Annotated in this window: 46 protein-coding genes and 2 pseudogenes; 38 read left to right on the forward strand and 10 right to left on the reverse strand. The window is 48.9% G+C overall.

Going from position 1 to position 57,671, the window contains the following annotated elements; genetic code table 11:
* Nucleotides 1-166 precede the first annotated feature (166 nt).
* Nucleotides 167-1,603, forward strand: coding sequence for a hypothetical protein (locus V8I28_RS02925; RefSeq protein ID WP_341778634.1), 1,437 nt, complete (start codon nucleotides 167-169; stop codon nucleotides 1,601-1,603).
* A gap of 639 nt (nucleotides 1,604-2,242) precedes the next feature.
* On the opposite strand, the gene V8I28_RS02930 is transcribed toward V8I28_RS02925, so the two are convergent.
* Both V8I28_RS02930 and V8I28_RS02935 read right to left on the reverse strand, forming a co-directional pair.
* Nucleotides 2,243-3,751 carry a hypothetical protein gene (locus V8I28_RS02930; RefSeq protein WP_341778635.1) on the reverse strand — a complete coding sequence of 503 codons (1,509 nt, stop codon included), beginning with the start codon at nucleotides 3,749-3,751 and terminating at the stop codon, nucleotides 2,243-2,245.
* On the reverse strand, nucleotides 3,741-4,823 hold the full coding sequence (locus V8I28_RS02935) for a hypothetical protein (RefSeq protein WP_341778636.1): 1,083 nt from the start codon (nucleotides 4,821-4,823) through the stop codon (nucleotides 3,741-3,743). Before V8I28_RS02935 ends, V8I28_RS02930 begins: the two co-directional genes overlap by 11 nt.
* Nucleotides 4,824-5,256: 433 nt before the next feature.
* On the opposite strand from V8I28_RS02935, the pseudogene V8I28_RS02940 reads away from it, so the two are divergent.
* Both V8I28_RS02940 and V8I28_RS02945 read left to right on the forward strand, forming a co-directional pair.
* Nucleotides 5,257-5,814 (forward strand): annotated as a pseudogene (locus tag V8I28_RS02940) (reverse transcriptase domain-containing protein); the annotation flags it as partial.
* Nucleotides 5,815-6,293: 479 nt separating this feature from the next.
* Nucleotides 6,294-7,814, forward strand: coding sequence for a reverse transcriptase/maturase family protein (locus V8I28_RS02945; RefSeq protein ID WP_341778637.1), 1,521 nt, complete (start codon nucleotides 6,294-6,296; stop codon nucleotides 7,812-7,814).
* 93 nt (nucleotides 7,815-7,907) lie between these two features.
* Here V8I28_RS02945 and V8I28_RS13095 read toward each other — a convergent pair.
* Nucleotides 7,908-7,985: pseudogene (locus tag V8I28_RS13095) on the reverse strand (DUF5776 domain-containing protein); the annotation flags it as partial.
* A gap of 184 nt (nucleotides 7,986-8,169) precedes the next feature.
* Here V8I28_RS13095 and V8I28_RS02950 point away from each other — a divergent pair.
* The 3 genes from V8I28_RS02950 to V8I28_RS02960 all read left to right on the forward strand — a co-directional run bounded on the left by V8I28_RS02950 (nucleotide 8,170) and on the right by V8I28_RS02960 (nucleotide 12,460).
* Complete coding sequence (locus V8I28_RS02950; RefSeq protein WP_341778638.1) at nucleotides 8,170-9,504, forward strand: RNA-guided endonuclease InsQ/TnpB family protein; 1,335 nt, start codon at nucleotides 8,170-8,172, stop codon at nucleotides 9,502-9,504.
* Between the two features lie 1,021 nt (nucleotides 9,505-10,525).
* On the forward strand, nucleotides 10,526-11,983 hold the full coding sequence (locus tag V8I28_RS02955; RefSeq protein ID WP_341778639.1) for an S-layer protein: 1,458 nt from the start codon (nucleotides 10,526-10,528) through the stop codon (nucleotides 11,981-11,983).
* Between the two features lie 270 nt (nucleotides 11,984-12,253).
* A complete protein-coding gene (locus V8I28_RS02960; RefSeq protein WP_341778640.1) occupies nucleotides 12,254-12,460 on the forward strand; it encodes a hypothetical protein in 207 nt (68 codons plus the stop codon).
* Between the two features lie 572 nt (nucleotides 12,461-13,032).
* Here the strand turns inward: V8I28_RS02960 and V8I28_RS02965 are convergent.
* Nucleotides 13,033-14,373: a tyrosine-protein phosphatase gene (locus V8I28_RS02965; protein WP_341778641.1), complete on the reverse strand. Its 1,341-nt coding sequence runs from the start codon at nucleotides 14,371-14,373 to the stop codon at nucleotides 13,033-13,035.
* Nucleotides 14,374-15,204: 831 nt separating this feature from the next.
* Here V8I28_RS02965 and V8I28_RS02970 point away from each other — a divergent pair.
* Nucleotides 15,205-16,551 carry an AAA family ATPase gene (locus V8I28_RS02970; RefSeq protein ID WP_341778642.1) on the forward strand — a complete coding sequence of 449 codons (1,347 nt, stop codon included), beginning with the start codon at nucleotides 15,205-15,207 and terminating at the stop codon, nucleotides 16,549-16,551.
* Nucleotides 16,544-17,098 carry a hypothetical protein gene (locus V8I28_RS02975; RefSeq protein ID WP_341778643.1) on the forward strand — a complete coding sequence of 185 codons (555 nt, stop codon included), beginning with the start codon at nucleotides 16,544-16,546 and terminating at the stop codon, nucleotides 17,096-17,098. The genes V8I28_RS02970 and V8I28_RS02975 overlap by 8 nt, the downstream gene beginning before the upstream one ends.
* Before the next feature lie 179 nt (nucleotides 17,099-17,277).
* Here the strand turns inward: V8I28_RS02975 and V8I28_RS02980 are convergent, their stop codons facing one another.
* Nucleotides 17,278-18,639, reverse strand: coding sequence for an S-layer protein (locus V8I28_RS02980; protein WP_341778644.1), 1,362 nt, complete (start codon nucleotides 18,637-18,639; stop codon nucleotides 17,278-17,280).
* 488 nt (nucleotides 18,640-19,127) lie between these two features.
* On the opposite strand from V8I28_RS02980, the gene V8I28_RS02985 reads away from it, so the two are divergent.
* The 4 genes from V8I28_RS02985 to V8I28_RS03000 all read left to right on the forward strand — a co-directional run bounded on the left by V8I28_RS02985 (nucleotide 19,128) and on the right by V8I28_RS03000 (nucleotide 23,020).
* Entirely contained in the window at nucleotides 19,128-19,682 is a 555-nt protein-coding gene (locus tag V8I28_RS02985) for an ImmA/IrrE family metallo-endopeptidase (protein ID WP_341778645.1), read from the forward strand.
* A 2-nt stretch (nucleotides 19,683-19,684) separates the two neighbouring features.
* Entirely contained in the window at nucleotides 19,685-20,734 is a 1,050-nt protein-coding gene (locus tag V8I28_RS02990; protein WP_341778646.1) for an FRG domain-containing protein, read from the forward strand.
* Nucleotides 20,735-20,936: 202 nt separating this feature from the next.
* Entirely contained in the window at nucleotides 20,937-21,464 is a 528-nt protein-coding gene (locus tag V8I28_RS02995; protein WP_341778647.1) for a hypothetical protein, read from the forward strand.
* Between the two features lie 170 nt (nucleotides 21,465-21,634).
* Entirely contained in the window at nucleotides 21,635-23,020 is a 1,386-nt protein-coding gene (locus V8I28_RS03000; protein WP_341778648.1) for a hypothetical protein, read from the forward strand.
* 72 nt (nucleotides 23,021-23,092) lie between these two features.
* Here V8I28_RS03000 and V8I28_RS03005 read toward each other — a convergent pair whose 3' ends face one another.
* Nucleotides 23,093-23,704 carry a hypothetical protein gene (locus V8I28_RS03005; RefSeq protein ID WP_341778649.1) on the reverse strand — a complete coding sequence of 204 codons (612 nt, stop codon included), beginning with the start codon at nucleotides 23,702-23,704 and terminating at the stop codon, nucleotides 23,093-23,095.
* A 427-nt stretch (nucleotides 23,705-24,131) separates the two neighbouring features.
* Here V8I28_RS03005 and V8I28_RS03010 point away from each other — a divergent pair, with 427 nt between their 5' ends.
* A complete protein-coding gene (locus tag V8I28_RS03010) occupies nucleotides 24,132-24,806 on the forward strand; it encodes a hypothetical protein (RefSeq protein WP_341778650.1) in 675 nt (224 codons plus the stop codon).
* A 235-nt stretch (nucleotides 24,807-25,041) separates the two neighbouring features.
* Nucleotides 25,042-25,428 carry a MarR family winged helix-turn-helix transcriptional regulator gene (locus tag V8I28_RS03015; protein ID WP_341778651.1) on the forward strand — a complete coding sequence of 129 codons (387 nt, stop codon included), beginning with the start codon at nucleotides 25,042-25,044 and terminating at the stop codon, nucleotides 25,426-25,428.
* A 130-nt stretch (nucleotides 25,429-25,558) separates the two neighbouring features.
* Here the strand turns inward: V8I28_RS03015 and V8I28_RS03020 are convergent, their stop codons facing one another.
* The 3 genes from V8I28_RS03020 to V8I28_RS03030 all read right to left on the reverse strand — a co-directional run bounded on the left by V8I28_RS03020 (nucleotide 25,559) and on the right by V8I28_RS03030 (nucleotide 27,029).
* Nucleotides 25,559-25,819 carry a hypothetical protein gene (locus V8I28_RS03020; RefSeq protein ID WP_341778652.1) on the reverse strand — a complete coding sequence of 87 codons (261 nt, stop codon included), beginning with the start codon at nucleotides 25,817-25,819 and terminating at the stop codon, nucleotides 25,559-25,561.
* A 137-nt stretch (nucleotides 25,820-25,956) separates the two neighbouring features.
* Complete coding sequence (locus tag V8I28_RS03025) at nucleotides 25,957-26,580, reverse strand: hypothetical protein (protein ID WP_341778653.1); 624 nt, start codon at nucleotides 26,578-26,580, stop codon at nucleotides 25,957-25,959.
* A 308-nt stretch (nucleotides 26,581-26,888) separates the two neighbouring features.
* Complete coding sequence (locus V8I28_RS03030; RefSeq protein WP_341778654.1) at nucleotides 26,889-27,029, reverse strand: hypothetical protein; 141 nt, start codon at nucleotides 27,027-27,029, stop codon at nucleotides 26,889-26,891.
* Nucleotides 27,030-27,046: 17 nt separating this feature from the next.
* Here V8I28_RS03030 and V8I28_RS03035 point away from each other — a divergent pair, with 17 nt between their 5' ends.
* The 24 genes from V8I28_RS03035 (at nucleotide 27,047) to V8I28_RS03150 (ending at nucleotide 55,919) form a co-directional block, all read left to right on the forward strand.
* Nucleotides 27,047-27,313, forward strand: a complete 267-nt coding sequence (locus V8I28_RS03035; RefSeq protein WP_341778655.1) for a hypothetical protein — start codon at nucleotides 27,047-27,049, stop codon at nucleotides 27,311-27,313.
* A 140-nt stretch (nucleotides 27,314-27,453) separates the two neighbouring features.
* Nucleotides 27,454-28,095: an SDR family oxidoreductase gene (locus tag V8I28_RS03040; protein ID WP_341778656.1), complete on the forward strand. Its 642-nt coding sequence runs from the start codon at nucleotides 27,454-27,456 to the stop codon at nucleotides 28,093-28,095.
* A 1,336-nt stretch (nucleotides 28,096-29,431) separates the two neighbouring features.
* Nucleotides 29,432-30,259: a phosphopentomutase gene (locus V8I28_RS03045; RefSeq protein ID WP_341778657.1), complete on the forward strand. Its 828-nt coding sequence runs from the start codon at nucleotides 29,432-29,434 to the stop codon at nucleotides 30,257-30,259.
* Between the two features lie 279 nt (nucleotides 30,260-30,538).
* Entirely contained in the window at nucleotides 30,539-31,795 is a 1,257-nt protein-coding gene (locus V8I28_RS03050; protein WP_341778658.1) for a NupC/NupG family nucleoside CNT transporter, read from the forward strand.
* Between the two features lie 440 nt (nucleotides 31,796-32,235).
* Entirely contained in the window at nucleotides 32,236-33,552 is a 1,317-nt protein-coding gene (locus V8I28_RS03055; RefSeq protein ID WP_341778659.1) for an NCS2 family permease, read from the forward strand.
* 83 nt (nucleotides 33,553-33,635) lie between these two features.
* Nucleotides 33,636-34,550 (forward strand): ribonucleoside hydrolase RihC, encoded by a 915-nt coding sequence (gene rihC, locus V8I28_RS03060; protein ID WP_233668731.1) that lies wholly within the window; start codon nucleotides 33,636-33,638, stop codon nucleotides 34,548-34,550.
* Between the two features lie 881 nt (nucleotides 34,551-35,431).
* Complete coding sequence (locus V8I28_RS03065) at nucleotides 35,432-36,313, forward strand: metallophosphoesterase family protein (protein ID WP_341778660.1); 882 nt, start codon at nucleotides 35,432-35,434, stop codon at nucleotides 36,311-36,313.
* Between the two features lie 265 nt (nucleotides 36,314-36,578).
* Nucleotides 36,579-37,307 carry a 16S rRNA (guanine(527)-N(7))-methyltransferase RsmG gene (rsmG, locus tag V8I28_RS03070; protein WP_341778661.1) on the forward strand — a complete coding sequence of 243 codons (729 nt, stop codon included), beginning with the start codon at nucleotides 36,579-36,581 and terminating at the stop codon, nucleotides 37,305-37,307.
* 19 nt (nucleotides 37,308-37,326) lie between these two features.
* A complete protein-coding gene (gene noc / locus V8I28_RS03075; protein WP_445928173.1) occupies nucleotides 37,327-38,157 on the forward strand; it encodes a nucleoid occlusion protein in 831 nt (276 codons plus the stop codon).
* 14 nt (nucleotides 38,158-38,171) lie between these two features.
* On the forward strand, nucleotides 38,172-38,939 hold the full coding sequence (locus tag V8I28_RS03080) for a ParA family protein (protein ID WP_341778662.1): 768 nt from the start codon (nucleotides 38,172-38,174) through the stop codon (nucleotides 38,937-38,939).
* A complete protein-coding gene (locus tag V8I28_RS03085) occupies nucleotides 38,929-39,813 on the forward strand; it encodes a ParB/RepB/Spo0J family partition protein (protein WP_168899651.1) in 885 nt (294 codons plus the stop codon). The genes V8I28_RS03080 and V8I28_RS03085 overlap by 11 nt, the downstream gene beginning before the upstream one ends.
* A gap of 17 nt (nucleotides 39,814-39,830) precedes the next feature.
* Nucleotides 39,831-40,037 carry a DUF951 domain-containing protein gene (locus V8I28_RS03090; protein WP_168899652.1) on the forward strand — a complete coding sequence of 69 codons (207 nt, stop codon included), beginning with the start codon at nucleotides 39,831-39,833 and terminating at the stop codon, nucleotides 40,035-40,037.
* Between the two features lie 5 nt (nucleotides 40,038-40,042).
* Nucleotides 40,043-41,143, forward strand: coding sequence for a redox-regulated ATPase YchF (gene ychF / locus V8I28_RS03095; RefSeq protein WP_341778663.1), 1,101 nt, complete (start codon nucleotides 40,043-40,045; stop codon nucleotides 41,141-41,143).
* Nucleotides 41,144-41,159: 16 nt separating this feature from the next.
* Complete coding sequence (locus tag V8I28_RS03100; RefSeq protein WP_341778664.1) at nucleotides 41,160-41,885, forward strand: DUF1129 domain-containing protein; 726 nt, start codon at nucleotides 41,160-41,162, stop codon at nucleotides 41,883-41,885.
* A 446-nt stretch (nucleotides 41,886-42,331) separates the two neighbouring features.
* On the forward strand, nucleotides 42,332-42,958 hold the full coding sequence (locus tag V8I28_RS03105) for a hypothetical protein (protein ID WP_341778665.1): 627 nt from the start codon (nucleotides 42,332-42,334) through the stop codon (nucleotides 42,956-42,958).
* A 221-nt stretch (nucleotides 42,959-43,179) separates the two neighbouring features.
* The gene (locus tag V8I28_RS03110; protein ID WP_341778666.1) at nucleotides 43,180-44,826 is read left to right on the forward strand and encodes a teichoic acid glycosyl transferase; all 1,647 of its coding nucleotides are present in this window, start codon (nucleotides 43,180-43,182) and stop codon (nucleotides 44,824-44,826) included.
* A 223-nt stretch (nucleotides 44,827-45,049) separates the two neighbouring features.
* Complete coding sequence (guaB, locus tag V8I28_RS03115; RefSeq protein WP_341778667.1) at nucleotides 45,050-46,189, forward strand: IMP dehydrogenase; 1,140 nt, start codon at nucleotides 45,050-45,052, stop codon at nucleotides 46,187-46,189.
* 733 nt (nucleotides 46,190-46,922) lie between these two features.
* Nucleotides 46,923-47,612 carry a response regulator transcription factor gene (locus V8I28_RS03120; RefSeq protein WP_168849897.1) on the forward strand — a complete coding sequence of 230 codons (690 nt, stop codon included), beginning with the start codon at nucleotides 46,923-46,925 and terminating at the stop codon, nucleotides 47,610-47,612.
* Between the two features lie 99 nt (nucleotides 47,613-47,711).
* The gene (locus V8I28_RS03125; protein ID WP_341778668.1) at nucleotides 47,712-48,881 is read left to right on the forward strand and encodes a sensor histidine kinase; all 1,170 of its coding nucleotides are present in this window, start codon (nucleotides 47,712-47,714) and stop codon (nucleotides 48,879-48,881) included.
* A 56-nt stretch (nucleotides 48,882-48,937) separates the two neighbouring features.
* A complete protein-coding gene (locus V8I28_RS03130) occupies nucleotides 48,938-50,260 on the forward strand; it encodes a serine hydrolase (protein ID WP_341778669.1) in 1,323 nt (440 codons plus the stop codon).
* A gap of 387 nt (nucleotides 50,261-50,647) precedes the next feature.
* Nucleotides 50,648-53,791 carry a YhgE/Pip family protein gene (locus V8I28_RS03135; RefSeq protein WP_445928174.1) on the forward strand — a complete coding sequence of 1,048 codons (3,144 nt, stop codon included), beginning with the start codon at nucleotides 50,648-50,650 and terminating at the stop codon, nucleotides 53,789-53,791.
* Between the two features lie 255 nt (nucleotides 53,792-54,046).
* Nucleotides 54,047-54,541: a GNAT family N-acetyltransferase gene (locus V8I28_RS03140; RefSeq protein WP_341778670.1), complete on the forward strand. Its 495-nt coding sequence runs from the start codon at nucleotides 54,047-54,049 to the stop codon at nucleotides 54,539-54,541.
* A gap of 209 nt (nucleotides 54,542-54,750) precedes the next feature.
* Nucleotides 54,751-55,554 (forward strand): AzlC family ABC transporter permease, encoded by an 804-nt coding sequence (locus V8I28_RS03145; RefSeq protein WP_445928175.1) that lies wholly within the window; start codon nucleotides 54,751-54,753, stop codon nucleotides 55,552-55,554.
* Between the two features lie 17 nt (nucleotides 55,555-55,571).
* Nucleotides 55,572-55,919 (forward strand): AzlD domain-containing protein, encoded by a 348-nt coding sequence (locus V8I28_RS03150; RefSeq protein WP_057732216.1) that lies wholly within the window; start codon nucleotides 55,572-55,574, stop codon nucleotides 55,917-55,919.
* A gap of 452 nt (nucleotides 55,920-56,371) precedes the next feature.
* Here V8I28_RS03150 and V8I28_RS03155 read toward each other — a convergent pair whose 3' ends face one another.
* Complete coding sequence (locus tag V8I28_RS03155; RefSeq protein ID WP_341778671.1) at nucleotides 56,372-57,574, reverse strand: class I SAM-dependent methyltransferase; 1,203 nt, start codon at nucleotides 57,572-57,574, stop codon at nucleotides 56,372-56,374.
* Nucleotides 57,575-57,671: the final 97 nt, after the last annotated feature.

The raw sequence follows: 57,671 nt of genomic DNA on the forward strand, positions 1-57,671 counted from the left end.
TGTGCTAGTGCGCCACGTTGAAAACGTGATAAAGTAGATGTACCCAAAGTAATCACTCCCTATATTGGTTGGAATTAGCTACTACCATTGTAAGTGATTGCTTTGGGCTTTTTAATTTCTGTTCGGATTAATTATAGAATTTGCCAGTTTAAAGAAATCACTTTACTTGGGCCTCGCTGCTTTAAGCTTTGCCTCAGTTGCCGCAGTTTCAACTACTGCTTCAGCTAAGTCATATGCTAAGGCCGGTGCCTACACGACTTTAACGGCTGACGCTACTAAGCGTAACGTTGAAGCAACTGGTTCAAATGCTTTATACACTAAGCCAGGTACTGTTAAGGGTGCTAAGGTTGTCGCTTCTAAGAAGGTTATGACTACTTTAGCTACTTCAAAGAAGTCAGCTAACTACTTCCGTGCTTACGGCCAAAAGGTTACTAACCGTGGTTCAGTTTACTACCGTGTTGTAACGATGGACGGTAAGTACCGTGGTTACGTTTACGGTGGTAAGACTGAAGGCACTTTTGCTGGTGGTGTTAAGTCCGCTGAAACGACTACTAAGGCTGCTTTGCCTACTAACAAGACGGTTTACTTTGCAAACCCTGGTACTACTAATGTTACCTGGACTGCTCCTAAGTACACCCAATACAAGGCATCTAAGAACGTTTTGAACACCACTCCATTTGCTGGTGACACTTTAACTATTACTGATGCTGCTACTAAGACCCGTGAAGGTTCACTTTACTACTATGTTAAGGATGCACAACACCCTTCAGTAAGTGGCTGGATCTACAGCAAGGCTGTTACTTCTGATGCTTCAGTTGCATACAACCAAGCAACTGACGTTAAGATTAACTTCGTAGCTACTGATGGTACTGTCGTTAAGTCAACTACTTTGACTAAGTTACACGCTAACGACAACAAGACTAACGCTGCTTCTACGACTGAACTTGCAAACGCTAAGGGTACTGCCGTTGGATTTGACGTTAAGGCCCAAGCTACTGATTCTTGGGGTGCTACCCAATTAAAGGGTACTGGCTATGACTACAGCGCAGAATTAGCTGCTAACCAATCCGCTTTACTTGCTGCTAAGACTGGTGATGTTGTTAGCTTAAGTGTTACTAAGGGTACTCAAGCTGTTCAAAGCATCAATGCTTGGACTCAAGACGGCACGAACAATCCTGTTAAGTTAACTGCTGCTCCTTCTGATCTTACTACTATCACGAGCAACTGGAAGACTACGGTTACCTTCCCTACCTTAAGTGCTGCATTCGCTGGTGCTAATGGTGCTAACTACTCAGCTACCGACGTTGCTAACTTCTTGACTACTAACAAGGCCAACAAGTTGAACTCTGTCGATTACGCTAAGGATGCTGATGGTAACATCGTTTCTACTAAGGATGCTAAGGCACTTGGTACTGACGGTAAGACGGTTGCATCTGATACTAACCCTGTTCAAGTTTACCACACTGAATACACGTTGACTTCAGGTGTTGCTGGCACTTACACTACTGATGGTACTGCATCTGCCTTCTACAACACTGTAAACGAAGTTAAGGGTTCCGGTGTTGCTACCGATAACTCTGGTTCAAACAGTGTCTTCGCTTAATGTTAATTTAAGTTGAATGTATAGAAGAGTCGGGCCTTAGGGCCTGACTCTTTTTTTATTGAGTAATTGTCAAATAAAGGGGCTCTTTGTCAACCGGTGTTGATGGGGAGAATTTGAGAGGTTCAATTTATTTACGAATTGGGCCTCTTTTTTGGACCCGAATATTGAATTCAATCTGTATTCTGTAGTGGAAGTTAGGTAAGCACCCAATAACCGACCGTATTGAATTGTAGTAAAAAGAGAAGGCCCGTTCTCGATTTTTGAGAACGGGCCTTCTCTTCCATGCTTCAAGCGGCTATTGCGTTTAAACTGCTACTTTTATTATAGGACTGTCGATAATTCCATGGTAAATAAGCTTCCAGATCAGTCATTTTCGCAAAATCTGGCAGTTGGGGGGATTCAGAAGGTAGGTCTCGTAATCACGCAGATTGATGCCATTTATTTTGGCTGATTCAATTAGCGTCATCCAAATTGCCGTAGCCTCAGCTCCGGCGGGACTGGTACTGAAGAGCCAATTGTTTCGGCCAATCACAAAACTCTTCGTGTTCACGTTACGTTCTGGGACGTTATTGCGAAAGCAATCAAACTATACACGACAATTTTTTGCAAATAATGATAATAACATTTTCACATACAATATCACTTGTTCAGCGTGCCAACTACTCCGTTATTAAGATTGATTAGCTTCTTAAACTTGATATTACTTTCTTGATTGGTCGCAACGATTATTTGAAATTCGGAAAAGGAACTTGTGATCATTGCGAGCAACATTTGTAGATTGTCGGTATCCATTTCAGATGAAGCCGGAGAGTCAAAAATTAACGGTACTTTGATGTCATAAGAGTCTTGTAAGTATTTTAGTACGCCTAGTCGGTAGGCAATTACTGTTAGGCTACGTTTTGCACCGGACTCACTGATCTTATTTATTAATAATTGGTTCTTTCTGAGATTAATCGATGCAGATAAGTTAACTTTATTAGCGAGTAGAACAATTTCATTCCAAATGGCGGAATAAGCAGAAGTCTTTTTGATGTCGTCGTTGAAGTCAGACTTGCGTTTCTTGGCAGCGGTATCAATGTCAATAGTAGCAGCCTTGGCGTCTGATAAAACGATGCCAGAGGAACCAAGTAAGTCGGTTAAATGCTTAAAGTTATTCTGTGTGCTGAACAGCTTCTCAGGTTCATCCTCGTCGGTTGGTGTTGAAATTAAAACTTCGCGTCTATCTCTGAGGCTATCTAATTTATGAGCCAAGTCAGCTTCAACACTATGATAGTATTTTTCAAATTCAGTTAAGCGAGTCTTTAAATGCTTATCTTGAAGGATATTATCTGGGGTAACATCTACATTCGCATTCCCAACCCTAACCTTGATAGAAAGCTTTTTGAGGAGTCGTTCAAAATTATCCTGATCTCTTAAACTAGAACTATAAATATTTCGTTTTTCTTTAACATGCCTCAACCTAAGTTCTAATTGGCTAATCTTATCGTTTAATTCCAAAATGTCGTCTTGAACCGTTTTAAGTTCGCTATGTTCATTAGGAGTGAGTGATTGGATGGATGTTAGCAGATTACTAAATCCAATGGTTTCGTTTCTGACTTTATTTAAATACTTTTGTTTTCTGAAGTAGTCTTCGTAATCAATGTTTCCCAATTCTGCAAGTAGAGTTTCAATTGATATCTTGTAAGAACGATCATTACCTAGTCTTTGGGTCACAATGTTTCGATTCCAAGCTTTATAACCACTATCTTGATCAAAATACATGAAACCTATTAACTGTGGCAGAATGCCTTTGGGGACGTTAGGAAATAAAAGCTTTAAAACTTCATTCTCATCATTAGGTAACATGAATTCTAATTTTTGGGGGGCATCTATTCCGGATGAATCAGGTGATAGAACTATACTATCTCCTCGGCGATTTATCGAATTGAAAGACGACTCTTTAAGTGTAATAAGTGTTTCTGAGTACGCGGATTTAAAGTGATTGGTTAAAGATACGTTGAAGCCGAGCCCCCAGATTAGGAATCTAATCAACGATGTTTTGCCTTTGGTATTTTTTCCGTTTGACGACATTAACGTGGTGGTATTGCTAAACGAGTATTTCTTTGAGGAAGCGTTGTCGTAAAGAACAGTGACAGTATCAATACGCATTTTTAATTTCCCCCTTGTTAAAAAGTCTGGACATTAGATCTCGCTCTTCCAGGCATCTGGCAAGGGCAAATCGTGTGAGTAAGCGCTGTTCACTTTCTGGCAGGTTATTGAGTTTAAAATATTTTAGATAGTTTTCAAGGTAGTGCTCCGTAAACTTTATAGCCTCATCATCTGAGTAAAAATAGTCATCTATGTTATCTAGTTCAAAATAATCAAGAACATCAGCTGTTAATTCCCGATTAAAGTCCTCCATGGAGATTGCATGTTCAATAGTATCAACGAAGCGATCGTACACTCGACTGATTTGTTTAGTATTGACTTTCTGTCCGAATAATTCATTACCAGAAAAAGTGTTATCAACCAGTGCGATTGCAAATAAAAATTCAGTTCGAGTAACTGGATCTTTTTGAGTTAAGTTAGTTTCTCCCTGTTTAATCCAGTGGTTACGAAGCCTTACGACACTGGTACTAAAACGATTTGCATCTAGGAAGTCTTTGATGAGTGAATCTAAGCTTGAAAAACGACGATCGCTCTTAAAATTTGTAAATCTATATGTTCCAATCGATAAATGATTAAGAAATTGGTAAAAAGATGAATCAAATTCTTCACTAGAAAGTTTAGTGATATCATCATCTTGACAATTTTGAAGGATTTCTCGAATAATTTTAACTTGTTGGGAAGTTAGTTCCGTACCTGAAATCTCACCATATTCATTTACACGGAAGTTAGTCTTCCCCCCTTTGCTTTTGCCTAGAGGATAAGGATAATTTACTAAATATTTAAATTCCGAATTATCTGGTTGTTTCAAATAAACCTCGAATAAGCCAGTGATTGCCGATGTTAACTTTACATTCCATCCAGTATTGTTGGCTTCATCTATATCAGTTTTGGCATATGATTTTGCTTGGCTGAAAATTACGTGACCATCTGATAGTGAAACTTCGACATCTTCTAAAGGACCCTCGAAGTTGATAGAGACAGTATTTTCAATATTATTGATGGCTAAAGATATAGCCGTGACAATTTGAAATTCCCATCCAAAGGCAGATGGATGTGCGCTTCTATCAACCATGTTGAACTTCCCCCTTTAGTACATATTCAAGCTTTATTCTATGCTCTTTAACATGACTTGAAAAGGCTAATAAGTGAATCTAAATGAACTTTTTACATAAATTAAAACGGCAGATAGTTGGGCTGTCGTTTTTGCGTATGCGCCCGGCATGGGCGCTAACTAGGCGGCGAAATTCCGCTGTGGGCCGTAGCAGTCGGAACCACGAGTCGAAGGCAAGTGTGTCCATCGCGAGGTGGAATCTGAAGGAAGAATACTGCGCTGATGTACAAGAAGCGGCTAGAAGGCTGAAAATGACTGGATGAGGTTGCACGTCAAACCGAAGTCCAATACTACTCGAAGTCATCATAGTAGAGCCGACAGCGACATGGTACGAAAACTAGCGTTCGTACCCCCGGGGAGGCCTGATTGATAAGTTCCCGACAAGAGGTGTGCTATACGCCACAGGAACAAGCGAGTCAGCGATGGCCCGTTGAAAGTAGGTCTGGAAGACCAAGGATACACTGGGGCGCGTAGTGCTTTCTCTGGTGAAGGTACGATGATAAGTGGCATTGAATTTTCGAAACGTGTTTTGGATCGAAATAATCTGAATCTAGCTTGTCTCCGAGTCAAAAGAAATAAAGGGGCAGCAGACCTTGGTGGCATGACTGTCGAAGACCTCTTACCCTACCTGAAAGAACATAAGGAAGAACTCATCAAACAGCTGGCACAAGGGACCTATAGGCCCTAACCGGTTAAACGAGTGGGAATTCCTAAGCCCAATGGCGGCAAGCGAAAACTTGGTATTCCTATGGTAGTTGATCGACTGGTTCAACAAGCCGTATCCTAAGTGATGACGCCAGTATTTGAGCAAGTGTTTTCAGAGAATAGTTTTGGCTTCCGACTAAATCGAGGGGCACACGAGACAATCAGCCGATTGACCTCACTTTATAATCAGGGCTATCACTATGTGGTGGGTCTAGACTTAAAAGCTTACTTCGATACGGTCAGCTATTAGGTGCCTACGATGAATCGGTTCGTTGTGTCAACGCTTAATTAACCGGAGAAAAATAGTTTCATGTTGACATATTGTCGCCGATGAATAATTATGATAAAATTAAGCTTGACGGGGCCTATTGGCCGTTTTTTAGGGGCTCTTCAATTGCGGTTTATACACCACTTCGGTGATTACCGCAAGCATTATTCCCACAAGTCGGAGATTCGACCAATCGGTCAACAGTTCTGAAAGTTGTTGTAGAATAATGTCCAATGTTTCAAACGTTGAAAGTATTGTAACTATATTCATTATAGGTTGCACTCCTTCATATTCATTATGCTTCATTTGGGAAATTTTCCTGGGTATTTAGTTCGGGAAAATTCGATATAAGAGTACAGACTCCGCGGCACAGGACAGTACTCGATAGTCTGCAGGCTCTACTTTATGTCGGTTCCCGTCCGACAAACGTAGGGCCCTGCTGCATTTCTGGGGGAATTATGGATATTGACGATTCGTTAAGGCGTTCGGCGGCAAGGAAATGTGTAAGTGCACATTCAAAAGGGTATCAGCACTTTGATCTTCCTTTGGGTAAAGCAGAAATAAAACAGTTGCTTAGCCCTGGTGAGCATTCTTTTATGACGCGAAAATTTGTTGAAAATTATCGACACTTTCCACTGATTCGATTTGATCAGCGGTTCAATAAGTATGGAAAAACCGATGACGATGATGGCAAGCACGTCTACATAAAGGTGCGCCCGATTTCAGTTACTTCCCATCATGAGGCGTTGTTGCTCAAGTATTATGCAGAGATGTTGAGTGCTAAATATGAAGCGTACATCCAAGCACAGGGAATTGCTGATGTGCCCATTGCCTATCGTAAAGGGCATAGTAATATTAGTGGCGCAAAGAAAGTATTCGATTTTATTTGGAAGAGCGAGAATGCTTGGATTATTAAAGGGGACTTCCACGCGTTCTTTGACTGCTTGGATCACCGAGTACTGTTGAGACAGGTTAAAACAGTTTTAACAGGAACGGAGAATGGTAGAATTCCGGAAGATTGGATGACCGTTATCAGACTCGTAACGAAGTATCGGACGGTTGAGCAAGACGAGTTGGAAAGGGTTTGTCGGGGGAGCATGGTCAAGTATCCCTATGCCCAATCAATTGCGCAATTTGGACAGAATGTCAAAGCTGGGAAGATACACGTCAGCAAGCCTAACAAACTCGGCATCCCGCAAGGAACGGCGATTAGCGCCGTACTGGCGAATGTTTATATGGTCAGATTTGATAAGCAAGTTCAGAATATGGCTGCGGAGTACGGAGGAATCTATCGAAGATACTCAGATGACTTTGTAGTCGTTGTTCCTAAAAGCCAATGCAGTCTTCCACAGGCTGAGCAATTACGGGACTTAGTGATTAATAAGAGCAAAAGAGATTTACGGGTTACTATCAACCGGGCAAAGACTAGATTATTGGATTATTCAAAGTCGTCCCAGCACGTGCTCGACGTTGCTAAGCGGTCTAGGCCGTACGACAAGCAGATTAGAAATTTTGATTATCTAGGATTTGAATTTACGGGAAAAACTGTGATTTTCCGCGCTAAGACGCTTTATAAGTTTCATTATCGGGGCGAGAAGGCGCTCGCCATTCTGGCAAGAGGGATGTTGGAAAGAAAGATTGTGAAGCTAGGATATGAGCAGGAGTATATCAATAGTAAGGTGACCATGGGCCAGATTAGACGCGCTACACAGAGAATTGCGGAAACAAAGGAGGCAATTGCGGGCGGCCATGGTGTTCGTGGTAGAAAGCGCTTTACGCAGATGTATTTGGTTCAAAAGCCACTACCTAAGAAGAACATGTACGCATATGCCGAGCGTGCTCAGAGAATTATGAGTGCCGAGATTCCAGGTGTGGATACGCTGTACGATGTGCATATCGAAAAAAAGATTCAGAAGGAAATATCAAGATTTCAGCGCTACTTTGGTGAGAAGCGTGATAGGGTGAATCGGTACTCTTGAAAAACCGATCTGAAGATGTAATCTTAATACTAAGAACCATTAAAACGGCAGCTGGTTGGGCTGTCGTTTTTGCGCTGGCTGAAGTTTTGCAGCTTACTTGAAAATCATGACTAATTTCTTGTTGGCTGTGATGTATTGACCGTTATTTAGCCTGAACCGAGTCATCAGGTTATACCGCCATTGCTACGAGTATGACTAAAATTCCATGGCAAATAAGCTTCCAGGTCTTCTGCTTTTGGAAATTCTGGTAGCTGTAGTATCTTTTCTTTACATAGGGTCAAAGAAGATTTGTCGTCAGCGATGAAGAATCTATGATAAGCTACTATTAAAACAACTCGAAAGAAGTTGAGTCGTTATGGCGAAGCGAAAACAAAAAAATGAAAAATCAATGAAAAGCTATCGGCTTCGGATCTATCCTAAAGTTGTGGAAGTCAGTAAGGGTACACATAAAACGGTTGATCAGACAGCGTTGATTGAAGAGACATTTGATGTGACCTGTTGGTTTTACAATCAGCTTTTGACGATTCAAAAACAACGCTATGCTGAAGACATCAATGTTAGAGTATCACGGAATGATTTTACGAAATTAGTGAGCGCCTATCGCAAAGCTAATCCTCGGTTGAAAGATGTTGATAGCACGGCATTACAGAATACTTGTGTCGCTTTAGTACGGGCGTATGATAATTTTTTCCAGAAACGCGCCAAATTTCCTAAGTTTCATAAACGTCGTTTTACCAACAGCTATACCGCCAGTGGGCGAATTGCTAAAACCACTGGTAAATCGAGCATTCATTTTACAAATGAGAATGGCGACTATCAAATCCGATTGCCCAAATTGGGGTTGGTTGATATTAAAGGATCTCGCTTCCCCACAGGGCCGATTAAAACCGCCACGATCACACATGAATCGACAGGACGTTATTATGTCTCAGTCCAAGTCGAACGAACTGAACTAAATCAAGAAAAACCATTACACCCTGTTTCCAAACGGGCAAACAATGCCGATATTGCGTTAACTGGCAAGGTCGTTGGCTTGGATATTAACATTCCACACATTGACTTCTCAGATGATCATCCAGTCAAAAGATTAGAACTAGAGACTCCTGAAGAAGCCAAGCACTTACGTTTGTGGGAAAGGCGGTTAGCTCGTCGGCGGCTAATCGCTAAACAAAAACAACAACAGCTTGATCATCAAGTTCAAGCAAAATTAGGTACGGACTCTGACTGGTACTGGTGGGAATCTAAGAGCTATCAAGAAGCAAAGCAACACGTGGCTAAGCTTAAAGCCCATCAGGCCCATCGTCGGGATTTGCTTTTTCAACGTTTTACGACTCAACTCATTCAGGAATACGATACGATTGTGGTTGAAGACTTAAGTGTCAACCGAATGCTAAAAGATCATCGGCATGCTAAGCATATCAGCGAAATCAGTCCCAATCGGTTCATTACTATGCTGGAATATAAGGCGAAGTGGCATGACGGCAAGCGGGTCATCCGGGTTGATCCGAAGTTTACATCGCAGACGTGCTATGATTGTGGATTTGTGATGGGGACTGAGGGTACTGAGAAGTTGGGACTCAATGTGCGTGAATGGACTTGCCCAAAGTGTCATGTTCATCATTTACGAGATAAAAATGCTGCACGAAATATCTTGAAGCGTGGACTTGATTCCATTAGCGAAGAGAGTTAATCTTTAGATATGCGGTCGACTCGATCGTTTCGGCTAATTCATTAGTCCGACGGCAGTTAAATAAGCGTGTTAGTCGTTGATTCTGACGCAGTGCTGTTCACTGTTAACCTAATGCAAATAAAGTGAGTGAATATATTTCATCAGGTTGTGACCTTACCTGTTTGCATAAGGTACGAACCTAGCCACATGGCCGAGGCTGATAAGAGCTAGGTTGTGACCTTACCTGTCTGCACAAGCTACGAACCTTGATAACTAAATCATAGGTTGCAATCCTATCCGTACTATCAAGATTTAATAATCATGAAATTTACATTAAATACAGAATGGATTTAGGGCTCGTTAAGCGTAAGCACCAAATAACTGACGGTCAATGATTAGTGTCCGTAACACGATATGATTAACTCATCGAATAAATTAAGGCTCTTTGTCAACCGGTGTTGATGGGGAGAATTTGAGAGGTTCAATTAACTTACGAATTGGGCCTCTTTTTTTGCCCCGAATATTGAATTCAATCTGTATTCTGTAGTGGAAGTTTGGTAAGCACCCAATAACCGACCGTATTGAATTGTAGTAAAAAGAGAAGGCCCGTCCTCGATTTTTGAGAACGGGCCTTCTCTTCCATGCTTCAAGCGGCTATTGCGTTTAAACTGCTACTTTTATTACAGGACTGTCGATAATTCCATGGTAAATAAGCTTCCAGATCAGTCATTTTCGCAAAATCTGGCAGTTGGGGAGATTCAGAAGGTAGGTCACGTAATCACGCGGATTGACGCCATTTATTTTGGCAAACTCAACTAGTTATTACCGAGGATGAATATGGGGGCAAAACGATTGTTCTAGGTAAACTCGCGTTCTCATGGTATGCTGTGAGAGTCAGGAAACTGGAAAATTATCCACATTTTGGCGGACCTAAAGTTTTGCTAAAGCTCACCAATTCGTGCTGTTTTCCTGCGCTTTCCTGGTATACTAGAAGCTGTTGTGAACATTTCACAATAAATAAGTTTCATCGGAGGAGAAATACATGCAAAGTAGCTTAAAGAACTCACTGTATCTGGGGTTAGCAGTGTTGAGTTTAGGGGCCGTTGCCGCGGTTAACACCACGGCTAGTGCCGCTTCCAGGGTTAAGGTCGTGTCTGACGTTACCTTGAAGACCGCTGGCGAGACCCGTAACGTTGAAGCAACGGGGACGAATGCTTTATACAACAAGCCGGGGACTGTCAGAGGCGCCAAACGGGTGGCTTCCAAGTCAACCATGAAGAAGATGGCCAACTCCAAGAAGTCCGCGGATTACTTCCGGGCTTACCGGGTTGCCAAGACCAACAAAGGTTTAGTGTACTACAAGGTTGTTTCCATGAACGGTAAGTACCGTGGTTACATCTACGGTGGTCGGAGCACGACCACCTTTGCCCGCGGGATTCAATCCGTTGACACGACTAAGACGGCTGCAATGCCAGCCAAGACGACCGGTTACCACTTGGCGAACGCTAAGAAGAACGGTCTTTGGACGGCACCTAAGAACACGCAGTACAAGGCCAAGAGTGTCAGTCTTTACGGTGCTGGCTCGAAGGATACGTTTACGGTATCTAAGGCCGAAACCAAGACGCGGGAAGGTAGCTTATACTACTACGTGACCGATGACCAGGACAACTCCATTGCCGGCTGGATTTACGCGGGTAAGGGCTACAAGGCAGACGCCACGACCCAAAATCTGGGTGGTTTAGCCTTGAAGGCGGCCGATGCTAAGGCCACGGTTGATAACAGTGTCACGGTTAACTACGTGGGCTCTAACGGGAACTCTGTAGGCACTTCAACGTTCGTGACGGCTGACAAGAACACGAAGCAAAACGACAAGGTCGGTACCGCGACTAACATGGCCGGGAATACGTTAGCTCAGTTCATTAATGATGGGGCTAACACGCCTGCTGGATACAAGGTTAAGACCGCGGCCACTGACGCTAGCGTTGCGTCGGCCGTGTACGGTGGGACCGTGTCGGTTAACGTCTACCAGGCAGCAACGTCGACGATTGCTTTCTACTTGCCATCTGCTAATGGCGTATCGAAGGGAGATCAATTGAACCCTGACGATTTTTCCAAGGGTAAGCCAGCTATCACGGCGGCCCAAGCAGCTGAGTTGACGGGGAACAGTAATGATACCGTTGTGACGACAACTAGTGGAACAACTAGCACGGTTATTGATGGCTTTTTCACCAAGAAGCTTTACTCCAAGCTGTTGAAGGCAACGTCTGATATGACGTTTGCCAATACAGCCGATAGTGCCAAGACAACCACGATTAAGAAGGGTGAAAGCTACTACATCACCTACACGTACAGTGCGGTTAAGACGGCGAAAGCCAATAGTAACACGAATAACTCTAGTAGCACTAAGTACGGTGATACCATTATTGCCGTTTTCGATCAACAAGCAACGGTCGCACCGGCCTTACCTGATGCGACTAACAGCGGCGTGACGAATTACTAAGATTTAACAGCATCAACTTGATTGCATAATGGATGAATGCTCCGGATCGGATGATCTGGAGCCTTTTTAGTGGGATGGAGTTGTAGTTGAAGTGCATATGGCGATTGTTATTGCTGCATCGATATTGGGCATAACCTTGAAAATCTATGATATTTCTATGGATAATTATCATTGACAATAATGGATTCAAGTTTAAAACGATAATTCTGAGTAAAGGTATAGGAACGTGTTATGCTGGGACAAAGATGACTAAGAAAAAGGGGTGTTAGTATGATTTCAAGCATGAGTTCTACGGTTATGAGTCAAGCGGGTCATGAGCTTATCTTTAATCGGAAGAATAAGAAGAATATTGCCGCGGTAGGTAAGGCAGCTGAGAATTTTGCAAAAGTTGAGGTGTATAAGGGACTCGTGATTGAACCTTCAACTAATGGTCCACGTAATTTGAAAGAAAAGTTGAAACTAGCGAATGGTTCTTAAAGAATCGATTGTAATAGACAATCCAACCTCGTTGATTTTATCCCCAGATCAAATCAATCAGTTCGATTGCACACCGCTGGATTTTGAACCAGCTCGCACTGATTCGAATCAGGCTTACGCAGATAACTATAGACAGATGAATAAACATCTACAGGCCTCGTTTCAGCAAAATGATCAGGGATCAGCGACCTATGTCATGTGTGGAGCTGGTAGCGGAAGCGTGATTGACTATTATACGATCACTATTGGATGCTATTGACAGAGCCAAGGATTTTTATAGCAGGTATGGATTTCTTAACCCTATACACAAGCTCATCAGAGAAAACGATTAATTCCCGTTGGATTAGCGACGAGCACAATTCCTGATGTATTGCGCTTTTCTACAGCGACGCAAGGTGAAAAGGATATCCAAAGAATGTTAGAGTCTACGTTGATAGTTTTTCAACGCTTCCCGGACTAGCAATATAATGCCATGTTAGACGTGCCGTACCATGCAGTCACTCTAGTGTGGTATTTTTTTGTGGCACGACGAAAAGTGACGCTCCCAATAACGGAGCGTCACTCAAGAAAAGCTATTTCACTTTAATCACATGTTGCTTCACGACCCATGCCTGATGGCCGGCGCGGTCCTTAATCTGGTAATGGTAAGTAATCTTGCTCTTGGTCTTCACCTTAGCGAGCTTGACCAATTTCCACTTCTTTACGGACTTCTTCGGCGTCTTGCTCAGTACCTTGTTGAGGTAGACGTCCTTGAAGAGCTTCTTGTTGCCCTTCACCCGGTAGACGAACTTGGTATGGAGCTTCTTCACCGAAACCACCTTAGCCTTGGGCTTCTGATTCGGTTTAGTTGCTTGTGGCTTGTTCGGCTTGCTTGGTTTATTGGGCTTCGTTGGCTTCACCGGCTTGTTCGGTGTTGCCGGTTGTTCGGGCTTAGCTGGTTCCGGCGTCGGGGTGCTTGGCGCTACCGGTGCGGCAGGGTAAGTTGGTGCGGTCGTGCTGGCTCCCGGGTAAGGCGTCTGCTTGCCATCGGTTGAGACCAGATATTTCGCCCGTAGTTGTTCCTGCTGGGCCGGTGAGAATTCCAGCAGTTCCGTGATGTACTTTTCCATAGAGCCGTAGCGTGTGAGAATTTCACGGTAGTATTCCATCAGCCAAGCGCGGTCCACGAAACGGCCGGTCTGGTTGGATTGCAGGTAGTCGTTGATAATGACTTTCCGGTCCACACCGAAAATCGACATGAGCAGGACGGTCGCAATCCCCGTCCGGTCCTTACCAGAGCTACAGTGGTAGAGCGTGGCTTTCGGATTGTTCAGCATCATATTTAAGAATTGATGATAACCCTTTACTGCGTGATAGCCGAATTCCAATTGATAGTTGTAGAATTCGCCATCGCCCTTACCGTTGGTGTCGGCCAGGTTTCCGAGCACGGAAATGCTGGTGAGTTGGGCACCGGGAATGGCTTTATCCGGTTGCTTGGCTTGTTGGCCCGGCGTCCGGAAATCCACAATGGACGTGACGTGGTGGTCTTGGGCTAATTTGTTGGCATCGGCTTCGGTTAACTTACTGAGGTTGTCGGAACGGAGAATCCGGTTCTGGCGAATCTGCCATTTGCCATCGGCCGTCTGATAGCCGCCGATGTCGCGGGTATTCTTGGTCCCTTCGAGTGGAATTAATTTGTCCTTGACGTCGCCGTATGACTGAATCTGATCCGCTATGTATTGGGGATAGTCGGGTGAGTCCGGCTTGGGTTGCTTAGCCGGTGCGGTCGGTGCGGCGGCCACTTGGGTAATGGGTGCCGTCTCCGGTGTATTAGTCGCGGTCGTTGCCGCTAAGGCGCTGGACGCCCCCAGATTGCTTAAGGACAGGGCCACCCAGGCGAGACTTAGGATTTTGACGATCGTTGAACGTTGCATGTGAATCCTCCTGTTAAATTGTTTTTCTTGATTACAAGAACGAAGTATAGCAGGCGGTTATTGCAAAAGTGTATGGTTATTGTATAGAGTTGGTAAATGTGATATACGGTATAAAATAGTTATAGGAGATACATGATTAGTGACGATGTCTATAAATATATTAATAAAACGTCGGTGAGGGTCGGTTGAAACAAGAGCGACAGGATTAGATTTTGAGCAGATGAGCTGTATAGTTTCAGTCGAGGTGGTCTTGTTCAACGGTAGGAAGTAAGCGAAATGAGGATTTCTTAATAGTATAAGAAGAGTGAGGCTAAAGATACCGAAAGCGTCAAGGCCTCAATAAAAGGGGAAATTGTGCTACAAAGGAAGCTGAATCAATTAGAATAGGATGCCTTGATCGATGGCTGAGCGAGGGGTTACCTTTATATGACGCATTAAGGACATATACATCTCCAATAGAAATGATTCTGCATCATCAGTTAATCAGGAAATTGTCAACACTAGACCAGATAGGATTGTGGGATTTTATTAAAATCGGCTTAGGCAGATGAAGACCCAAGACGTCGTACTGCCGAGTTGGCAGTCTCACGTCTTTGTTGTGCCCCATGACAGATTTCGGCTTAAAACGATAGTTCTGGGGAATCGGCGGCAACCATGTTATGCTGAAACAGCATAACCGGAAAAAGTCGTGACCGGCGTTATGAATATGAGTTGAAAGGTTATCGCAATCAGCTTAGTCGCACGGCTGACGGGTGATTAATGGTATACTTGAATCAAAATAAACTGCCTAGTTTTTACAGCAGTCACTAGGGCAAGCGAGGAGTCAGGCACATGAGAATTCAGAATCTCGGACCGATTAAGGACGCGACAGTCACACTTAATAAACTAACCGTCTTCATTGGCAATAACGGTATGGGCAAGACTTTAGCGGCCTATGCGGTCTTTGCCTTTCGCAACTGGTTGGAGACCAGCTTTCAGCCTAATTTATTTACGCTGGATGATTTACATAAGCTGATTGCACAGGGGAATTCTGAGACTCCAACAGTGGCTTATCGGCAAAAATTGGTGCAGAAGACTATTACTGAATTTAATGCGCTAAACACGGAGGGAACCTACTTTCAGTCCTTCTTTAAGGCTGAAGGGCTCTATCGGCCAGGCGTTACCAAGATTGAAATTGCGGCTAGCGATCTTTTGCAGGATACGACCATTTCGGGGACACTTTGGGGCTACACCGATCGCGATAAATTTACCCAGGGCCAGGGTGGTTTTTACCGTTTTCGTGCCGAGCTGGATCGCGCCCAAGGTAAGCTTAGGCTCTCCAACAAAGAAGAAGCCGTGGACGAGGCAACGAGTTCTGTGACCGCCATGTCCCTGGATGCCGTTGCTAAGCAGCTTGATCGGGTCATTGCCAATCTTTTTGTAGGCAACCTGGATCAAAGCGTGTATTTACCAGCAGAAAGAATTGGAATCAATGTTTTTCGGACCCGAATTAACTCGCAACTCATTAACGAGAATTTAGCCAATCCCGCCGAACGGCAGTCATCACCGGAGCGGTATCCTTATCCCATTGAAGCGTACATCCGCTTCTTAAATAGTTCGTTAGGGCTATTGACGCAAGACTATTCGGTTTCCGCGGCGGGTAAACAAGTCCTGTCTAAGTTAATTCCGGGGAAGTTCTCCTACGATGAAGAACAAGATCAGCTTCAGTATCAGTTGGCGGACGGTCAGGCAACTAAGCGCATTAAGTTTAGTCTGGTCTCTTCATCGCTAAAGTCCTTGTTCGGCATTGACCTATTTTTGAGAAGACGACGGATGGGTTATCTCTTGCTGGACGAACCGGAGATGAACTTGCATCCGGAACGGCAGAAGCTCGTCGCTGACCTACTATTTGACATGGCCATACAGTCAACGCCAGTGGTGGTTTCCACGCATAGTGACTATTTCATTAAAGAATTGGTGAATCAGGTTCTTCAGTCGAAAGTTGACGACCCACACCATCGTGGGCGCGCGCAGCAGGTCTCGGTTTACGAATTCACTGCGGCTGGGGTTAAAGAGTTAGGTGACATCTCGGAGCGTGAAGAGTTTGAAAACTTTGATCGCACCACCAATCAGATTAATCAACGCTATTATCAGTTGCTGGATCGACTAGAGGATGATGGAGGTTCGGCGGATGAATGATGCCTATTTCTCGGCGTTCAATCAATTTATTGTTGACGAGGTTTACGTTGCCGGAGACCACGGCCAGATGGTGACGCAGCCGATTCAAGAGGAAAAGTATGCCTTTGATCTGCTGTTTAAGGTGAGTGGCTCTCATGGTGTGGTTTTTCGAATTGAAGACTTCAAAGCGAAGGCCGGCTATCTGGTGGGGACCAAACGAGGCCACGGCATGGACAACGACTGTACGATTATTGATCAGGCCATCTTCCAAGTTGAAATCAAGGAGACGAAGGGGATGGGAAACACCCATACCGCGCGCCAATTTGCGGGCGGTATGAAGTGGCTACGGCATATCCTGAATATGGTCGTTACGGATCAAGACGATCTTCAACAGGCTGCGCAGATGCCGGTTTATAATGTTGTCATCCGACGGGGACGGTCAAGCCTCGATCGGTCGAAGGGGTATCCCGTTCATCCGCGGGGGCGAAACTTCTTGGTGATGGTCGACAAGAATGATCGACGCGTCAATTTGACCAAAGTTAAGGCCCACCTGTTGAGCTCCGAATAGCAACCAAGTGAACAGTTTAGATTTTAATAGACCTCAAAAAGGCGAAAAACTAAATTCTAGTTTTTCGCCTTCGTCATCATTATGTGGTAGAAGCCGCCGATGCGCCGGCTTCAATTAAGTTTGGTAGGTGTTGTCAGTCTCAAGTCGTTTGTGCAATCAAGCCATTTTACTGGTGTTGCTTATTCGGCAGTCATGGTGCTCGTGCCGGCAGTTAAGGCATAGCTTCCAGCCGCGTTGTAGTTCAAGGTTAATGAAGAACTCCCGAACGTGATGCCGGTTGGCAGCGAAGACGTGTTTAACGTGTACTTCGTGTAGAGCTTGTTACCGGCGGAATTCGTGGACTGCGTGGTCCCGTCGGATTCGTAGACCGGCACGTAAATCGTGTTCAATTTAGCCGAGGTCAGGGCGGACGTCAAGCCACTCTGGGAGGCGACCGTGCCGCTTACACCTTGGTAATCCGCGGTGAAGGTAGATTGCGCGGTGGAGACGGACGTGCTCCCATCCGAAGCTAAGGCGTCCGTGGTCGTTAATTTATCGGAAGCCCCGGTCGTGGCGTTCAACGCGTAGGAGTTGGCGATGGTAATCCCGGCGTCGGCATTGGCCGTGACGGGTACCGTGACGCTACTGCCCCAAATCGTGGTGCTAGAGACGTAGGTGTTGGACGAGTTGGCCAAGCTGTACCCGGCAGGTAAGTAGGTCGATGAGGCGATGTCACTGTTAACGCTGGCGGTATCCGTGGTGCCCAGGGCCGAACCGGATTTCGCGTCAGAAGCCGTGATTAACACGCCACTCTTAACGCTCTTGCCGGTCGAGCTGTCCACGTAGTTAACCGTGATCGACTTGGCACTCGTGATGGCACTATTTTCGCCCGTCTGGAGAGCACCCGCGTAGATCCAACCGGTAATCTTGGTATTGTTGTTATCGGTGACGTGGTAGTACAGGGAACCTTCCTTGGTCTTGGTAACCGCGGAATCCACCGTAAAGGAGTCGGAGGCCAAAGCAGACGTACTGTTGATGACCTTGGTGGCCTTATATTGCGTGTATTTCGGCGCGGTCCATAAGGTGTTGGTCTTCCCCGGATTCTTTAAGTAATACGTCTTGGTCGAAGGCGTCGTGGCCGTGGTGGTCGTGTTGGCGGACTGGATGCCACCGGCAAAGGTCCCAGCGGTCTTCCCACCGTAAACGTAGCCGCGGTATTTACCGTCCATAGAGACGACCCGGTAGTAAACGGACCCGCGGTTGGTGATCTTTTGACCGTAGGCGCGGAAGTAACTAGCGGACTTCTTGGAAGCGGCTAATTTCTTCATCGTGGCCTTGGAAGCGACTACCTTGGCGCCTTTAACGGTCCCTGGCTTGGTATATAGCGCGTTGGTACCGTTGACCGCAACGTTTCGTGAAGTGGCATCGGTCTTTAAGGTCGTATAGGCTCCCGCGGTCGCGTAGGATTTGGCGGAAGCGGTTGTGGCAGTGGCGGAAGCGATCCCGGCAAAGCTCAGGGCCGCTAAGCCAACGTAAAGTGATTTCTTTAAGCTTGCTTGCATATCAGTATCTCCCTTACTTTTGAATGGTTAAGTCGTGCTTAACAAGGGTCAGTATAGCAAAGGTTTGGGCCAATTTCGGCCGACTACGGGAGTTTGTGGGGGAACGCGGATCACGAGGTTCGCTAGCGTAGTCAGAAGTCGTGGTGGGGTTAAGTCGTATATAGGCTGACCAAGAACCAGCGGTGTTAGGGCAACGGGGCGTGGTTACTGGTTCAGTGGGTGGACGGTTCAGGTCGCGTGGTGGAAAAATGGTGGGAGACTTTAGTTTTGATTAAGCTAGCGTCCACGCTAGGTAGATTGATTGAGGATGGAGATTAATAAGTGGTTGAAACGATAGTGTTAGGTTGGGAGGGTTCCGCGTGTTATGCTGGAGTAGATTAAAGTCGCTTGCAGTTTTAGGTGAGCGGCGAGGGATGATTAATAATCTAATCGTCGTGTGAATACAGAGCTGGTTGTTAGCCATTTGGGTTAAGACAAGGAGGAAAATCGTGGTATTAAGTGATGTATTTTCTGATGAATTCATTGCCCGTTTGAATAATCTCAATGAAGGTGGCCACGTTTCTCCTAATGAAGAAGTTAAGGGATTCATTGATGTCGAGAAAATTCTTGGGGAATTGGGTTTCCAGGTTCATATAGAACAACTGATGCACGGTAGCGGAAAGATCGAGAATACCAAAATCTATATTGATGGTTCTGAGAATAAACGGCGTCAGCGCTTTTCGATGGCCCACGAACTGGGGCATGCCGTTCAGAATGTGCGTTATGCTAATCGTCAGGATGATCCGAATGACTACGATGCATTTGATCGTCAGGATGAAGTCTTCGCCAATGCCTTTGCCTCGCAGTTTTTAATGCCTAAATTATTAGTTAAGCAAGAGATTCATCAAGTTATTGAGGTGAGTGGTCTTGATAGCCATCATCTGAACTCGGATCAGGTCAGTCAGATCATCAAAAAAGTTGCGAAGAAATTAAAGGTTTCAGAAATGGCATTGAAGTATCGGACTGATAACTTAGGTATTTTTATTCCGGCTGAGGATAAGTGATCATGGAAGATAACTATCAGATCATGCATGAGCAGTACCATGCAGAAAAGGTCTTTGACACAATGAACGTGGATTTTCGGCTGACGCATACAGAGTTTGACGGACACCTCATTTACTTATTGAAGCAGATTGAGATTGGAAATAATCATTATCAAAGCCAATTATTAAGTAATCTCCAGGAAAAGCTAAGACCAATCGTTCAAGGATTAGAAGTCAGCCACCCCTATACTGAGGACCATTCGTCCTGGTCAGTCTTCTATGCGTTTAAAGAAATCATCGATCAAGTTAGTGACCAACTGAAAGCAGAATACAGGACAGTTTATCGTGGGCAGCCAGGTGATTGGGAATTACGACCAACGTTGTTTCGAACGGGGGCGGCAGGGTATACTGATGATTTTCGTCAGAATTACGAGCAGATTTATCGATCAGTTGCGCAGAAGTTTCCAGAAAATGTTCAATACTATACCACCCAAGATTTGGATAAACGGGCGGTAAACCTAGCTGAGCTTCAGCACTATGGTTTAGGAACACCGTTAGTTGATGTCAGTGCGAATCCCTTTATTTCTTTGCTATTTATGGTAGATGGGTATACCGACCAAGGACAAGAACCGCAACTAGATATTTTCTTTGTTCGTAAGGATGGGAAGAATTCACTTTATCAAGAAGTGGTTAAGCAGGAACAAAATCGGCGAATTTCTGCGCAACAAGGCGCTTTTTTGAATTTTGATAAGTTAAATGGAGACCTTTTGACAGGTAAGCATAAGATTCCGCGGGTTTGCTTGCGACTTCAATATATTAAAAATGCATTGAATCCCGATACAATTGAAAATCTGCCCGATGGTGGATTGCCAGTTTCGCCTGATGAGAAAAAGATAAGGGCGAGAGTTTTGGCTACTGCTGTAAATGATATTAAAAGCAAACTGACATCGTATTATTATCGGATAGAAGATTTGTTTCCGGACTTCTACATGTATTTAGGTGTTCTGAAAGCAAGATATGCGGATACCCATCAGTATGAGGTTAAAAAGTGGTACCAGGTGTCAGAACACTAGGATAAACCGGATTTGCCATTCACGGTAAGTCCGGTTTAGCGCTATCTTCGGCGCTATAACTTTATTTGTAAGCCAACATCCACGACTAAACCAGCAAAATTCGGTATAGTAATGAAGACGTTGAAAGAACAGCGGATTTGCAGAATATTATCGAATTTATGTAAGCACCAGACTGTTAGGGTTTGAAAGGGGAGTTGGTTATATGGTTAAAGTGGTTGCACAGGTGAGTCACCCGGATATCACGGGGGCACCGGTAGATTTTAAAGTCATTGAGGTTGAAGAACGGATTACGATTTTTAGCGAACCGATTGCGAATATTCACCGCTACTGGGTTCCCGCCAGCGCGGATGTTGATGATGAAGAAGAGTACCTCGAGCCCGTGGATGATCCGGATTATAATTTCCGCACGGACTTTGCCATTTATCGCCGGAAGTATAACTTTTTACAGCCGGATGAAATCTGTGCGGCGCGGCAACGTTTAGGCTTATCACAGGCCGAGACCGCCGTTGTCTTGGGACTGGACGAAAGTTTATTGGCGGATATTGAGGCGAATATGGCGCTACAACCCTACGAACAGGAACTCAAGTTGCGCTGGTTGCTGTCTCCGATGACCCTCAGCCGCTTGGTGCTCAATCATCAAGCGATTATGCAGGAACGTTGTCGGCAGGCCGAGGTGGACGCTGAAGGGCTATTTGAGAAGCTGACGCATTACGGGGATGTTGTCAGATAACCGAATTTTCAGATGAAAATGGGCACCGACTGAGGAACTATTTGGTCGGTGCCCGTTGTTGTCTCGGCGCAAAGCCTGTTAACCAAATTATCAGTCATTAATTAAATAGTTTGGTATACTAAGAGACGTTAACACATAATTTTTATAATAATCAGAGGAGATCATACATCATGCAATCAAGTTTAGCAAAATCACTGTATCTGGGTTTAGCTGTCTTGAGTCTGGGCGCCGTTACCACGGTTGCGACGACCGCTCAAGCCGCCAGCAAGGCCAAGGTCGTTTCTAGCAAGACCTTAACCAACGATGGGACTAAGCGTAACGTTCAACCAACTGGGAAGAACGCGCTGTACTCTAAGCCCGGTACGGTTAAGGGCGCCAAGAAGGTAGCCTCAACCGCCACCATGAAGAAGCTGGCTTCGTCCAAGAAGTCCGCCGATTACTTCCGGGCCTACTACCAGAAGGTCACGAACAAGGGCTCCGTTTACTACAAGATCGTGTCCATGGACGGTAAATACCGTGGTTACATTTATGGCGGTAAGAAGTCCGGGACCTTTGCCGGCGGGATCAAGAAGGCTTCCACCACGAAATCCGTGGCTAAGCCAGCTAACACGACCGTTTACTTCGCCAAGCCTGGGAAGTCTAACGTGACGTGGAGTGCGCCTAAGTACACGCAATACAAGGCCAGCAAGTCGGTTAAGGACACCACGGCTTACGCCAGCGATGCCTTGACGATTACGTCCGCCGCCAAGAAGACGCGTGAAGGTTCGCTCTACTACTACGTGACCGATGCCGCTAATCCAGCCGTTAACGGGTGGATTTACGCGAAGGCCGTAACGACCACGAAGGCAGCGACTGATACTTTCAACGACAAGACCGATGTGAAGGTTAACTTCAACACGTCCGCCGGTAAGACGGTGGCTACGGCAACCTTGACCGGCTTAACGGATGCTGCTGGCAAGGTATCAACGGCAGCCGGAACCGCAGTCGGGACTAGTGCGACTTCCCAAGCAACCAATGACTGGGGGAAGGCCATCTTGACCGGAACGGGCTACAAGTACTCTCGTTCAGATTCAGTGAACTTGACGGCGCTGGCCAACGCTAAGACCGGAGACACGATTACGTTGAGCGTGGCTCAAAACGCCACCAAGTCGACTAAGATTGACTTCTATGCCACCAGTGGCAATGGCGATCTCTCACAAGCTGCTACGCCGTTGAAGGCTTACACGGCTGGCAAGACGGCCGCTGACGATACGGTGGTCTTTCCCGCAGCCGCTGATTTCGCCGGTGTTGAGGGCTTGAACTTCACGGCCGGTGATGTCACGAGTTACCTCAACGGGGCCAACTTGGGCACGCTGTATACGCCGAACTACACGAAGGATAAGGGAACCACGCAGTACTACACGACTTACAAGTTGTTTAGCACCCTGGGTGGAACTTATGGGTCAACGACCAAGGCCTTCTACGTAGGAACCGAAAGTGAAGGCACTTCGCCTGCAGGCACCACGGCCACTGCCGCAACGACCACTTACTTTGCTAACGCAACGCTGACGAAATAAGCCTTTAAATTGCAACACGAAGGACCGCCCAATTCGGACGGTCCTTTTAATTTACGCGAAATGATGCTCCGACTATCCTCGTAATTGCCGTTCCACGGCCGCCGTCAAATCCGGGGCCTCTAAAAAGGGCTGAAGACTGTCCACCCGTAGCTGTTCCGCCAGCACGGCCACAATCTGGGGGGAGACCGGGATTTGGGCGGCCTCCATCTGCCAGTAGACCATCGGGGAGACGCCGTAGATCAGGCTGGCCGTGTGAATCGGGCAGTAGTCGTCGGCTAAACGCAGGCACCGTAGGATATCGGCGTAGCTGTTCACCGCGTGGGGATCGGTCGGCTTCACCACGCCGTGTTTGGCGGCAAAGGCGGCACTGTCCGGCCAATCCATGGCCTGGTGATGGTTGGCGGCCAACCGCAAGTTGTCGGAGATAGTTAGTTCAAATAACGCCGTGGTGAGGTCCTTAGCCCGCTGCAAAGCGGCCACCTGCTGATAGTTGAGGCCGTAACATTGGAAGATTAGCGCCAATAAGTCCGGGTTGGGGTGCGTGATGTGCCCCTGTTCTAATTCGTGTAAATACCAAGCGGGAATATCCAAGTTTTTCAAAACGTCTTCATAACTGGCACCATCGGCCAAAATCAAGCGGGCCTTGTACAGCACGGCGCCCAACGACTGTCGCTGCATGGTCATCACCCCTCACCTCATCTTTAGCTAGATTATATCGACAGAAACTAATACGGCCATGAAAGCGGCATGAAGACCAGTTAACAAATTTATGAGAAAAATCGAATTTAATCCGTATAAATTAAATTATAGTTCGTGTATCACCCGCAAAACGATGAACCCCAAACACCTTTGATAATGGGTAGCTGTTTATATTTTGTCTGATAAATAATTTTTGAAATTCAATGTTAATTTCTTGCTATCATTCGGTTTTTGTGGGAATCTATAGCTGGGCCACAGGAAAGCCGTGGTAAGTCGTCATAGACCTTAATTTTCTTGAGAAAGGGATTAGTAAATGGTTAATTTATTGACTAGGGGACTCGCGCAGGCAGTCCGATTAGAGATTGAAAACAAAGGCGGTGTTATTGATTTTACCCATCTAAAATCGACAGACGTGATCCGCTACGTTCCGCGAGGAGAAGTCGAAATAGACTGGCAGTCGTTGCTCTTTATCAAGAACAACCGACCGGACGATACGATCGTCCTCACCAGCCGTGATGGCTTCTTTCGAACACCCCTAGCCCCTAAAGAATTGGTCGACATGGCAGTGGCTTCCACGGACAAGACGTGGCACGATTACCACACGAACGTGGCTATCCTGAATCTAAGTGGACCCACGCCGGTTGTCAGCGGTAACCTCCAGCTCTTAGTTACTGAGCAGCCGAAGCGGAAGAATCAGACCAGTTGGGTGGGGGTTCAAGCCATCGAACGGGTGAATGCGGTTTCGGAGAAGAAGGTCCGCGTACAGTTGGAGAACGGGATGGAGATGATATTTCGAGATCGGGCAGCGCGGCTCCGCAAGAAGATAGATGAAGCGCAACGGATTAAATACCGGTTGATGTGTGAGCATGCGGATTTACAGCGCCACTTCGCGCCCAACGAATTCGCGGTGTCAATGTTGACTGATTTTGACGGTCACGAGAGCCGGCTACAACGGCGTGTCCGGCTCGTTTCGGCTTGCTTTACCATGTGCAATCATCCACTAAGTCCAGAACACATCCGTAAAGTTATCCTGAACGTCCAGCAAGGCAATCGTGACGTCTTCGATTTTGATGATGAGCAGTACTAGCCCGAAAAGAGTGGTCTATCAACGTTCTAAAGCATTCCATATTAAGGAAATAATAACGAATTTGGCCAAGATGTGATTTGTTTATAATGTAGTCTGTTATCTGTGGTAGGATGTTTAGGGGAGGTAACTTTTAGGGCTTATGGTTTTACCCGATAAGCTATCACTACGCGATGACTATGTTAAAGACGGACCGACGATACCAGACTGTCGGTGGTCACGAGAGAGGAAGAGTAACATGATGGAAGCCAATAAGTTAGCCGTGGATGTTCAGCGAATTCATCAGTTGAATTCGTTGCTCCGTCCCTTTATTAAGCGGCCAAGCAGCGGGGATGCAATTACGTTCGAACAATATCGAATTTTACACGAACTCGCCATGGAGAAGGTCAGCACCAGTGAATTGGCGCGGCGACTCAACGTGGGTCAATCCATGATTTCAATCCAGATTAGCCGGTTGTTAAATAACGGCTACATTGATGACGAGACTTTGGCGACCGACCGGCGTTATCACGTTTTCGAAATCACGGCCCATGGTCGGCGAATCGAGGAACATGTGAGTGACGTTCTCAACGAGGAGCTGCCGGATCTGATTCAGCAGTTAACCGAGATCGTTAATGCCAATTAATTCGGTTTAAATGAAGAAGGTGCAGGGCAACTTGCATCTTCTTTTGTGCGTCATGGTGAATGCCGGAGGCTCCGTAAATACGTGCGTAAAAAAAGGACCGGAGATCACATCTCAGGTCCTAAGTTTCCCGTTATTCTGCTGCTTCGAGTTCTTCATCGTCCGGTTCAGCCATGGGCTTACCAGCGGCGTCTACTAATTGTAGTTCGCTGAGGCGGATGACCACTAAATCACCGAAGGAGTCGATCTTATCCGTTTCCTTCTTGGCGAGTTGTTCAGGTTCAACTTTCACCAGTGCGGAGTGTTCGTAGATCTTGGTGATGGTGCCGTAGAATGAATTTGAGAAAAGTTCGGTCTTTTCACAAAACACCCGGTTGTCTTCGTGTAATGCCATGAGCAATCGTCCCCCATAAAAGTAATTTATAACAGATTAAAGGTCGCGTGCCCAAATGTCAAGGGAATTTCACAGAAAACGTTAAAATGGTCAAACAATTTAACGCACAAGTTAGTCAACGAACAAATTAGTTCGGCTTATAGGCGTCGGAGCCGTTCAATCCGAGATTGGGTGGTAAAGTTCTGCAGGGCCTCGGTCTGTTGGGCCAGCTTGGTTGAGAACTCCGTGAGAAAGGTCAGCTCGAGGTCGGTTAGCGGCCGTTCATCCTGCGCCGCGGTCAACAAGCCATCCACGGCTGCGGTTAGTTGTTCGTTAGCCGTCAGCACTTGTTTGAAGGCGGTCGTGCCGGAGAGTCCCGTCAGGCCAGTCGTCTTGATGTGCACCGCGGACGAGCCGGTCGCAGACGTCGCGACTAGGGTCGTCTCGTGGGCGGCTGCGGCCCGTTGCTCCTGGCGTTGTACCTGGCGTTGTACCTTTGCCGGGGCCGGTGTGTTGGCGTCGAAATAGTAATAGACTTCCCGGGGTTTTACCGCGGCCTTTTTAATGCGGGGATCGATGGACGGCGCCGCAGAGACGGCCCCCATGACCACGGACTGGACGTAACCCAATTTTCCCAGCATTGCCCGGAGCTTGACGGCCCGAATGCCGCGGATACCGGGGAACTTTTCCTCGGAAACGACTTCTGAAGTCTGGTCATCCTGTAACCAAGCGATAATTTGTTGACGAATCTTTGCTGCTTGACTGTTCTTCGTATTTGCCATTGTGGGCCTCCATTGAAATTGCGTAATTATTAGTCGATTAATAATTAAATTAGCGGGGAAATGGCCGTCTCGCCAGCTTGATGGTGGTTGCGACCGTTCATTAATTACTTAATTACTAATATTGAAGCATGTTTGCCCCGCCACTGGCAAGGGGCCCGGCTTAAATTTTTGCAAATATCGGTGACAAATCCGCCGTGACTAAATTTTTCACACCAAGTATGGTACAATCTAAGTACATAGAGGAACTATTCTGGTGAAGCCGACCGCTGTGTGGTTTGGCAAGGCTGACATCACTGTGCGCACGTAGGTTAATCATGGGTTGAGCCGTGATTGTCGATGGCCGCGGCACGTTTCCCAATCTCGATTGGCCACGAGCCGATAACGGAAGGGGCGGGTTGTTGCGGCCCTTCCTTTTGTTTTGGTGCCGAGGTCAGAATAGTTTCAATCAATTTAGGAGTGAACAATTTTGCACATTTTTAGAGATGAAAACGGGATGCGGCTGGTCGTTTCCCACCAGCTCGGACACTATGCCGTCCACTTTGCGGAATACGCCCCCGAACAAGAATTTGTGAACTATGGCCTAAGCAAGGATCGGCACGGCCGTTATCATCTGACCATCGAAAAGACCAACTTAGCCGAACTCGATCAACCGGTTTTTAAGAAAGAATTGGTTTTCGGCGACCTTGGCGACAGCCTCACGCCGATTGAAGGCGTCACGTTAATGTTGATTTAAAGTCTAACCGTGTCCCAGTCCTATTGGCTGGGGCACTTTTTTATGGCCGTCGTTAAAATTAACGGAAGCTTTCGGTTGCTAAATGTAACTATTAGTATTACAGTATAACCGTAAACTAAAACGCAAAGGGGTTAATCTTGATGACAAACGTATTAGTATTGGGTGCCAACGGTAAAATCGCGAAGCTGGCGACCGCACAGCTCTTAGACAACGACCAGAACCACCTCACGCTATTCTTACGGAACGCGCAACGGTTGGCGGATGCTGCCAGCGACCGGGTTACGGTCTTCGAAGGGGATGCCAGCAGCGTGGCCAACTTGAAGTCCGCAATGGCGGGAATTGACGTGGTTTACGCTAATCTAGCCGGCCACAATATTGAGGACGAAGCCAAGGCGGTCGTCGCTGCGATGGCGGCCAGCCAGGTTAAGCGGTTAATCTGGATTTCGACCCTGGGCATTTACGACGAAGTGCCGGGGAACTTCGGCAAGTGGAACCACCAGATGCTGGACGGCGGCTACTTGGAGACCTATGCCGCGGCCGCTAAGGTCATCGAGAATTCCGATCTCGACTACACGATTATTCGGCCAGCTTGGTTGGACAACCAGGATGAAATTGATTACGAGATCACGAAGAAGGGGACGCCGTTCAAGGGAACCGAGGTCTCACGCAAGAGTATCGCCGCCGTGGTGGCCAAGCTCGTGGCCGATCCCAGTCAGGCCATTCGTGAATCCCTGGGGGTTAACAAGCCCAATACCGATGGTGACAAGCCGGCTTGGTACTAGGCATCGTTAAATAAATTTCCCTACCATAGAATGCCTACCCAGCAACGCTTATCGTGAATGCCGTTAAATTTGGCGTTCAAAACGTGTGCATTACACCTCAATTCGCGGTATAACTATGTTGTGTGTTGAGCAGAGCTCCACACAACCGTCAAAGTTTGTTTCACTTAACTGGGAATCAATTTACTAAGCTCATCTCTGTGAAACTTTTCCTCCAAACAAGAACCCATGGAATTTGCCTGGAATTGATTCATACGTTGCGATATCGTCAACGACCACGACTCGTTGGCGATATTTTTTTGGCTAAAAACGCCGCCCCTGTAACGGTTAGGCCGGAATGCGCAAAATAAATCCAGAAGTTGTGACTTATCTATTGCAAACGCTTACATCCCGTGTTACTATTATGTCACGGAAAGGAATTAAGAGTTGTGATTGCACCACATGATCTAGTTGATTCAACGCTTTACAAAGCTGATTTCCGTTTTGACGTAAGTCAGATTTACGAGTAGAGAAACCTGTATCACAGAATGTTTAGACAACTCCGATAAACCTTCTAACGAACTCTGGTAGATTCAAGCAACAGGTTCAAGAATGATGAACAACTGAATATAGTGTCAGCTTAGCGCTTCACGTAAGCGTATGTGTTTAGAGACGTGTAGACAGTGTCACAAGCATTAACTAGAGCTCGGATGTTGCGGTAACAGAGGTCATGCGAGGATTTCAAGTAGAATCGTTAAAGCGTGTTCTGTTAGGGTAATGAAGGCATTAAGATTCACGGTTACAAGCCAAAACGGTAGCCAGAAATAAAATATAGTATGATGATACGGCTGCGGCAGTTGGTTCGAAATATGAGTTATGAGGCGATTAAGTATTAAGATGATTACGAAACGGGAATTAAGTCACAACCTCCTTTCCGGAAGTTAGCGGACTTCAAGTTATCTCCATCCAACTTGAAGCCCGTTTTTATGACTTCTGGAGTAAGTTGTTCGGGTCAACCAAGCTGTGGCGGGCTTAAATGATGGTCAACCGCGTAAAACGGTTTGACAGTTTAGCTTCCCGGTGGTACGGTATTTGCAGTTAGTTGGTAGCGCTAACATGTCGGGCAAGGTCGCTTGGTAAATCCTTTTATGCAATCGGTTGCGAGTTCGGCTAATAACGCGGCATCGAGTGGCCGCGACCGGCCAGTCGCAATGATTAAGGGCCGTAATGTTCGGAAATCGAGTTTCTCAGATTTCTTGCAATCAGCCATTTACAGGGGCTCGCGGAAACGGTATATTATTACTAGACCAAAAAAATCCCGGCTGGTTTTTCTGGTTGGGACTGACCTAAGGAGTGAGAGATGGTGGCATTTCATCGCATTTTCGTGATTGACTTTGCTGGTTTAGGCCTGGGGGAAGCCCCGGACGCAAACCGCTTCCAGTCTGTCGGAACGGATACGTTAGGTCATGTAGCAGTTAGTTGGTCGGGTAAACTAAATCTTCCAACATTACAGCGGTTGGGTCTCGGAAATATTCGGGTTGACCATCCGTTGCTGGGAATTAACCCGGTTGCCACGCCGATGGGCTTCTACGGTCGGCTCCACATGGCCGCCCAGGACAATCGTCCAGAGACCGGGTTACGGGAGATGTGGGACTACAATGGGCGGACCCGCACGCAGAGTGTGCTGGCCACCTTACCCGAAGCCGGGTATCCCGTCACCATCGCCGCGCCATTTCTCAGCTACTTGCAAACACACGATGCCGCCGAGAAGATTCAACTCGGCAGTAATCAGGAGGCCTTCCGAGTGCTCAACGACCTATTGTATCGGCCGGCTTCCGGCATGGCGCTGGTGATGTTACCCGATTTCCGCTTTGCCGGGGATCACGGTGATATCGAGGCCTTCGGAGAATCGCTGATGCATACCGATGAGGCGTTGGGACAGATTATCCACGACATGGGCGTCAACGACCTGTTGATCGTGACGGCCAGTCAGGCGGTCGATCCGACGGTTGCCGTCACGCCAACGCGCGAATACTTGCCGGTACTGGCGTATTCCGCCTCGCGGCCCAGCACCCACGCCTTGGGCATTCGGCGCACCTTAGCCGATGTCGGCGCTACGGTGCTCGAAAATTTCGGCCTAGCGAGTCACGCGGCCGGACATAGCTTTTTAAATGAATTTACGCAATAGAAGAAGTTTTGAACGAACCTTGAAAGGGGGTGAGGAAGCATCATCGTTAGGGGGTAACCACTAGGTTGCAAAGGTCAACGTCGAGTAGGTCACGATACATCTATTATTTTGCAATTTCACCATTTACCGAAAACGTTGAAATCTAGGGTTACGAACTGATGCCGTTCGTTCGTAACAGAAGTTATGCGGTACATAATTTCTGCAGCCACATCGTGTCAACTTTTGTATGGCAAACGTCCATACATCAAAGAATAATATCGGAAAGAGGTATTTTGACCAATGCTAGTCGCAGTCAATATTTTAGGGGTAATCGTTTACCTCGCCATCGCGTTCTTATTCTCCAAGAATAAGAAAAAAATCAACTGGAAATCAACTGGAATTGTTTTGATTCTTAACTTGGTTCTGGCTTGGTTCTTCACCAGTTTCTCAATCGGGCAAGACATCGTTAAGGGTGCCGCCGATGGGTTCAACTGGTTAGTGCAAGTGGCCTATCAAGGGATCGTCTTCGCCTTACCTAACTGGGTAACGCCAGAATTTGGTGGGACTGCTAAGACGATGAACTTCGTCACAAGTTCCCTGCTGCCAATCTTGTTAGTTGTTCCAATGTTCGATATCCTGACTTACATCGGGGTATTGCCTTGGATCATCAAGTGGGTTGGTCGTGGCCTTTCCTTCATTACCGGTCAACCTAAGTTCGAATCTTTCTTCTCCGTTGAAATGATGTTCTTAGGGAACACTGAAGCCTTAGCCGTTTCTCAATTACAATTAAAGAGCATGCGTAAGGAACGTAACTTAACGCTTGCCATGATGTCGATGTCATGTATCACGGCTTCCATCTTAGGGGCATATACCCAAATGGTTCCTGGTCAATTCGTTCTGACGGCCGTTCCAATTAACATCTTGAACGCCATTATTGTAACGAACATGTTGAACCCTGTTGAAGTGGCCCCTGAAGAAGATACCATCGCCAAAATCGGTGGTTCTAGCGCCGCTGCTGAATCAGATGCTGTTGAAGATGACGGTAAGAAGGAACCATTCTTCTCATTCTTGGGTGACTCTATCCTGGGTGCCGGTCGTCTGATCTTGATCATCGCCGCAAACGTTATCGCCTTCGTTGCCTTAGCCGCATTGATCGACCGGATTCTTGAATTGTTCAACCCATGGTTATCTCTGGAACACATCTTAGGGATTATCATGTTCCCATTCGCTTGGTTAATGGGTCTGAACGTCCACGATGCATTCGGCTTCGCCCAATACATGGGTACTAAGCTGGTTACGAACGAATTCGTTGTCATGGGTAAGATTGCTTCTACCATCAACACTGATGCTTTCTCCGCTCACTACCGTGCCATCTTGACCGTCTTCTTAACTTCCTTTGCCAACTTCTCAACTACTGGGATGATCATTGGTTGTTTCAAGGGGATTGTCGACCGCGAAAACAACGAATTGATTTCTAAGAACGTTGGTTACATGTTACTTTCCGGGATCTTAGTTTCCCTGCTGTCTGCCGGGATCGTTGGTATCTTCGTTTGGTAAGATGTACCGTCGTTAGTTAGATTGAAGTTTTAAAATTGATAGCCCAGGGCCGTTGGCTTTGGGCTATCTGTGTCAACAGCGTGCGCCATTAATGCCTTGATATTAGGGATTTAGTACAAATATCGGTGGCAAACTGGTTGATAGGCGCGCGGCAGACCTGGATTAATTTGGTGAGTGATGGTAGGCCATTTATCGCTATTTTTGCCCGCCCGGTAAGGTGACAGACCAGCGATTATCATGGCTAACCACCGTTCACCGGAAGTTTTAACAAATGTTGTGTACAATGTAGCGAGACTAATTCGTAACTGTTCGATTAGTCCGTACGGGTGCCGACCTTCCTAGCCGGGAAGTGAAACCCAGCCGGATGCGTGAGACCATCTGGTTGCAAAGCCCGTTGAAGTTTGTGCGTCGAGTTGGCGCATCGAAAGATAGGGATTTTTATGGATAAGCAACAATCGCAGGTGGATTTAGCGAATAACATGACGCTACGAGAAGCCTTGCGGCATAAGGATGTCGTCCGCAACGAACTGATCGCGGGAGTTACTGGCTTTTTCGCCATCTCGTATATTATTATTGTGAACCCGCTGATTTTGAAAGATGCGGGGATTCCCACCGATTTGAGTGTCTTTGCGACCATCTTTTCTTCGGTAATCGGGTGTTTGGTGATGGCCTTCTGGGCTAACGCACCGATCATCTTGACGCCGGGGATGGGGGTCAACGCCTTCTTTACCTACACCATCGTGGTGAACATGGGCTTGAGTTGGCAAGAGGCCCTCGGGATTGCGGCGGTCGCCAGTTTTATTTACATGTTGATCGCCTTTACCAAGGTCTCAACGATTCTGTCGGAGGCTATTCCCGAGTCGTTGAAGAGCGGGATTACCGCGGGGATTGGGCTCTTCCTGGTGGAAATCGGCCTGGAGAAAGCCGGGCTGATTGTCGCCGGGAAGACCTCTTCGCTGGTGGTCTTGGGAGATCTGACCAAACCCACGCCACTACTGGCTTTGTTTGGCCTGGTCCTGAGTCTGATTCTGTACATCCGCAAGGTGAAGGGGAACTTCTTCATTGCGATTATCGCAACGAGTCTAGTGGCCTTCTTCTTCGGTGTTAAGGACAGCGACACGCCGAGCGTTGATCTCGCCCGGCTGGGACAGTATCACGAGATCGTCTTCAAGAATGATTTCTCTCACTGGCTGAGCACGCCATTTATTCTGGCGGCCTTCTCCATGACCATGATTCTGGTCTTTGAATCCATGGGCCTGTTGCAAGGCTTATTGCCCAACCAAAAGAAATTCAAGAAGACGTTCGAAGGCAGTTCGGTGACGACCTTCCTGTCTAGTTTCTTGGGGACCAGCCCCACGGTTGCCGCGGCCGAAAGTGCCTCGGGGATCGAAACGGGGGGCCGAACGGGTATCATGGCGCTAGTCGCCGCGGTTCTGTTCGCGCTATCGCTGGTCTTCGTGCCACTTCTGGCCTACGTGCCATCCGCGGCCATTGCGCCGGTGATTATCATTACCGGTGCGCTGATGATGGCGGCGATTGGGAACATTAAGATGGCCGACTTTTCCGAATGGTTCCCGGCATTTCTGATTATCGTGCTGATTCCATTCACCAACAGTATTTCGACCGGTCTGGCCTTTGGTTTCGTGTGCTATCCGATTATGAAGCTAACACTGGGTAAAGCCAAGGACATGACGTGGCCCGTCTACCTGTTAGGCGTACTGTTCCTACTTGATTTAGTCTTTAGTGCCCTGCTGTAACGGCGGGGTTTCACTTAAGGGTTTAAGGTAAGCGGTTACGGCCGCAATAAAAACCGAATTAATTTCATTGGGAGGAAACAAAAATGACGACAAAAATTATTATGGACACCGACCCCGGAATTGATGATGCAGCTGCTTTGACCATGGCGATCAACGACCCAAGCATTGACTTGAAGTTAATCACCACGGTTGCGGGGAACGTTACGGTCGACAAGACCACGATTAACGCCCAAAAGATTGTTCGCTTCTTCAATGCCAACATTCCAGTGGCTTCTGGTGCTGAACAACCTCTGTTCAAGGACTTTGAAGACGCCGCTCGGATTCACGGGGAATCTGGGATGCCCGGTTACGACTTCCCAACTGATCTGCCAAAGCCTTTGGCCAAGACGGCCGTAGAAGCCTTACACGATGAAATTATGGCCAGCGACGAACCCATTACCTTGGTGCCAACGGGTTCCTACACGAACATCGCCTTACTGTTCTCCGAATACCCAGAAGTTAAGAGCCACATCAAGCAAATCGTGGCCATGGGTGGTGCCTTAGGCAAGGGGAACATGACCAGTGCCGCCGAATTCAACGTCTTCACCGACCCAGATGCTGCGGCTATCATGTACAAGTCCGGTGTGCCAATCGTCATGGTTGGTTTGGACATCACCATGAAGGCCTTGTTGACCCACGAAAGCATCGAAGAATTACCTAAGATTAGCGAAACGGGTAAGATGTTGCATGACATCATCGTCAACGATGGTGACAACAGTGACAAGGGGATTGCCATGCATGACGTGAACACCATCTTCTACCTGCTCCATCCAGAAGCCATCACCACCGAAGACATGTGGATTGACGTGCAGACGGACGGTCCAGCCATTGGTGAAACGGTGGGTGACATCCGCGGGGCTTACCACGATGGCAAGACCAACGCGAAGGTCTCCGTCGATATCGACGCCGTTGAATTCAACAAGTGGTTCCTGGAAGAAGTTCGGGCTATTAAGAACTAATTCAAGCGCAAAAAGACAGTGACATTAAATCCCGGTGCGGCCAACGATGACGTTGACGGCACCGGGATTTTTAGGTGGGGCAGTGTTTTTCTGGAGAGTCGTCGGAGTGATAGGGGAATATCGCCCGTGATTTTGACGAAACCTGGTGGCAATCATTGCCAAAGCGGTAGTATCGCCAGGACAGAAGGGTTGCAAAGAATGATGGGGATGGCGAGATACCAGGTAGCCGTGAGTGAGTGCAATATGAGCTCAGCCGTGGGATTTTACAAGTGGTTTTCTTGTAAAATGGCGACTTGAAGACACGGAATTTTCGTGGCTTCAAGCGAGCTTCGAGACCGCTTCTCAGACTTGGAGCGTCCTGCCCACCGCGATCCAGCTCATATTGCGCGAACGGTAAGGCGGCATTCCCACCACCCAAACTTTTACAAAAACAAGGGGATTTCCATACAGAAATGATACATCCGCTTGGTATCATGAGATTAAATCAAGGGGAAGAGGATGATCGTATGTCCACAACGGATACAGAGACGCTGATCATACTGATTGTGACTTGGTTACCGATGTTATGGTTTTCCCGACAACCTAAACGTCATCGCTAGCCGGTGAGCGTGTTCACCGGTTAGCAGAGATTGCGTAGCGAATTCAGTGAAGTTCGTTACGCTTTTTTTGTCCCATCCAGTTAATTACGCGGCGAATTGGTTGCGGGACTTCGCGAGATTGCTCACCATCTGCGGAAACTTTACACGATGTTGACAGGGACCATACCGATTATTTACAATACTTCGCTATGCTAGAGATATCTTAGAGATCGTCCGGTTTCACCGTTGCTGAGTGTTCCGGCGACCGGCGATCATTCTTTTTTGGGGGGGAGCAACGGGGCCATGAATAAATTCACCATTGTGCACCTATCGGATCCGCAACTCACGGCGGCTACCGGCGAACCACAGTACCATCAACAGGTACCGCCGATGGAGAAGCTACAACAAATCTTTGACGATGTCCTGGCCCAACAGATTCGGCCCGACCTGATCGTGGTGGGGGGCGATCTGATTCAGGGGGGCACGGGGCAGGACTATGCGCAGCTACACGCCTATCTCAACGCGCAGTCCACCCGCTTACAGGCGCCGATTCAGGTCATCCTCGGGGATCAGGACGACCGGGCGGCATTCAATGCGGGGTACTTGGGCCAGCCACATCAACCGTACTACGCCTATAAGCACATGTATCAGAATATGGATTTCTATTTTCTCGATTCGAAATGGGAGACCCACAAGGAGGCCGGCTGGCTGAATCGCGAACAGCTGGATTGGCTGAATAAGAATCTCCACATTGCCCCGCGGCGGCGCGCCTTTATCTTTCTCCATCACCCGTTGGACGCCCCGGCGCTACGAACCATGCGGTATGCGCTGCTCCAGAACAACCGCGAACTGCTGGCCATTTTGCACGGGCACAACATCGGGGGCATCTTTACCGGTCATTTACACTTCGGGGCGAGCTACTTAGTGGATAATACGATTCCCGTCACGGTGGTGGGCTCGGCGACCACCTACATTAATTGTCAGAATCCTCATTATCACGAGGTTCACGACGCGATTAGCTATAACGTGATCACGATTCAGCGGGGGATGGCCAGCGTGACCAATCATCCGCTGTACCTGGGCCAACCGGTGATCGATACCATCACCATCAGCAATACCGGTTTTGCCAAACACCGGCCGCGGTTGACCGGCATCCGCCGGACCGTTAACCAGCCCTTTTTATAGGCGGCGGTGGCCCAATCGCGAAGCCTTCTTTTTCAAAGGGGCGGATTCCTAGCGTGACGCCGGGAGTCCGCCCTTTAACTATTTTCCCAGTGATAGGCGTTTCATGTGAACCGAATTTTCGGTATAATAGGAAACGACGTGATTACGTGGCGCCCTTCCCGTCAGTTTTGATTGGCTGGTCGGTTGCGTTTCGTAGGTAAGTAAGGTAAAGTATAATCAAACGTGAAACAATTGTGTTTCACAGAAGTGAACTGGGAGAGTGTGTATGAATCCAGAAGAGTTTCGTGCCGCGCTAGCCACGCAAGGCATTACGTTAACCGCAACACAGGAACAGCAATTCGCAACGTACTTTGAATTCTTGGTTGCGACCAATGAACACGTCAATTTAACCACGATTACGGCGGAGCCAGACGTCTACCTGAAACATTTTTACGACTCACTGACCCCGGCTTTTTATGTGCCCGCGCTGCGCACGGAACCGCTGACGGTTTGCGATGTTGGGGCCGGCGCCGGCTTTCCATCCCTACCGCTGAAGATTCTGTTTCCCCAGCTTCAGGTGAGCATCGTGGATTCGCTGAATAAGCGGATTACGTTCTTAAACGAACTGGCCGCTAAGCTCGACCTCACCGGCGTGGCCTTTCACCACGCCCGGGCCGAGGAATTCGGCGGTAAGCGGGCGGCCAACCGCGAGGGCTATGACTTGGTCTTAGCGCGCGCCGTGGCCCGGATGTCCGTGTTAAGCGAACTGTGCTTGCCACTGGTCAAGGTGGGCGGCCAGTTTGTCGCCTTGAAGGCGGCCGCGACCGCCGACGAGTTGGCCGTGAGTCATACGGCCATCACCACGCTGGGCGGTGAATTAAGCGCCGACCATGCGTTTGAACTACCGGTCAGTCACGATCAACGCCACATCGTGGTCATTGACAAGGTGAAACACACACCTAAGCGTTACCCCCGTAAAGCGGGAACGCCGAACAAAGAACCGTTAGAAGATTAATGGGATGGGGGTAAGATAATTGCCATTTTCATTATTTGGAAATAATCGGGAAAAGGCGACGCAGCCGACGCATCCCGTGAAACAAAACGTGGTGATGATTCCGGTTGCGCAGATCATTCCCAACCGGTTCCAACCGCGGCAACGGTTTGATCCCACGGCCATCACCGAGTTGGCCCAGACTATCGAAGAACACGGCCTCTTGCAGCCGATTGTGCTCCGCCAGTATGAGCCCGACCATTACGAGATCATCGCGGGCGAGCGGCGGTTTCGGGCGATTAACAGTCTGAAATGGGCCGAGGTGCCCGCCATCGTCGAGGAAATGAACGATGATGAGACGGCCTCCATGGCCCTGATCGAAAACCTCCAACGCGAGGAGTTATCCGCGATCGAAGAGGCACACGCCTACCAACAACTCATGGCGCTCAATCACCTGACCCAGGCGCAACTGGCCGAGGGGATTGGCAAGAGCCAGGGGTTCGTGGCCAACAAGCTGCGACTGTTAAAGTTAGCCGAGCCCGTGCGTAACGCCATCTTGAATCGCCAGATTACCGAACGCCACGGCCGCGCGCTCCTCGCACTGCCCGAGGCCGATCAACCGGCCATGCTCCAACGAATCGCCGATCAGCAGCTGACCGTGAAGGAAACCGAGGCCTTGATTGCCAAACACAAGCAACCCAAGCGCCGACGCAAGGTGACCAAGCACAGCGTTTCCGGCGATACCCGGGTGGCCGTGAACACGATTCGTCAGTCGGTTAAGATGGTCACGGATGCCGGCATGACGTTGTCGACCAAGGAAGAAGAAACGGCGGACAGTTACCGCATCATCATTGACATTCCCAAAGAAAGCTAGAGGTGGAACGACATATGGGCTATATCATCGCATTAGCCAATCAAAAAGGTGGCGTGGGTAAGACCACGACCGGGGTTAACCTGGGTGCCGCACTGGCATCCGCTGGTAAGAAGGTCTTGCTGGTCGATACCGATGCGCAAGGCAACGCAACCAGCGGCGTGGGCATTCAAAAGGCCACCATTGAACGCGAAGTTTACGATGTTTTGGTTAACGAAACACCGATTACCGACGCGATTTTGCATACTGAACATTCCGGGTTGGACATCGTTCCCGCAACCATCCAGCTTTCGGGTGCTGAAATCGAGCTCACGCCAATGATGGCGCGGGAGACCCGGTTAAAGGATGCCTTAGATGAGATTCGCGATCAGTACGATTATATTTTAATCGACTGCCCGCCTTCACTGGGGCTGTTGACCATCAACGCCTTTACGGCGGCCAACTCAATCCTGATTCCCGTGCAGAGTGAATACTATGCGTTGGAAGGGTTGACGCAACTGCTGAACACGGTGAAGTTGGTGCAGAAACACTTTAACCGCGACCTGAAGATTGAAGGCGTCCTGTTGACGCTGTACGATGCCCGGACCAACCTGGGTAAGCAGGTCAACGAAGAAGTGAAGAAGTATTTCCAAAACAAGGTCTACGCCACGATCATTCCGCGGAATGTGCAGTTGGCCGAAGCACCTAGTCACGGGATGCCGATTATTGATTACGCACCGAAATCCAAAGGTGCTGAGGTGTACACTGAACTCGCAAAGGAAGTGCTAGCTGCCCATGGCAAGTAAGAAAGAGAAAAGTTTAGGACGCGGGATTGACGCGCTGTTTGCCGAGAACGGCGTGGACGCCGGGGAAGAAACGGTGGTGGATTTAACCCTCGCTGACATTCGCCCGAACCCGTACCAACCACGGCAGAAGTTCGACCACAAGGGATTAAACGACTTAGCGGCTTCCATCGAAAAGACGGGGGTCTTCCAGCCGATTATTGTGCGGCAACCGGACAAGCGGGCCAACCGTTACGAGATTTTGGCGGGCGAGCGGCGTTTCCGGGCTTCCAAATTAGCTGGTAAGGAGACGATTCCCGCGATTGTTAGAGACGTTACTGAAGAACAGATGATGGAGATTGCCGTGTTGGAGAACCTCCAACGCGAGGATCTGACGCCCCTTGAAGAGGCCGAAGCCTACGATACCTTGATGACCAAGCTCACCTTGACGCAGGCCCAGGTCTCCGAACGTTTAGGTAAGAGCCGGCCGTATATCGCCAACTACTTGCGGCTGTTGGGCTTGCCCAAGGCCGTCAAAGACATGCTCCAAAAAAACGAGCTGTCGATGGGGCAGGCTCGAACGCTACTGTCCTTAAAGGATAAGACCAAGTTAGTGGCCTTAGCCAAGAAGGCCGTCGCGGATGGCATGACCGTTCGCGCATTAGAGGCCGAGGTCAGCAAGCTCAACGGGGCCGCCAAGAAGTTGGCCAAGAAACCGGCCAAGAAGAAGTCACCGTTCCTGCGTTCCACGGAGAATCAACTCCAAGAACGCTTCGGAACCCAGGTATCCATCAACGAAGGCAATGGGGATGATCACCAGGGCCGGATCGAGATTGAATACCTCTCCAATGACGATTTGAACCGTATCTTGGACCTGTTGAATATCCACACGGATTAAGCAAGGGAGGCCAAAGGATGTACGATTTAGGCGATTTGGTGGAAATGAAGAAGCCCCATCCCTGCGGCGCGAACCGCTGGGAGATTACCCGGATGGGCGCCGATATTAAGATCAAGTGTACAAATTGTGGCCACGTTGTGATGCTGTCACGGCGCGAGTTTGAAAAGAAATTAAAAAAGGTATTGGTCCGCAAGGCCGATACCGATAATGGAAAGAGTGAATAATTGCTATGTCATTAACTGCAGGGATCGTTGGCCTGCCGAACGTCGGGAAGTCAACTTTATTTAACGCGATTACCAAGGCGGGTGCCGAAATGGCGAACTACCCGTTTGCGACGATTGACCCTAACGTGGGGATGGTGGAAGTTCCCGACAGCCGGCTCGACCGGATTCAGGAGTTAATTCCAGCCAAGAAGGTTGTCCCAACCACCTTTGAATTTACAGATATTGCCGGGATCGTCAAGGGGGCCAGCAAGGGTGAAGGCCTCGGGAACAAGTTCCTGGAAAACATTCGCCAAGTTGACGCCATTGTCCACGTCGTGCGGGCCTTTGACGATGACAACATCACCCACGTTTCTGGGAAGATCGACCCCATCGATGATATCGAAACCATCAACTTGGAACTCGGGTTGTCCGACCTGGAAGCCGTTAACAAGCGGTTGGCCAAGGTGGAACGCGCGGCCAAGGGGAGCGACAAGGAGGCCAAGGCCGAATTGGCCGTGTTGACCAAGATTAAGCCCGTCCTAGAAGCCGGTGGCGCCGTGCGGACCATTGATTTCGATGAAGACGAGACCAAGATCGTAAAGGGCCTCTTCCTGTTGACCTCTAAGCCGGTCTTATACGTGGCCAACATCGCCGAAGACGACATGGCTGATCCGGAGAACTCGAAGTACTTCAAGAACATTCAGGACTACGCCGCTAAGGAAGGCGCCGAGGCCATTGCCGTCGCCGCCGAAGCCGAAGAAGAGATTGCGGAGTTGGATGACGACGAGAAGCAAGACTTCTTGGAAGCCGAAGGGGTAGAAGAACCCGGGTTGAATCGCTTAATTCGGGCCTCATATCACCTCTTAGGGCTCCAAACGTTCTTCACGGCTGGTGGTAAGGAAACCCGGGCTTGGACGTTTAAGACGGGCACTAAGGCCCCTCAAGCGGCCGGTATTATTCACTCCGACTTCGAACGCGGGTTCATCCGGGCCGAAGTCATGGCATTCGATGATTTGGATAAGTACGAATCCGAAGCGGCCGTCAAGGAAGCCGGCAAGCTGCGGGTTGAAGGTAAAGATTACGTGATGGAAGACGGCGACATCGTCGAATTCCGGTTCAACGTTTAGAAGGGAACAGAAGTAGATGAGTGATAACAAGCAAACTCCCCGCAATGCGGGCGTTCATCAGAACCGTAACTCGGTGGCGGTCAATGAACGGGCAGCGTTTGATAATCTTGGCTTGACCAAGCGTAATGCCGAATACATGTACCGCTTCAACAAGGAGCTTGAAAAGACCAAGTTGACGCCGGAGAAGAAGGCTCAAGCCGTCCAAGACATGGTCAACGAATTGGTTGAAGGTCAGAAGCGTGGCAAGACCGGGAAGAACACGTACGGGGACATCGAATCCCGCGTGAAGGAAGTCGTTGAAGGCCCAACTAAGCCGGACAATGAACTGTTTGGGCGCAACTATTGGCCGAACATGTTGTACAACGCCTTGACGTTCTTCATGATCTTCAACTTGATGTTTGGGTTGATGTACCTCTTCTCACCGAAACTGATGACCACGAGTCGTCCCGTGGGGATCACGGCCATCACCGTCAGTGCCCTGATTGCCGGGTTCATCCTGCCGATCATGCCACGGCTCTTTAGCCCGAAGATTAAGCACAAGCTCAACGGCTTCGTGCGGGCCCTGATTGTTTTGCTCGGGTTCCTGGTCTGGATGGCGTTGTTCTACCTGGCCCAAATGTTGCCGGGCGTGGTCAACCCAATCCTGATGCCATGGCCAAGCATTATCTTGGGGCTGGTCTCCATTGCCGTGATGTTCTGGATGCGGCGGACCTACAAGATCAACGGTGGCTTCTTCGGCTAAGACCGCGAGTCGCCTAGTGGTTTAACGTTAAATGAATGCTACAAGAGTCCCTGACAAGCGTGACGTGGTCGCGATTGTTGGGGACTCTTTTGGCGTTTCACGGTCACGCCCTTAAACGACCGCCGGGGCCGCGGAAATTCGGGGTTGGCGGGAACTAGCTGGTGGGGCTAATGGTGTCCGCACGAAACCACCCGATCCCATGGTGCTTCGCTTCTTTCGTGGAAAGGAATCGCCAATAATCACGGCCCGTGACGGTGACGACCGATTTTCATGAAAATACCGGAAGATCGCCCGGAGTGATGACGAACCCGGCTGATTTTATTTAGGAACTAACGGGGTAAATTTTACGGCTTGTCGCCCATCACTGGGGGATCTATGATGGCACCAAGTAGTTGAGCCAGGACGTGGCTTGATGAAAAAATCATTTTCGTGGGGAGGATTTTTTTATGAAAAAAATCTTTGGATACGTATTAGGGTTAGTTGCCGCATTGTTTGCTGCTGGAGCCGTTGCGACTGGCGCTAACGCCGACGGGAGTGCCGCCGATGCTGCCAGTGGCAGTAGTAACAATACCAGCAACGGTGAAGTCACACCGGCAACGGGGAGTAGCGCGGCCAATGATGCCAGCGATGCTAGTGCTGCCAGTGATGCCAATAGTGTCAGTTACGCCGGTGATGCGAATACGGCGAGCTACCCGAATGATGATGCGGGTGGTCTCGATATTGGTGGTTTTACGGGAAAGATTAGTCGGGCTAAGACTAAGAAGGTCAGCGTCAAGAAGATTAAGGAAGCCAAGGCCTTAGCCGCGGACAAGAAGATGCGCGGTCGTTTACATTACCATAAGGATAGCCGCGAGATCCTGTTCCAGAAGGGCAAGAAGGGTGACGAAGTGGAACTCTTCAACCGGAAGGGCCAAGAAGTTAAGAAGTTTAGAGTCGAAAAGAACGGCCGCTTTGATGTTCGCTTGACGAAGAAGCAAGCCGAAAAGCTGGACAAGGGCGGCAAGTACTTCCGCTTTGCTGTTCAACAAAAGGGCTACCGGCCTTATGAGATTCGCTACTACATTTACAAATAAAGGGCGTTTCCTGTGCAGCGACGGGATGGGCTTGGTAGACTAGACCTTGCCAATCAATCAGGGTGGTGATCCGGTCATGGCCGGGCACCGTTCTAGCCGGCACAGCCAGTGGTCAAACGAAATCAATCGACGATTAGCGTCGTCAGAAAAGGCGTGGGTAACCACGTCTTTTCTTATCGGCTCAGATTGATTGTTCACCGAATTAATGAGGAGGGGTCACGATGTTGAAGCGAATCCATTTGAAGTTACGGAGCCCGGATGGTCAGGCCTTGGGGCTATTGGCCATCGTGGGCGCCTTTATTATGACGTTTTGTTCCTACACCTCGCCAGCCTTTTACTTTGATACCTCGCCGGACAACAACGCCTTCTTCACGGTGGGGAAGGCCATGATGCACGGCATCGTCCCGTACAAGGACATCTTCGAGCAGAAGGGGCCGTACGTGTATTTTCTCCATGGGCTGGCTTACTTAGTCTCGTCGCGTAGCTTCCTGCTGATCTTTTTGTACGAGATTGCCACAGTTACGGCCGCGATGTTTCTGGTGTATAAATTAGCCAAGTTGCTGTGGCCCGCCGAGTTGCCGGCGCTACTGACCGCGTTACTTTCCCCGCTATTATTCCTGTACCATCCGTACTACGATTACGGCGATACCGTGGAGTTCTTCACGCTACCGTTGTTGTTGTCGCTGATTTATCTGTTGGTTCTGCTGGACCGGCGGCATTTCAACGTGAGTCACTGGTGGTACTTCGCCCAAGGAGCCATCGTGGGTGTCGTCTTCCTTTCGAAATACACGCTCCTAGGTGCCTGGATTATCTTCTACTTAGTGATTGTGGGGCGCCTGCTGGTGAAGCGGCAGTGGCGCGAACTCGGCCGCGTCGTTGCCTGGAGCGCCGGGGGCTTTCTATTAACGACGTTGCCGTGGCTCATTTATTTCGTGGCGACCGGGGCGTTAAAGGCCTTCATCAACGTCTATATTCTGTTTAACACCAAGGTCTACCTGACCTCGTCCGTGGCGGCGTTTGCCAATCTGGTGCAGTCCGTCACGCTGGTCTCGCAGTTCTACTGGGACAACGTCTTATTCTTTGCCCTGGGCATCGTGGGGACGCTGGTGATCCTATTTCGGTCCGAGGTCTTCACCACTAACTTTGGCCGGGGCCTCTACCTGGCGTGCGCGTTGGGCTGCGATCTTCTGGCCCTGTACGGTTACCAGTCCGGCGCGGTCTACCAGTACTACCAGCTGATTTACTTCGGCTTCTTCGTGTTGCCCTTCGTGTACTTCTGCCAGCTCTTCTTCAAACACGTCTCGCTTCCCAGCACGGACGCGCCGTTTCCCATCCTAGCGACGTTGCTGTTCAGCTTGTTTCTGGTGCTAGGCGTCAATAATAACGTGACCGATTCAAAGGTCTTTCCCAACAATAATGCGATTACGGAGCGCCAAACGACCAAGCCGCAACAACCCGCCCAGGTTGACTTTGGGCGGATCATGCGCCGCCGGACGCCGGCTCAGACGCGCTTGACCTTGCTAAATTACGGCTCGATTGACATGGGGTTCTACACGGCCTCGGGCGCGGTGCCGAACACCTATTTCTTCCAAAACTACAACATTCCGCAGAGTGCGGCGCCCCAGATTCTCCAGTCCCAGCGTGAGGTGATTCGTCAACACCGTGTGGAATGGGTGGTACTGAACACGCCGGCCGGTAAGACGGTGAAGCAGTGGCAGGGCGGTAGCGGCCGGATTACCAGCGGGAACCTGAACCCCGGGACGGCCAAGCTAGATAAGGTGTTGACGCGCCACTACCGCTGCGTGGCCCAGCATACCCAGGTTTTCGAGGGCGTCAACGTGACGTACTGGCTCTACCAGCGAAAGTAGGGCGGGAGCCAGCGCCTTGCGACGAGCTAAAATATTTAGGATAAAACCAATTTCACGAGGGGTTGTTTAGTCGCTTATTCATTTAATCGGTGCCGCCAATTCAAAGATGATAGTTCGATGAGAGTCCTTGACCTGAGTGGCCTAGACTGGTAAATTTAGAAACAATATCTCCCAGGATTCCTAACCGAGCCTGAGACTAAATTAAAGAGGAGCGATATCAACTATGTCTAATTGGGACACGAAGTTTGCTAAAGAAGGAATCACATTTGATGATGTTTTGTTAATACCCGCAGAGAGCCACGTTTTGCCGAATGAAGTTGATCTGAGTGTCCAGTTAGCACCGAACCTGAAGTTGAACGTTCCTTTCCTGAGCGCCTCCATGGATACGGTCACGGAAACCAAGATGGCCACGACCATGGCGCGTAACGGTGGTCTGGGCGTCATCCACAAGAACATGAGCGCCGAGGATCAGGCCCAGATGGTCGCGGACGTCAAGGCGATTGAAAACGAAGCTACCCAATATCCCAATGCGGCGGTCGATGCCAACAACCATCTGTTGGTGGCCGCGGCGGTCGGGGTCACGTCCGATACCTTTGACCGGGCCGGCGCCTTACTTAAAGCCGGTGCCGATGCCATCATCATCGATACGGCGCACGGTCATTCCGCGGGGGTTCTGCGGAAGGTGGGCGAGATTCGCCAACATTTCCCAGATGCAACCTTGATTGCCGGCAACGTGGCCACGGGTGAAGGCACCCGGGCCTTGTTCGAAGCCGGGGTTGACGTGGTCAAGGTCGGCATTGGCCCTGGCTCGATCTGCACGACGCGGGTGGTTGCTGGCGTCGGTGTGCCTCAGATTACGGCAATTTACGATGCTGCCAACGTGGCGCGTGAATTTGGCAAGCCAATCATCGCCGATGGGGGCATCAAGTACTCCGGTGACATCGTCAAGGCCCTGGCCGCCGGTGGGAACGCCGTAATGTTTGGCTCCATGCTGTCCGGAACCGATGAAGCCCCTGGCGACATCATCGAAGACGGCGGCAAGAAGTACAAGACGTACCGGGGGATGGGGAGCTTGGCTTCCATGTCTCACGGGTCCGCGGACCGGTATTTCCAAGGCGGCGTGAACGAAGCCAACAAGCTGGTTCCGGAAGGGATCGAAGCCCGCGTGGAATACAAGGGGAGCGTCAATGACATCCTCTTCCAAATGGTCGGGGGCTTACGTTCCGGTATGGGTTACACGGGCAGTGCCAACGTGCAAAACCTGATTGACAACGCGCAATTCGTCCGGATTTCCAACGCCGGTCTGATCGAATCACATCCGCACGATGTTCAGATTACGAAGGCAGCGCCTAACTACAAATAATGATTGAAATTGGGAGACCAGCACCTCATCCGCTTCACGCGGGGTGCCGGTCTTCTTTTGGTTTAAATGGGCTGGGCCACGCTGTCCGTACTGGTTGCCTTGCCGTTCATAGTGGTTGGGCTGGGGCGCTGGGGACGAGCCGAGATGGCGCTTCACTCCTGGCTCGGCGGGAGGCGGTTGATCGACAGTCCAGTTAAGCCAAAGTGACTGGCATGACCGAGTGGCCGATGTCGTCGTCCAACTAGTATTTAGACGTGGTGATGCTCCACCAGTCGCTGACTGAACGGTTTTCTGGGGCTTAACCAACGCTGCGGATGCGGTCGATTGTAGCCGAGAGTGAAGCGCAGGATGAGCTCAGCCGTGGGATTATCTTAGCGGCATCAGCCGGTTAGATAATGGCGACTTGGAAACACCGGGCTATGGTGGTTCCAAGCGAGGTCCAAGACCGCTCCTCAGGCTTGGACCGTCCTACCCACCGCGATCCAGCTCATCCTGCGCGAACGGCAAGGCGGCCAGCCACCCACCCCAAGAAAAAAGTTAAGTCTCGGTTAATCTTCAAGTTGGCGGTCGCGTGGTAAATAGTGTAAGATTAAGGAATGGTTAAGTGCCTTACGCCCGGCTAAAGGTTCGGGTTTTCCGGTCGTCTCGGCGGCGTTATTTGTTAAAATGGACGTAAAGCCACGGGGCAGGACCGCTAGTGATTTACCCTAGCAGAAAAAGGAGAACAACCCACATGAAAATTTTAGTTGTCGATGATGATAAAGAAATTGCACAATTACTCGAAATTTACATTAAAAATGAAGGTTACGAACCCCTGACCGCCTACAACGGCAAGGAAGCGTTGACCAAGTTACACACCACGCCGGACATTGCCCTGATGATTCTAGACATCATGATGCCCGAGATGAGTGGGATTGAAGTGATGAAGGAAGTCCGCAAAGACTCGCAAATTCCTATTCTGATTCTGTCGGCCAAGACCGGCGATATGGATAAGATTCAAGGGCTGATTTCCGGCGCCGATGATTACGTCACGAAGCCATTTAACCCCTTAGAGGTCATGGCGCGGGTCAAGTCGTTGTTGCGGCGGAGCCAGGACCAGGTGACCGACGATAGCCCAGACATCTTGGACATCGGGACGTTGACCATTAACAAGGATTCCCACGAGGTCAAGACGATTGCCGGCAAGACGGTGTCGTTAACGGCTCTGGAATTCGGGATTCTTTACTTGTTGGCCAGCCACCCCAACCGGGTCTTCTCGGCGGATGAAATCTTCGAACGGGTTTGGCGGCAGGAAAGTATCGTGTCGGCCAAGACCGTCATGGTTCACGTGAGCCATTTGCGCGATAAGATCGAAGACGCGACGAACGGCGAGAAGGTCATTCAGACCGTCTGGGGTGTGGGCTACAAGATTGAATCGCACTAAAAAATGTCGTGGCGGCCTCATTCGCTGCCATGACCGTGTAATCGGAAGAGTAGGCGTAAACATGAAAGCAGTACATTTTAATTATCGGGAGGCTCAACCATGAAGTTAACCACGCGCGAGAAGAGTGCGCTATTCATGGAAGGGGTCGTCACCGTCATTCTCCTGTTGATGCTGAACCTGGCGTTACTGGTATTGATCGTGCAGGCCATCGAGAGTAACCCCGGCCTGCGAGACGGTATCTTCATTATCAAACGATCCGTGGTTCTCGGGCCCAACCACTTTCAGCTGTGGAGCTGGGAGAACCTGTTCATTGGCTTGATGCTGGTGGCCGATGCGTTAGTCGTCTGGTGGCGGCTAATTCGGCGTTACCGGCAGATGCAGTTGCGGCACATCATCGATGAGCTTCACTACATTGCCAACGGTCACTTCGACCACCGGATTCCGTTTCGGGTTAGCGGCGACGTTCAGCGGGTCGTGGATTCCGTGAACGCGCTGGTCGATTCCGTGATTAATTCCATGGATGAGGAACGGGCGATCGAGAAGTCCAAGGATGAACTGATCACCAACGTCAGCCACGATATTCGGACGCCGTTAACGTCCATTATCGGCTATCTGGGACTGATTGAGGACAAGCAGTACCACAGTGAGGACGACCTCCTCAAGTACACGCACACGGCGTTTTTGAAGTCTAAACAGATGAAATCACTGGTGGATGACCTCTTCGAGTACACCAAGGTCCGTCAGACGGATACGCCGCTGAGTCTGACCAACATTAATTTGGCGGCCATGCTGGAACAGTTGGGCGCGAGCTTCGAGTTGGAGGCCCAGAAGAAGGGCATGACGATTGGCGCGGAGAATTCATCGGAGACCATGATGATGGAGGCCGACCCCGAGAAGTTGGTGCGAGTCTTCAATAATTTGGTGTCTAACGCCCTGAAGTATGGCGATGGTGGCAAGCATATTAATTTAGTCGCCAAACAACTCAGCGATTCCGAGTTGGAGGTTCGCGTCACCAACGATGGGCCGAAGATTCCTAAAGAATCGCTGAACATGATTTTTGAACGATTTTACCGGGTGGAAGAGTCTCGTTCCAAGGAAACCGGGGGGACCGGCCTGGGCTTAGCGATTGCCCAGAGCATCGTGGCCCTACACGGTGGCTACATCTACGTGGAGTCCGACGATGCGTTGACCAGCTTTGTGATTCATCTGCCGGTCAAGCACGACCACCCCTTGGAGATTCCGCAACGGCTCAAGACACCGGGACAATAAGTGATTCGCAAACGGGCCAGTTTGGCCTTACATAAGACAGAGGAGTTTTGATTCTAATGATGAAACGATTACGGCAAATGTTGATTGGACTGGTGACGGCGGTAACGCTGGTCACTGGCGGGATCAGTAGTTTAAGCGCACCGGTGACGGCCCACGCCGCCACGAGCACCAGCACCACCGTGAACCTGAAGGCCAAGGCCGGCATCGCGGTTGACGCCAAGACCGGCCAGATTCTCTACAGTAAGAACGCCGATCAGACGTTGCCCGTGGCCTCGATGACCAAGCTGTTGTCGATCTACATGGTGTTCGACGCCATCCACGCCGGTAAATTAAAGTGGGATCAGAAGGTCACTATCAGTAAGGACATCGCTAAGGTGGCGCAGAACACCAACCTGTCCAACGTCCCACTGCGGGCGGGCCACAAGTACACGGTTAAATCCCTGTATCAGGCGTCCCTGATTTACTCGGCCAACGGTGCCGTGGAAGCTTTGGGAAGCGCCGTGGCGGGGTCGCCCCACGCGTTTGTCACTCAGATGAAGGCCCAGGCCAAGAAGCTGGGGATGACCGACGTTAAGATTTACAACGCCTGTGGGCTGACCAACAAGCAGGTCGGTAACCTCGGCTATAGCAACGTGGAGGGGTCCGCGGAAAACGAATGGTCCGCGGCCGATCAAGCCAAGTTGGCGGTGGCCCTGTTGAACAAGTACCCCGAAGTCTTGCAGACCACGAGCATCAAGAAGATGTGGTTCGAGAAGGGCACCAACGATGCCACGAAGATGGAGAACTGGAACTGGATGTTAAAGGGGCTGTCGGCGGCTTATTCCAAGTTACACGTTGACGGTTTGAAGACCGGGACGTCCGATGCGGCCGGAGCCAACTTTACCGGGACGGCCAACAACGATGGCAACCGGATCGTGACGGTTGTGCTACACGCGGCCCACAAGTCCGAGACCGACCCCTCGCGGTTCCAACAGACTCAGAAGATGATGTCTTACGTCTACAATAACTTCAAGACCGTGACCTACCAGGCCGGCGATCAGGTGAAGGGGGCCAAGACGATCACCACCCACGATGCCAAGGCTAAGACGGCCAAGACGGTATTGGGGAAGCGTGTGAAGCTGTGGATTCGTAACGACCAAGTGGCCAGCAACATCTCGGCCAAGACCCAGTTGAAGGCGAAATACAGCCAGAAGGGGGATTTGGAAGCGCCCGTGGCCAAGAACACCACGATTGGAACGGCTAACCTCTCCCTGAAGGGCGACCAGTTGGGCTTCTTGGGCAATACCAAGACGACCAAGGTGCCACTAAAGGTGACCCAATCCGTGGAGAAGGCGAATATCTTCGTCCGCGCTTGGCGAGCAGTCGTTGCTTTATTCTAGAATTGAAGATGAATGAAAGTCGCTTGCCGTGAGGTGGGTGACTTTTTATTTGGAAAATTTTAAAATAGAAAATAGTTTTGTCGCGAAATTTACCGTCGATCGGGATACGTGCGGACTTGATTCGAGTCAAGGTAGCGGGCGTAAGGCGCCTCTATAATGGGATTATCGGTTGAGGTAATGGCTAAATGGTCGAACCGGTGAAATTTAATTTATACCGTTTGGAAACGCCGAAACGCCGGTCTGATCGAATTGGTGGCGATTTCTAAGAATTGTCGATGGCGTGTTGCTTTTTTGACAAGTCAAGTAATAATGTGCGAAGATACTTTTATTATTAGCTGAAAACGCGCAATTTTAAGGATATTTTGAGGATAAAGGGAGTTGGCATTTGTGAATATGATTAAAGGCGAATGGAATTACATTCGGCATAATCGGTTGATTTTAATCTCCGTTCTTGCCATTATGTTTATTCCATTCCTCTACAGTATCTTCTTTCTGAAGTCGGTCTGGGACCCGTATGGGGAGACCGGCGAACTGCCCGTTGCGGTGGTTAATCAGGATAAGCCCGTGACCTATCAGGGGCAGAAGCTAAACGTTGGGGATCAAACGATCACCAATTTGAAGAAAAACGACCAATTAGGGTGGAAGTTCGTGTCCGCCAAGACGGCGGCCGATGGGTTGAAACACCACAAGTACTACACGGTGATTACGATTCCCAAGAATTTCTCGGCCAACGCCGCTACGGCACTGGACAAGCACCCGAAGAAGATGACGTTCACTTACAAAACCAACGGCTCTGCTAACTACATTGCCCAGGTTATGAGTGAAGTGGGGTCATCCAAGCTGGATAGTGAAATCCGGGCCAAGGTGACGAAGGCTTACGCGCAAGCCACCTTCAAGCAGATCTACGCTGTGGGTCAGGGAATGGACAAGGCCGCCAAGGGTTCCGCGAAGTTGAAGGACGGGACGGTTACCTTAACGGATGGCCTGAACACCTACACGACCGGGGTTCACACGTTAAACAACGGCTTACAGGAAATGAAGACGTCCGTCAAGCCACTGGCAACCGGGATTCAGAAGTTGTCGAACGGTTCGCAGACGCTACAAAGCGGACTGGCGAAGTACACCAGCGGCGTTGGCCAGTATGCGAGTGGGGTTAATCAGTATACGAGTGGTGTTTCACAGCTGAGTGCTGGGATGCCAACGATGCAAGCTGGGGCCAATCAGTTAGCTACTGGGGCTAAAACGTTGAATACGGGTGTTTACACCTATGTTAATGGCGTTTACCAATTAAATACGGGAATTGGTACGCTTAGCACTAAGGTCGGGCCACTGGCTAGTGGTGTGACCAAGTTGACTAAGGGCGGGAAAAGTTTAACCGCTGGATTGAATGAGCTTGATAAAAACTCTGGTGCTTTGAAATCAGGGGCTAGTCAAGTTAACGATGGTGTTTTACAACTGCAATCAATGATGAACCAATTGGCGCCTAGTTTGGATTCCTTAACAGCTTTAACTAAGGATCCTAAAAAGTTGGCAGCTTTACAGACGCTATTGAGTAATTTACAAGACAGTGGTGCGCTTAATGCAGAAAAGTTGGCAGCTTTGAATGCGCAACTTACGCAACTTTCTGACGTTAATTTAACCAGTATGAGTACAACATTAACGGATACTGAAGCAACTCTGACTGCCGATGTCAAAGATGTTTTGACCAAGCAAGCGATTAAAAATAATGCGTTATCCAGCGATGGCTCAGGTCAAGCAGATAGTAATGACTCAGAGAATAATGATAGTGCAGCAGTGGATGCCGCTCAAGGAGCAGCAGCCACGGCGGCCCAAAAGGCTTCTGCGTTGCAAGAAGCTGTTAAAAGTGGGGATGAGAGTGCTATCAAACAGGCTGCCGATGCGGTTGATAGTGCAACCGCGACAGCTGAAAATAAAGCTAATGCAGTTAAAAGCGGTAAGGTAGTCTCGACAAAATCAACCCAATCTACGAGTACGACGGCTGAACAAGATTATGATGACGCAGTTACCAAGTTGACAACTGATATAACTAACCTTGGGTCCACTTTGGACGCTATGAAGGGATCGTTGACTACTCTGATTGCCTTGCAGGGACAAGCTAAGAGTTTGCAGGGAATGTTAACTGGTCTGACTAACTCGGGCTTGACGGCTGATGACCTTTCAACTATGGCTACTGCCTTGGCGAACCTTCAAGCCAACAGTGGTATGATTAATCAATTGAGTAATTCCTCGGATAGTTTGACTAAGCTAGTCAAGGGAACTGGCGCTCTAAGTACAGGGTTAGATACCTATACGGCAGGTGTTTCTCAGGCGCTGACGGGATCAAGTCAGCTTTCGGATGGACTAACCACAATGAATAGTCAAATTCCAACACTGACCGCTGGAGTTACTCAATTAGCTGATGGATCTAAACAATTGGCTAAGAATGGTCCTGCATTAAAGTCAGGCTCTAGCCAACTTTCATCCGGTGCTTCACAATTGAATTCCGGTATCAATCAAGCCGCTGCTGGTGTCAATAAGCTCAACGCTAATACACCGCAATTAACCGCAGCCGGCAACAAGTTAACCAGTTCATCCGCACAACTCATGAACGGTTCCGGCCAATTAACGTCCGGTCTGAACACGCTGAACAGCAAGGTGCCAACGCTGACTAGTGGCGTTAACCAGTTGGCTAACGGTTCGCAACAATTGGACGACAACAGTAACCAACTGATGCAAGGCGCCAAGAAGCTTTCCGATGGCAATGGCACGTTGGCCAAGTCACTGAAGAGTGGGGCCGATCAGATTCAGGCGCAACCACTCACGAGCAAGACAGCCGACATGTTTGCCGCACCAACGAAGCTGAAGCATGAAAACTACAGTTACGTGCCAAACTATGGTCACGCTCTGGCCCCTTACGTGTTGTCCGTTGCCTTGTACGTCGGGGCTCTGGTCTTCAACTTTGCCTTCCCAATTCGGAAGGTTTCTCGCGAGGGCGGCACCGCTACGGGCTGGTACTTGAGTAAGGTTTCCATTGGCGCAGTCGAAGGGCTAGCCATGGGGCTGATCGAACCAGCCTTGATGATGCTAGGTGGCTTGACGGTCGATCATCCGGGTCAAATGATTTTGATTTCGGTCTTCTTCGCCGAGGCGTCGATGTTTATCGTCATGTTCCTGTCGATGTTGTTGGATAACCCAGGTCGATTCATCGCCATGGTTCTCCTGATGCTTCAACTCGGGGGTTCCGGTGGGACGTTCCCAATGGAAGTGACGAACCACTTCTACAACGTGGTTCACCCATTCCTGCCAATGACTTACTCGATCCTCGGATTCCGGCAAGCCATTACGTCGGGGATGTCCGGCATGGTTGGCCAAGCCTTGTGGGTCTTAGCACTCTTTACCATTCTTGGTTTAGCACTGCTCTGGCCAACGATGGTCTGGTTACAGAAGAAACATTTGATGGGAATCTCGCAATTGGATGACAACCAGAAGTTACAAGCGGTTGAAGATCCGAATACGAATGCTCATTCATAAAATAGAAAGCTTGAAGAGAAATGCAAGGTTAACGTTGCATTTCTCTTTTTTTAGATTTTTGGCGTTCCTCAAGCGGAGTGACAAGTCATCGGCTATTTAACCGTAAGAGAACGGTCGGCGATTAACGTGACGTTTGAAAAGCGTCCGCGGAAGAAAAACGAATCCTAATTTTTAAAAGTTAGTGTCGTGAAGCCTCTGGTTTCGCGGCACTTTTTAGGTATAATGGGGGCAGACGAGAGAAAAGAGGGGACAACGATGTCCGTAGAATTTAGACTGGCCCAGATCGATGATCAGGCGGCCATCATTGCGATTTATAACCAGGCGGTAGCCACGAAGGGGAGTACCGCCGATTTAACCCCGGTGACTGTTGCGCAACGTCAGCCGTGGTTTGCGGCTTTCACCCCGGCGCATTTCCCGCTGTGGGTGATTGAAAGTGACGGTGAGGTTGCGGGTTTCGTGGGGTTAGAACCCTACAGTGACCGCGCGGGTTACCGCCAAACGGCCGAGGTGGCCCTGTATCTGGATGACCACCACCAAGGCCAGCACCTGGGCACCCAAGCGGTCGACTTTATCGCCCAACAGGCGCCGCAGTTAGGCGTCACCACCGTGATTTCGCGCATCTTTGGGCATAATCGAGCCAGCCGGCACCTGTTCGAGAAGGCCGGGTATGCCCACTGGGGACACTTGCCGGCCGTTGCGGAAATGCAGGGTTTTACGGCCGATTTAGAGGTTTACGGGCATCATTTCTAAGGGGGTAGCTCGGAATGAAAATTGACCAAGTATTTTCACAAACGGTTAATAAATCCGGGGTTTAGACGGGTTGATCCTTGATAAATATTGTATATGTTATATGAAAATGCCTTGAAACATGTTAAAATATCATCGTGTGGTTTTATGCATAACGGGGGAACCTGTTAGGTTGCTTCATATCTCAGAGTATTCGACGGAGGCAAACATTCTTGAATAAACGACGGCCAAACCCCAAGCAAGTGCCGGACCCCAACGAACCCTTATGGCGGTCGACATTGCGGGTAGCCATGCCCCTTAATCTAAGTTACATACCGATTGGGCTGGCTTGTGGGATTTTGCTACACGCGGCAGGGTTCAATACCTTACTGACTGGATTGGTTTCTTTGTTGATCTTTTCCGGTGGGGCACAATTTTTAATTGCCACGATGTTGACTATTAATTCCCCATTACTATCAATTGTTTTGATGCTGTTTTTCCTGGAATTACGGTATGCATTACTGAGTTCGAGTTTATCGCCATACTTAAAGGGCTCATCTAACCGCTTCTTGTTCATGTTCGCGGTTTCGTTAAACGATGAAAATTACGCCATTAACTACTTGAAATTTGCCACTGATAAAAAGTGGACGGGCAAAGAAGCTCTGATGGTGGAGCATTATTCTTTGCTATTCTGGGCGGCTAGTAACGTTGTTGGGAGTCTGATTGGCAGTGCCTTGAAGATTGACCTCAGTATCGTAAACTTCGCGCTGACGGCGTTGTTCTTGTACATGATTGTCATGCAGATCAAGAACCGTCTGACGATCGTCATTTGCCTGATTTCAGGGGTGCTCGCGGCGGCCTGCATGATGTTGACCAAGAGCACGTTAGGGTTGGTTATTTCGACAATTATTGCTTCACTGATTGGTTTCGGCTTGGAAGCCACGCTCCGCAAGAAATTGCCCGACAGTCATTGGCTGTGGCGCTTGCGCAGTCCGGGGTCCAAGAAGGAAGCCGTGGAGCATTCGGATGCTAATTAGGACACAGGGAGAGCTATATGAACGCAGTTAATACGTGGAACAGTACGCAACATTTTTGGCTAATTATCTTAGGCTTTATTGTGGCCTTTATCCCGCGTTTCTTCCCGCTGATGTTGTTCACCAAGCGGGCGATTCCGGAATGGTTTAACGAATGGATGAAGTTCGTGCCGGTATCACTGTTTACGGCGCTAGTGGTGAAGGATATCTTTATCGACAGCGCGAGTTATGCGCTGCTGCTAAACAAGTATTCGGAAATGCTGGCAGCGGTCGTGGTCATTATTGTGGCGTATCGTACCCGTTCGATGGCCATCTCGGTGATTGTGGGCCTGATTGGCGTCTTCATCTTATCGATGTTTATGGCGTGACAAAATTTACAAATGAGGGGACCTTGCTGGAATGGCGAGGTCCTTTTTAGATACGTTACTTTGCGATATTTTTAGGGAATGCTTCCTGAGTCAAAGTCATCATTAGTCGAGTTTTCGCCTGTGCGCTGAGTTCCCCTCCCGAAAGAATCGTAAGCAATGCAGTGACCATCATAAATGTTTGAGCTTTCATAAAAATATTAATTCCCCTTTACGATTTACTTGCCAAGATCTTGCTGGTAGACCCACTATATCATGATAGCTACGCCGGCAAAAGCAGAGATGAAAATCACCGACAAAGGTTTACACGATAGTCGGGTTTAAAGCCATTCATACCGGCGTTAGCAGCCCCGATATTACCAAAAAAATAATCAAAAAAGCCACCACACGGGGTGATCAATCCCAGTGTGGTGACTTTTAAAATCAGATGATCCGCGGTCACCCGAAAATTTGAATTAGTCTGTTACTTCAACGTGGTCGTGGGAACCGTCATACATGTAGTCCCGCGTCATTGGTAACATCCGGGCTGAAGGGCCCTTCGAAATCAAATACTGAATCACGTCAATATTACCAGATTTGAACGATGCCGCGCAAGCTTGGAGATAAAGATCCCACATCCGCACGAACTTATCGTCAAACATCTTGGCCACTTCGTCACGGTGTTCGTTGAAATTCTTATCCCAAATCTCAACTGTCTTTTGATAGTGGCGACGGAGAGGTTCCATATCATCAATTTGCAGGCCACTTTCGATGATGTGGGTCGTGTTTTCAATCAAGCCAGGAACGTAGCCGCCTGGGAAGATCCACTTGTTTAACCAGCCGTTGTTGGCGCCACCTTGTTGGCGGGTAATCCCGTGGATTAAGGCGACCCCATCGTTGGTCAGGTACTTTTGAACGCAGTCGAAGTATTGGCCCAAGTTCTCTTGGCCAACGTGTTCGAACATGCCGACGGACGTGATGTAATCCCAGGTCTCGTTGCCCAATTCACGGTAGTCTTCCAAACGAACTTCGGCGACGTCGGCGAGGCCTTCGTCTTGAATCCGTTGGTTAACGTAGTCGTATTGTTCTTGACTCAAGGTAATCCCGGTGACGTGTAGGCCGTATTCCTTGGCCGCCGTTAACATCAGGGTTCCCCAGCCACAGCCGATGTCGAGTAAGGTGTTACCCGGCTTCGGATTGAGCTTCTTAATGATGTGGTGAACCTTGTTGACTTGCGCCGTGTGCAGGTCATCTTCGGGTGTTTCGAAGTAGGCACAGGAGTAAGTCATGGTGTCGTCAAGCCACAATTGGTAGAAGTTATTCCCAATATCATAGTGGTTTTGGACATCTTCCTTGCTTTCTTTTTCGGTATGCTTTTGTTTAGGCAGGAAGTGAATGAACTTGGAGTTGTGGAAGAAACTGTCGGCGTTTTCGTAAGCGGCCGTCAGTAAGTCTTCGATGCTCCCGTCAATTTCAATCTTACCGTCCATGATGGCTTCCCCCAGCGCAATGGATGCGTTGCGGGAAATTTCCTTAACCGGGATGGCCTCGTGAATGGTGATGGTGACGTCAGGAGTGCCGGTCCCGTATACATCGCTGGTGCCGTCCCAATAGTTGACGCGGACGGGGATGTTAAAGGTGTGGCTCAGAAACGTTTTGTAGAAAGTTTTTTCAAGCATGTCAGGGGTCCTTTCCGGTTTCTTCCATATACTGCGAAGAAACAAAATTACCATGCCATTATACGCCTATCTTCCCCCAAAACGTAAGGGGGAGCTC

The sequence above is a fragment of the Levilactobacillus sp. HBUAS70063 genome (assembly GCF_038374745.1).
GTDB lineage: Bacteria > Bacillota > Bacilli > Lactobacillales > Lactobacillaceae > Levilactobacillus.

Bases quoted from the DNA above. Each gene is read 5' to 3' on its own strand.
- V8I28_RS02930 (WP_341778635.1), bottom strand. From the start codon at position 3,751: ATGCGTATTGATACTGTCACTGTTCTTTACGACAACGCTTCCTCAAAG.
- V8I28_RS02935 (WP_341778636.1), bottom strand. From the start codon at position 4,823: ATGGTTGATAGAAGCGCACATCCATCTGCCTTTGGATGGGAATTTCAA.
- V8I28_RS02945 (WP_341778637.1), top strand. From the start codon at position 6,294: ATGGATATTGACGATTCGTTAAGGCGTTCGGCGGCAAGGAAATGTGTA.
- V8I28_RS02950 (WP_341778638.1), top strand. From the start codon at position 8,170: ATGGCGAAGCGAAAACAAAAAAATGAAAAATCAATGAAAAGCTATCGG.
- V8I28_RS02955 (WP_341778639.1), top strand. From the start codon at position 10,526: ATGCAAAGTAGCTTAAAGAACTCACTGTATCTGGGGTTAGCAGTGTTG.
- V8I28_RS02960 (WP_341778640.1), top strand. From the start codon at position 12,254: ATGATTTCAAGCATGAGTTCTACGGTTATGAGTCAAGCGGGTCATGAG.
- V8I28_RS02965 (WP_341778641.1), bottom strand. From the start codon at position 14,373: ATGCAACGTTCAACGATCGTCAAAATCCTAAGTCTCGCCTGGGTGGCC.
- V8I28_RS02970 (WP_341778642.1), top strand. From the start codon at position 15,205: ATGAGAATTCAGAATCTCGGACCGATTAAGGACGCGACAGTCACACTT.
- V8I28_RS02975 (WP_341778643.1), top strand. From the start codon at position 16,544: ATGAATGATGCCTATTTCTCGGCGTTCAATCAATTTATTGTTGACGAG.
- V8I28_RS02980 (WP_341778644.1), bottom strand. From the start codon at position 18,639: ATGCAAGCAAGCTTAAAGAAATCACTTTACGTTGGCTTAGCGGCCCTG.
- V8I28_RS02990 (WP_341778646.1), top strand. From the start codon at position 19,685: ATGGAAGATAACTATCAGATCATGCATGAGCAGTACCATGCAGAAAAG.
- V8I28_RS02995 (WP_341778647.1), top strand. From the start codon at position 20,937: ATGGTTAAAGTGGTTGCACAGGTGAGTCACCCGGATATCACGGGGGCA.
- V8I28_RS03000 (WP_341778648.1), top strand. From the start codon at position 21,635: ATGCAATCAAGTTTAGCAAAATCACTGTATCTGGGTTTAGCTGTCTTG.
- V8I28_RS03005 (WP_341778649.1), bottom strand. From the start codon at position 23,704: ATGACCATGCAGCGACAGTCGTTGGGCGCCGTGCTGTACAAGGCCCGC.
- V8I28_RS03015 (WP_341778651.1), top strand. From the start codon at position 25,042: ATGATGGAAGCCAATAAGTTAGCCGTGGATGTTCAGCGAATTCATCAG.
- V8I28_RS03020 (WP_341778652.1), bottom strand. From the start codon at position 25,819: ATGGCATTACACGAAGACAACCGGGTGTTTTGTGAAAAGACCGAACTT.
- V8I28_RS03025 (WP_341778653.1), bottom strand. From the start codon at position 26,580: ATGGCAAATACGAAGAACAGTCAAGCAGCAAAGATTCGTCAACAAATT.
- V8I28_RS03040 (WP_341778656.1), top strand. From the start codon at position 27,454: ATGACAAACGTATTAGTATTGGGTGCCAACGGTAAAATCGCGAAGCTG.
- V8I28_RS03045 (WP_341778657.1), top strand. From the start codon at position 29,432: ATGGTGGCATTTCATCGCATTTTCGTGATTGACTTTGCTGGTTTAGGC.
- V8I28_RS03050 (WP_341778658.1), top strand. From the start codon at position 30,539: ATGCTAGTCGCAGTCAATATTTTAGGGGTAATCGTTTACCTCGCCATC.
- V8I28_RS03055 (WP_341778659.1), top strand. From the start codon at position 32,236: ATGGATAAGCAACAATCGCAGGTGGATTTAGCGAATAACATGACGCTA.
- rihC (WP_233668731.1), top strand. From the start codon at position 33,636: ATGACGACAAAAATTATTATGGACACCGACCCCGGAATTGATGATGCA.
- V8I28_RS03065 (WP_341778660.1), top strand. From the start codon at position 35,432: ATGAATAAATTCACCATTGTGCACCTATCGGATCCGCAACTCACGGCG.
- rsmG (WP_341778661.1), top strand. From the start codon at position 36,579: ATGAATCCAGAAGAGTTTCGTGCCGCGCTAGCCACGCAAGGCATTACG.
- V8I28_RS03080 (WP_341778662.1), top strand. From the start codon at position 38,172: ATGGGCTATATCATCGCATTAGCCAATCAAAAAGGTGGCGTGGGTAAG.
- V8I28_RS03085 (WP_168899651.1), top strand. From the start codon at position 38,929: ATGGCAAGTAAGAAAGAGAAAAGTTTAGGACGCGGGATTGACGCGCTG.
- V8I28_RS03090 (WP_168899652.1), top strand. From the start codon at position 39,831: ATGTACGATTTAGGCGATTTGGTGGAAATGAAGAAGCCCCATCCCTGC.
- ychF (WP_341778663.1), top strand. From the start codon at position 40,043: ATGTCATTAACTGCAGGGATCGTTGGCCTGCCGAACGTCGGGAAGTCA.
- V8I28_RS03100 (WP_341778664.1), top strand. From the start codon at position 41,160: ATGAGTGATAACAAGCAAACTCCCCGCAATGCGGGCGTTCATCAGAAC.
- V8I28_RS03105 (WP_341778665.1), top strand. From the start codon at position 42,332: ATGAAAAAAATCTTTGGATACGTATTAGGGTTAGTTGCCGCATTGTTT.
- V8I28_RS03110 (WP_341778666.1), top strand. From the start codon at position 43,180: ATGTTGAAGCGAATCCATTTGAAGTTACGGAGCCCGGATGGTCAGGCC.
- guaB (WP_341778667.1), top strand. From the start codon at position 45,050: ATGTCTAATTGGGACACGAAGTTTGCTAAAGAAGGAATCACATTTGAT.
- V8I28_RS03120 (WP_168849897.1), top strand. From the start codon at position 46,923: ATGAAAATTTTAGTTGTCGATGATGATAAAGAAATTGCACAATTACTC.
- V8I28_RS03125 (WP_341778668.1), top strand. From the start codon at position 47,712: ATGAAGTTAACCACGCGCGAGAAGAGTGCGCTATTCATGGAAGGGGTC.
- V8I28_RS03130 (WP_341778669.1), top strand. From the start codon at position 48,938: ATGATGAAACGATTACGGCAAATGTTGATTGGACTGGTGACGGCGGTA.
- V8I28_RS03140 (WP_341778670.1), top strand. From the start codon at position 54,047: ATGTCCGTAGAATTTAGACTGGCCCAGATCGATGATCAGGCGGCCATC.
- V8I28_RS03150 (WP_057732216.1), top strand. From the start codon at position 55,572: ATGAACGCAGTTAATACGTGGAACAGTACGCAACATTTTTGGCTAATT.
- V8I28_RS03155 (WP_341778671.1), bottom strand. From the start codon at position 57,574: ATGCTTGAAAAAACTTTCTACAAAACGTTTCTGAGCCACACCTTTAAC.